This window comes from Pseudarthrobacter sp. NPDC080039 (assembly GCF_040702335.1).
Lineage (GTDB): Bacteria > Actinomycetota > Actinomycetes > Actinomycetales > Micrococcaceae > Arthrobacter > Arthrobacter enclensis_A.
The window spans coordinates 1-41742 of the sequence record NZ_JBFBKY010000028.1; the positions used below are offsets into that span (position 1 = coordinate 1).

Here is a 41742-nt window from a genome sequence, read left to right on the forward strand (position 1 = left end):
CCAGCCAACGGATCAGCCACCGAAAACGGCTCCGAACCAGAGCCCTCCACCTCCGCAACCAGCACGGCAAGGGCAGCACGCATCTCCGCCAACGCACTCACCACCGCCGCTTTCCCCATAAACCCATCATGACAAGGGGGTACGACAATCAAGAGCGGCCACAGGGCGTATCTCCATCATCGCCCTCAAGGTCTGTACAACGAATGCCGGCCCACGGGAGACTGGCGCCATGCGCAAACTGACCTTCGGCATGAACCTGAGCGTGGACGGCTATATCGCCGCGCCCGGTGACGACCTCGGCTGGAGCGTACCAAGCGACGAGCTGTTCCAATGGTGGTCCGACCGTGTGGGGACGACAGAGCTGGCGCTGTACGGGCGCAAGCTGTGGGAGACGATGAGCTCGCACTGGCCCGCCGCCGACCAGCAGCCGGGCGTCACACCGGCGCAGAGTGAGTTCGCCCGCCGCTGGCGGAACATGCCCAAGGTGGTGTTCTCCTCGACGACCAGCACGGTCGACTGGAACACCCGCCTGGTCGCCGGCGACGCGGTCACCGAGATCACCCGGCTCAAGGCGGACGACGGCGGCCCCATGGACATCGGCGGCGCCACCCTCGCCGCAGCGGCCATGCGGGCCGGGCTCATCGACGACTACGTGATGGTCACTCATCCGGTCCTGGTGGGCGGCGGCACGCCGTTCTTCACAGCCCTGGACAGCTGGGTGAACCTGCGCCTGGTGGAAACGCGGACGTTTCCCGACGGCGTACTCCTTACCAGATACGAGACCAGGAGCTGAGTGCCAGTCGTCGAATCAGCGCGGTATCGGGCTGCCCAAGTCCTGCCCCGTCAGCCTAGGCTTTGCGCGGTTCGGCGGGACCGCCCGGCTCGCCGGGTCCACCGGAGCCGTGCCAAAGACAGGCATCCACCTCGAACGGCAGCAACTGGTCCTGCTGTGCCATCAGGGAGGCGCCGTGCGCCGTCACCCGCCGCATGAAGTGGCGCCGGCACAGCGTCTCGTACCCCACGACCGGAGCGTGCTCCGCTTCGGTCGGGGCCGCGGCCTCAACCACCATGTCAACGTCGCCCACCACAACCTGGGCGCCCTCGGTGACCATGACGCCGTCGACCGTCCTGGCATTGTGCGTGGCCCGGCGGCCGCACCAGCACAGCGCTTCCACCTGCAGGACCTGCACCCGGTCCGCAAGCTCAATCAGGCGTTGGGAACCGGGGAAGAGCCGGGTGCGGAAATCGGCGGTGATGCCGAAGGCAAAGACGTCGACGTCGATTTCGTCCACCACTTTGGCCAGCTGCTCCACCTGCCCGGGAGTGTAGAACTGGGCTTCGTCGCAGATGAGGTAATCGATGCGCTGGCCCCGGGTACGGCGGATCATGACTTCCTCCCAGAAGTCGGTGGTGTCCTGCACCTCCACTGCGTCCGTCTCCAGGCCAAGGCGGCTCGAGATGCGGGACTCGCCCGCCCGGTCGTTCCGGCTGAAGCGAACTCCCCCGCGGCCACGCGCCCGATGGTTGTAGTCCATCTGCAGGGCAAGGGTGGACTTGCCGCAGTCCATGGTGCCTGAGAAGAAGATGAGCTCAGCCACGGCGGCGGGTCCTTCCTTCAGCGGTAAAGCACAGCAGCGGGACCTCCCGCTCGGCCTTGGTCAGGGAGCCGTGCTGGCCCACCACCTCCATGGCGGTGGGGCGCATCCGCCGTCCGTCGTAAAGCGCGACGGCGTCCCGCGCCGCGATCATCACGTCACCGATCCTGCCCGCGACAGCGGGCCGCACGTCACCGAAGAGTCCACCGGCCACGGCTTCATCCCGGGTGAAAGCCCACACCCGGTCACCGAACCGGCCTTTCCAGGCGGCGAGCAGACGCTCCGCGGCCCCGTCCGCTGCGGCTGCTTCCTCCAGGTACAGGTGGACCATCCGCGGCTCGCCGGCCGTGTGCCGGACGCCGTCCACCAGCCCGGGGTCCTGCGAAAAGTCAATGCGCTGGGATTCCGGGACGTCCAGCATGCCGTGGTCGGCAGTGAGCAGGATCGTGGTGCCGGCGGGGAGGGAGGAGTTGAGCCGCTTGACGGTGGAATCGAGTTCTTCCAGCTGGTGTTCCCACTGCTCGGAACGGCAGCCGTAACGGTGGCCGGCCTTGTCGAGTTCATTGACATAGAAATACATCAGGGAGGGGCCGGCGGCGGCCATGGCCTCGGCGGCAGCGGCGGTGCGCGCGTGTGCGGTCATCCCGGAGATAAACCGGCCCCCGCGCAGCGCAGCGCGGGTCATGGGCGACCCGTCAAACTGGGAAAGGCTGACGGTACTCACGTCCACGCGCGCGTCGATCCGTTCAAACACGGTGGGGAACGGCTGCCAGTCAGAGGGGTCCACACCGGGGTCCCAGTTCCCCAGCAGGTTGACCACTTTGTCCTGGCCAGGGTCCAGGACGTCGTAGCCCACCATGCCGTGCTGGCCGGCGGGGAGCCCGGTCCCGAAGCTGGATAACGCCGCTGCAGTGGTGGAGGGAAAGGCGGAGTCCAGCCACACCGGCACGTCGCCCTGCCCGGACTGCATCACCGCACGCAGGAAGGGCGTATGGGCGGCCTTTTGCTTCAGGAGGTTCCTGCCCAGGCCGTCCGCGAGCACAACGCAGACCCTGGACGCGTCGGGCAGCCCCAACGTGTTGGTGAAGCCCTCCACGCCAAGGCTGGCTGCCGCACTGGTGAGGACCTCGGCGATCGAGCGGTGGCCATAGGCAGGAGCTGGCGGAAGGTCGGAAGTACGTGCGGAGGCTTGTACGGCGTGGTGGTCGTCCGGCATCTCAGCGCTGCTGGTGTCCGCGGCTGAGCCTGTTGCCGAACACTCCGGAACGCGGCCTGGGCGCCATGGACTGTGCGTGGGATACGGGGGCAGCGGAACCGGTGTTGACCGCGCGGAGCGCCCTGGCGAAGAGCTTGGCGTCCTGCACGGCCTGGAGTCCGTCTGCCTCCGCACTGATCCGCAGCACGATGTCTTCCTGGGCGATGGTCCCCGTGTAGCCGTGGTCGGCCTCGCACTGCGGGTCCCCGCAGCTGGCCGGCCCCATGTCCAGCCGCTGGCCCCCGGACCAGGCGATGGACAGGGTGAGTTCGCGGACGGGGTCGGAGGGCTTGTAGTCCTGCGGCTGGGCGTACATGTAGCTCAGGACCACCGAGCGGATCTGCGCCACGGGGACGGACTCTGTGGAGATCTGGGCGACGATCTGCTCCCCGGCTTCGTCCAGTTGCTGGTCATCCACGTGCGTGATGACCAGCATGTCAGCGGTCAGGACCAGCACCGTGATATGGCGGCGGACCTCGGCCCGGTCGAAGTGGGTTTCCAGGTGCACCAGGTGTGCCACGCAGTCCCGGCCGTCCAGTGCGTCGTCGACGACGTCCGACACGAGGCGCGGGTAGAATCCTGCCCTCTGCAGCGCGTCTTCCAGGCTCTGGCCCTGGATGCCGTGGTTGTGTGAGCTGTGCTGGCGGACTGCCTGGTTTTCATTTCCGGGCGTTTCGGGCGCCGAAGCGGGAGGCTGGAAGCTCATGCCCCCATTTTCACAGATCGTCCGGTCACTTGCTAACCGCGTCAGCCCAGCATGGCCCTCCGGGCGCTGTCCGTACGCTGTGCGGCGTTGCCGATCCGGACATCGGCGGCGAGGATGGTCGCCCCTGAAGTACCGCACAGGACAGGGTTGAATTCCACAAGCGCGATCTCCGGATGGTTGTCCTTCATCCACGCCAGCCGCGCGGCCAGGTCCTCCAGCGCCTGGACGTCAACGGCCGGCAGCCCCTGGTAGCCGAAAAGCTTCCGTGAGGCCCGGGGTGCACGGATAAAGTCGTGGACGTCTGCGGCGGACAGCGGCGGAACCCGGTGGGCCCAGTCGTCGAGGAGGTTGACGGCGTCACCGGCGAGGCCGAACGAAATCACCGGGCCAAGCAACGGGTCTTCGATGGCCCGGAAGGTGCAGGCCTGGCCCACCGCTGCCATGGACTGGACCTCAAGGGCCGGGTCTCCGTAGGCGGCGAGCGCCCGCCGCATCTGCACCACGTTCTGGCGCAGCGATTCGGCGTCCTCGATCCCCAGGCGCACCCCGCCAAGGTCCAGCCGGTGCCGGAGAGCGGGGTCCGTGGTCTTCAGCACCACGGGCCAGCCGAGAGCTTCCGCCGCCTGCACGGCCTCGTCGGGCGTGGTGAAGGCCGCCGACGGCAGAACGGTGATGCCGTAATGCCCCAGGAGGGAAGCCGCTGCCGCCGGTTCCAGTTGCTTGAGCTGTTCACCCGTGACGTCCCGGAGCAGCTCATCGAGTTCGGCCTCGGCCTTGCGGGGATCGCAGCCTGCCGGTTCCACGAACTGTCCCTGGTCGCGGGCAGCCCATTCCGCATACCGCACCACGGCGGCGAGCGCTGCGACGGCGGCACCGGGGTTGGAGAAGCAAGGGACGGTGCACGCGTCGGCACCCACCAGGCCCTCAACGTTGATGGCCGGATCCAGGATGCCGCTGAACGCAGCCACCACGGGTTTCCCCGCCGCGGCCGCACACTCCGCCAGGACCCGGGCCACGGCGTCAACGGTCAGGCCCCGGGCAGGCAGGAGGGCTGCGACCGCGGCATGCACGGTATCCGGGGCCAGGGCGTCACGGAGTGCCTTCCGCAGCGCGGGGAGCGCCACCGACTGACCGGCGTCCAGGTCGAGGCCGGAGACCACCTGGGCCACGCCCAGCCCGTGTGCCACGGCGCTGTCCGCCACCACGTTGCCCAAGGCCTGGGAGTTGCTGAAGATGGCGACGTCGGGGCCGGCCGGAAGCGCCTGGCCGGACACCACCTGGGCGACGTCCACCAGCTCTTCCACGGTCTCCACGCGGATTACGCCCGACTGGCGCAGCATGGCGTCCAGGGCGCCGGCCGGCGCCTGGGTGGTCCGGACGGCGTGCCCGGGCGGCAGCCGCAATCCCATGGTGTCCGACTTGGCAACGATCACCGGCTTGGTGCGGGCCAGGCGCCTGGCGATCCTGGAGAACTTGCGCGGGTTGCCAATCGACTCCAGGTACAGGCCCACGGCGGTAGTGTCGGCGTCGTCCTCCCAGTACTGCATCATGTCGTTGCCGGACACGTCGGCCCTGTTGCCGGCCGAGAGCAGGCTGGAGAGCCCGAGGCGGCGCCGGCTGGACGCTGCGTACAGCGAGACACCGATCGCCGCCGACTGGCTGAACAGGCCCAGGCCCCCACGCAGTGGCATAGTGGGCGCCATCGACGCATTCAGCGACACGTCCGGGTGCGTGTTGGCGATGCCCAGCGACGCCGGCCCGATCACGCGCATCCCGTTGGCCCTGGCCTGGCGCACCAGGGCGCGCTGCCGCAGCAGGCCACGTTCGCCGTCGTCCGCGAAGCCTGCCGTGGCAATCACCACGCCCTTGACGCCGGCAGCCGCGCAGTCTTCCACGACGCCGGCCACCTGCTCATAGGGCACGGCGATGATGGCCAGCTGGACGGGTTCGGGAACCTCGGACAGCTTGCCGTAGGGGATCATCCCGGCCAGTTCCAGCGCCTCCGGGTTGATGGCGTAGACGGATCCGTGGAAGCCGCCTTCGATGATGTGCTCCAGCAGCTGGTACCCCACGGTGCCCCATTTGCGGCTGGCTCCGATGACGGCAACGGACGACGGCGTCAACAGGTCCCGGACGCTCCTCGCCTCCGCGCGGTGCTCGCGGGATTCCATGACGGCGCGCGACTTCTCGGTGGGCTCCACATTGAACTCAAGGCTGACGACGCCGTCGTCGAAGTGCCGCTTGACGTCGTAGCCGGCGTCGGAGAACACCATCAGCATCTTGCGGTTCTCCGGCAACACTTCGGCGGTGAACTTGCGGATCCCGTTCTCGTGCGCGGCGGCTGCCAGGTGCTCCAGCAGGATGGAGCCGATGCCCCTGCCCTGGTGGGCGTCGGCGATGTTGAACGCCACCTCAGCTTCGGTGGGGTCGGTGAGGCGGTCGTAGCGGCCGATGCCGACGATCTCGCCGTGGATGGTGATGACGAACGCCACCCGGTCCTTGTAGTCCACTTCGGTGAAGCGTTTGAGTTCCTTGGCCGACAGCCTGGCCTTGAACGCGAAGAAGCGCATGTAGATTGAATTCTGCGACTGCCCGGTGTGGAAGGCCTGGACGGCGTCGGCATCCGACGGGTGGATGGGCCGCAGGTGCGCGGTTCCGCCGTCACGCAGGACGACATCGGCCTCCCAATGTTCCGGATATTCGCCGTCCCCGGGCTGATCCACCATAGGCTTAGCCTAGCCAAGAACTCCCGCAGCATGCCCGAAAAGCTGCCAGCACCCCCAGAAGGATCCACCAAACCCCATGGCCCGCCGCCAAAGTCCAGCCCCCATCGCAGACGACAACTACACGGAGAACATCGTCGATATCGATGTCACGTCCGAGATGCAGGGCTCCTTCCTGGAGTACGCGTACTCGGTGATCTACTCCAGGGCGCTTCCGGACGCCCGCGACGGGCTCAAGCCGGTGCAGCGCCGCATCCTGTACATGATGAGCGACATGGGCCTTCGCCCGGACCGCGGCCACGTCAAGAGCGCCCGCGTGGTGGGCGAGGTCATGGGCAAGCTGCACCCGCACGGTGACGCCGCCATCTACGACGCCATGGTGCGCATGGCCCAGGACTTCTCCCTGCGCCTGCCGCTGATCGACGGGCACGGCAACTTCGGCTCGCTCGACGACGGCCCGGCGGCACCGCGGTACACCGAGGCCCGGCTGGCGGCGGCCGCCCTCACCCTCACCAACCACCTCGACGAAGACGTGGTGGACTTCGTCCCTAACTACGACAACCAGCTCACCCAGCCGGACGTGCTTCCGGCCGCGTTCCCCAACCTGCTGGTCAACGGCGCCACAGGCATCGCCGTCGGCATGGCCACCAACATGGCCCCGCACAACCTGGTGGAAGTGATCTCGGCTGCCCGGCACCTGATCGCCCACCCGGACGCCACGCTGGAAGACCTCATGCGGTTCGTGCCCGGCCCTGACCTGCCCAGCGGCGGCAGGATCGTGGGCCTGGACGGCATCCGGGACGCCTACGCCACCGGCCGCGGCTCCTTCAAGACCCGGGCCAAGGTGGAAATCGAGCAGCTCTCGGCACGCCGCACCGGCCTGGTGGTCACCGAACTGCCGTACATGGTGGGCCCGGAAAAGGTCATCGAGAAGATCAAGGACGCGGTCAACGCCAAGAAGCTGACCGGCATCAGCGACATCGTGGACCTGACCGACCGCAAGCACGGGCTGCGGCTGGTCATCGAGCTCAAGAACGGTTTCAACCCGAACGCCGTCCTGCAGCAGCTCTACCGGTACACGCCGATGGAGGACTCCTTCGGCATCAACAATGTCACCCTGGTGGATGGCCAGCCGCAGACGCTGGGCCTGGTGGACCTGCTGTCCGTCTACGTCAACCACCGGATCAACGTGGTCCGCCGCCGGACCGTCTTCCGCCTCGGCAAGAAGAAGGACCGCCTCCACCTGGTGGAAGGCCTCCTCATCGCCATCGTGGACATCGACGAAGTCATCCAGATCATCAGGTCCTCGGACGAGGCCGCAGCGGCCCGCGAGCGGCTGATGTCCATCTACGACCTCACCGAGGTCCAGGCCAACTACATCCTGGAACTGCGTCTCCGCCAGCTCACCAAGTACTCCCGGATCGAACTGGAAAAGGAACAGGACGAGCTCCGCCGCGAGATCGCGGAACTGCAGGCCATCCTGGACTCGGAGGAACTGCTCCGCACCGTGGTGTCCGACGAACTCGGCGCCATTGCCGAGGAACACGGCACCCCCCGCCGGACCGTCCTGCTGGAGTCGGAAGCTGTCTCCCCCACCGTGGCCGCCGAGATCGCAGGGGCCAACGGAAAAAAGGGCAAGGCGGCGCCGCTGTCCCTGGAGATCGCCGACGACCCCTGCTGGGCCATCCTCACAGCCTCCGGACAAGTGGCCCGCACCGCCAACCAGGATCCCCTGGCCGAGGCCGGTCCCCGCAGCAAGCATGACGTGTACACCTCAGTGGTCAAGACGTCGGCCCGCGGCGAAATCGCGGCCGTCACCTCGCTGGGCCGCATGCTCCGGCTGCAGGTCATGGACATGCCCGTGCTTGCACCAGTGGGCGGGCTGCCCAACCTCGCCGGCGGCGTCCCGGCCAAGGAGTTCCTCACCCTGGTGAAGGGCGAATCCCTGGTGGCGTTCGTGCGCCTTGACGAGGTCCTGGCCATCGGCACCGCCCAGGGCGTGGTGAAGCGCGTCCAGCCTGACTACCCCCTGAACCGCGAAGACTGGGAAGTCATCACCCTCAAAGACAAAGACGCGGTGGTGGGAGTGGCTCCCGCGGGCGCGGATGACGCAGAACTGGTCTTCATCACCAGGGAGGCGCAGCTCCTGAAGTTCCCCGCCTCCGCGGTGCGGCCGCAGGGGCGCACCGCCGGCGGCATGGCGGGAATCAAACTTGCCGCGGGCGACCATGTGGTCTTCTTTGGGGCGGTGCAGCCCGAGGATGAGGCCGCCGTCGTGGTCACCATCGCCGGCACCAACGGTGCCCTCCCCGGCACCGCCCCGGGCACTGCCAAGGTGACCGCCTTCTCCGAGTACCCGGCCAAGGGACGCGCCACCGCCGGCGTCCGGGCACACCGGTTCCTCAAGGGCGAGGACATGCTCCTGCTGGGCTGGGCAGGACACGGACCGGCGAAGGCCTCGTCCGCCGCCGGCGTTGCCAGGTCGCTGCCGCAGGAACATGGCCGCCGCGATGGCTCAGGTGTCCCGCTCTCGCAGGCCGTGGATGCAGTGGGCCCCGCCATGGCATGGGCGGACGGCGCGTCGGCGGAGGCCTAGCAGCGGCCGGGGCTTCTCCTCGGAGGACAGGCCCGGGATACGGACAAGCTGGAGCTCAGCCGGCCACGTCCCGCCGCCGGAAGCCGGGGACGGCGAGCGCCACCAGCACGGCGATGGTGAGGGCGGACACCAGCACGCTGTCCCACGCAACCCCCTTCCGCAGCGGGTCCTGGCCGATGTACTGGAAGAACGGGGAGGCTTCCTGGATCCTGTCAAAGGCGTCCACGAGCGGCGCAAGCGCGTTGATGATGTACGCCAGTACCGCCAGGACGGCCGGGATGCCGCGGCTCAGTCCGGTCCGTCCCGTGGCCGCCGACAGCGCCAGTGCCAGGGAGCCGAAAACAACGCCCAACAGCGCCAGGTGCAGCATGGCGGCCGCCACCTTGTCCGGGGGAAGGACCATGTCTGCCAGGTTGCCCTCCAGCACCAGTGACAACCCCATGACCGCGGCCAGCAGGAACGTGCCCAGCACCATGGCCAGGAACTTGTCCACCACCACCCGGCCCCGTCCCACCGGGTTGGACAGCAGCAGGTCCATCGTGTGCCGGTCTTCTTCCGCGCCGATGGCCCCCGCGCCCGCGTTGATGGCGTAGATCAGCACGGCAATGGGTCCCATGAAGGACAGGAGTTCCACCTGGATGTACCCCGTGGGAGTGGACATGTCGGCGCTGGAGGTGGCGAACAACGACCGGAACGCCTCCGGCATTTGGTCGATGAAATCGCTCATCGACGGCTGCGACTTCACCGACGGCCAGATTGCTGCATACGTGGCCACAATGAGCGCCAGGGAGAGGGCCCAGGCAAGCAGCAGCCGGCCCTGGTCCCGGAGTGTCTTCGTGAGGACGCTAGTGAGCATGGCCTGCCGCCGTTCGGGCAACGGTTCCGGCGGCCGCCGGTGTCGTCTGTCCTGGTTGACCGTCCATTCCGTAGTAGCTCAGGAATGTCTCCTCCAAGGGGGCTTCGGAACATTCGAAGTCCTCCACCTCCCGTGCACTGACCAGCTTCAACAGAGCGTCGAGGGCGGACTGCGGGGCGTTGCAGCTTAGTGTGTGGCCGTCCACCAGCAGGTCCCGCACGCCGGGCACACCGCCGAACTCCGCGGCGGACACCTCCATGGCAAAGCGGGCCCGCACCCGGTGGAGGGAGCGGGCGGCAAGGTCCTGCAGCCGCTCCACCGCCACCAGTTGCCCCGCGCGCACCACCCCGATCCGGTCCGCCACGCGCTCCACCTCACCCAGGACATGGGAGGAGAAGAGCGCCGAACCGCCGCCGGCAGTGTGCTCGCGGAGGATGGAGTGGAAAGTCTGCTGTACCAGCGGGTCGATCCCGCTGGTGGGCTCGTCCAGGACCAGCAGCCGCGGCTGCGACATCACGGCCAGGACGACGGCGAGCTTCTGCCGGTTCCCGCGCGACAACGTCCGGGCCGGACGGTCCAGGTCCAGTTCAAGCCGGTCTGCCACCCCGGCTGCCCGGCGGCGGTCGTCCCGGTGGCGCAGATGGGAACAGTAGGCCACGTGCTGGTTCCCGGTGAGCCGGTCGTAGAGGGCCGGCTCGCCGGGCACGTAGCCCACCAGGCGGTGGACTTCCCTGGACTGCCGCCACGCATCGAACCCCAGCACGGACGCCGTGCCCGACGTGGGCCGCAGCATCCCCATGAGGAGCCGGATGGTGGTGGTCTTGCCCGCCCCATTCGGGCCCAGGTAGCCGAACACCTCGCCGGGTCCGATGGTGAGGCTCACGCCGTCGAGCGCCGTGTTGCGGCCGAACCTCTTGGTCAGGCCGGCCAGCTGCACCATGCTTTCGTTGTCTTCCCTGCCCCTGCGCGTTTCCGGGCTCATGCCGCAACGGTAGGCGCGCGGAAGGCGGCATCCCAGAGTCTTTCGGCCCGCAGCGCCTAGACTGCTCCCATGCCTATCGTTCCTGATGAGAAGGACTGGACCTGGGTCCTGTCCCGTCCCTGCCCGGAGTGCTCCTTCAATGCCTCGAGCGCCACGCCGGCAACGGTTCCGGGAAGCATCGAAAGCATGATTCCCCGCTGGCTGGCCGTCCTCCGCCGCCCCGACGCCGCCCAGCGTCCGGACGACGACACCTGGTCGCCCGCGGAGTACGCCTGCCACGTGCGGGACGTGTTCACTCTCTTCGTCCAACGCCTGAACCTCATGCTGGCCGAGGACGGTGCCCGCTTCGCGGACTGGGACCAGGACCGGACGGCCATCGAGAAGGACTACGCCAATGCCGACCCGTCCGAGGTGGGGCCCGAACTGGCAGCGGAAGGGCACGAAGCCGCCGAATCCTTCGCCCAGGTTCCCGAAGAGGACTGGGGACGGAAAGGCCTGCGCAGCAACGGCTCGGAATTCACCGTCCTAACGCTCTCGCAATACTTCCTGCACGACGTCGTCCACCACCTGCACGACGTCAACGGTTAGGACAGCGGGCCGCGCAGCCCCTTCCGGACCTCAGCGCGAACGGGCCAGCGACTCCCGCGGCCGCTCCGCGCATACGGAGAGGTCCAACCGGGCGTCGCCGGCATGGATGTCCGCGGGGTTGTGGGTCACCAGCACCACGGTGCGGTGGCGCAAGCCGGCGCGGAGGTCTGCCAGCATGGCGGCGGCGGACTCTGCGTCGAGGTGGGCGGTGGGCTCATCCAGCAGGATCACTTCCGCGCCCGTCAGCAGCGTCCGTGCCACCGCCAGGCGCTGGCGCTCTCCGCCGCTCAGGAAGGCACCCCCGGGTCCGATCCGGGTGTCCAGTCCCGCCGGCAGCCGGCCTACCAGCCCGTCAAGTCCGACGGCGGCCAGGACGGCTTCCAGCTCACGGTCCCCTGCGCGGGATCCAGCGTTGCCCGCGTCAGCGCTGCCCGGCGCCCTGCCCAGCAGCAGGTTCCCGCGGATGGTGGAGTCGAACAGGTGGGCCTCCTGCGGGCACCACGCGGCGCGGCCGGTGACCTTCACATGTCCGGCCGCTGGCGGCAGGAAACCCAGCAGGACAGAGAGCAGGGTGGATTTTCCCGAGCCGGAGGGGCCGGTGACCGCCAGCCAGTGCCCCGGCGCGGCCACTGCGTCCACGCCCGAGAAGACCGGTGCGCCTCCCGGCCACGCCGCGGCCAGGTCCACCAGCTCAACACCTGGCTCGGTGCTGGTCCTGCCGGGAACAGACTGCAGACCATCGGGGGTGTCAGTGCCGTCCTCGAGTGCGCCGGACTCCCCCACCCTGCGCAGGACGGCACGGAGCGCCGGGAACTGGCGCACCGCCGTCGTCATCGCCGCGTAGGGCTCCACGAGTGCCAGGAGCAGGAGGACAATGACGGCTGCCGTGGCCGGGGCAACCTGCGCCGCGAGGACATTCGGGGCGGCCAGCCAGGCAGCAGCCAGTGCCGCCGTGCCGCATGCGGCGGTGGCAACGGCGTGTCCCAGCCCGTCAGCCCAGGCGGAGCGCTGTGAGGCGCGGGTTGCTTCCCGGTCCTCGGCCAGCAGCGCCTCAAGCACGCGGGGAGCTACGCCGTTGGCGTGCAGTTCGGCGCGCGCGTCCAGGGCTGCCGTCACGCGGCGCAGGACGCCCGATCGCAGGGACTGCTCGCCGGCCGCCGACCTGCGGTCGCCCCACAGCGCAGCGGCGGGCGCCAGGAGCAGGCCGCAGGCAGCTGCGGCAACCACGGCGGGAAGGGCTGCCGGCACCAGCATTCCGGTGGCTGCCACCGCCAGGGCGGATACCGCGAGCGCCGTGACGGGCGGCAACACCACGCGGGGCAGGAGGTCGCGGACGGTGTCGACGTCGTCGATCACCGTGCCCAGGACGTTTCCGCCCTGCAGCAACCGGCGCAGCGACAGGGCCCTGCGGCTCAGGGATTCCCAGAGCCGGCCGCGCAAGCGGGTCAGGGCGGCGAACACGGCGTCGTGCAGCAGCAACCGCTCCCAGTATCGGAAAACGGCCCGCCCGATGCCGAAGAACCGCACCCCCACGATGGCGGTCAGGAGGTAAAGAATGGGCGGCTGCTCGCTGGCGCGGATGATCAGCCAGCCGGACAGGCCGGACAGCGCGACGGCGAAAATGGCCGCGAGGGTGCCGACGAGGGCCGCGGCGGCGAATTTGCCCCGGACGGGGGCAAGCAGCGCTGCCAGGAGGCGGGCAGTGCCGGTTGCGGACGGTCCAGTTGCGGACTGGGCGGGGGCCCGGGTGTCCGCCGGTGGCGTGCTGCCGGTGTCCCCGCCGCCCGGGGAGTTGCTTTCCGGAAAGTCGGGGGGCGCGGCGGCTGCGGACAGGAGGACGCCGTCCGCGTGCTGCCCTGCCGCAACCTTGCCCGCAGGCTTTACCGGCACCAGCACGTCCGCAAGCTGCCGGGTGCGCTGGTTGTGGGCCACCAGGACCACGGTGACCTTGCCGCGGAGCCGCCGGATGGCTTCTTCCACGATGGCTGCGGACGCGTCATCCAGGTGTGCGGTGGGCTCGTCAAGCAGCAGGAGCGTCGCTCCGGCCTCGATCCGGGCCAGCCCGCGGGCCAGTGCCACGCGCCGCAGCTCTCCCGGGCTGAGCTCCGCCTGGTGTTTTGCTGCAAGGTGTCCGGCTCCCGCACGTTCCAGGCATTGCCGTGCCGCGTCCTCGGCGGTGAACCGGTCCGGGCCGTAGGCAGTATCCGGCGACAGGTAAAGCAGCACCTCGTCCAGGACCGTTCCGGCCACCATCACAGGATGCTGCGGCACCCAGGCCACCAGCCGGCGGTCCAGGCCGCTGATGGATCCGGTGATGCGGGTACCCGTGCTGCCGGTCCCGCCATCGGTGCCGACGGTGCCTGCCAGCACGCCCAGGACGGTGCTCTTGCCCGCGCCGCTGGGCCCGTCCAGCGCCGTAATCCTGTCCTGGGGCGCGGTGAAGGTAAGGGGCCCGACGGCGGCCGCGGACCGTCCGCCATACGTCACGGTGAGTGCGGTGACCTCGAGCGGGGCGCCGGGCCTGCCGGCCCTGGCAGCGGGCAGGGGGGCTGGTTGGGGCGCACCGGTCACCGCGGCGGTTTCCGCGAGGGCCACCCGGCCGTCGTCGCTGGCATGGTGTGCGGTGCCCAGTTCCCGCAGGGGGAGGTAGCAGTCCGGCGCCAGGAGGAGGGCCAGCAGGCCGGCTTCCAGGGGCATGTCACCGTGGACCAGCCGGACGCCGATGAACACAGCAACCACGGCCACCGAGATGGTGGCGATGAGTTCCAGTGCCAACGCGGACAGGAACGCGGTCCGCAGCGTCCCCATGGTGCGGGACCGGTACTCCTCCGAGATCTCCTCCAGGGCCTTGCGCTGCGCTGTGGCCCTGCCCAGGCCCACCAGGACCGGCAGGCCCTTGGCGAGTTCAAGCATGTGGGCGGACAGCCGGGCCAGCGACGCCTGGGCCCGGCGCACGCTGTCCTGCGTGTACCGGCCGATCAGCACCATGAACAAAGGGATCAGCGGCACGGTGAGCACGATGACCAGCGCGCTGACCCAGTCCGCGAAGAGGATCCGGGCGCCCAGCAGCAGCGGAATGGCGGCACAGTTGACCAGCGCGGGAAGGAACTGGGTGTAGTAGCTGTCCAGGGCGTCCAGGCCGCGCGTTGCCAGCACCGCCAGGCCGCCGTCGCCGGGCCCTGAAGCGCGAACGCCGGTACGCAGGGCGCGCTCCAGGAGCTCCCCGCGAAGCTCTTCCTTGACCCCCAGTGCCGACCGTCGGGCGGCGACGGCCTGTCCCCATACCGTCAGGGAGCGGAGCACGACGCCGGCAAGTCCGGCGGTCAGCTGGCTCTCCCAGCCAGGGTTCCCGGCGGCGAGCCCCGCCAGGACGGAGGCCACGGCCTGGCCGATGAGGACCAGGGACAGGGCTTTGAGCGCGGCCAGGAGTCCCAGCCAGTAGATGGCTGATCGGGTTGCCGGGCCTGCCGGGAAGGTGGGCCGCACGTCAGCCCTTGGTGGTGAAGGCCTTGGCGGCAATGGCCGGGAGGAAGCTGTGGGCCTCCGGGATGTGCGCGGCGCTGACGCGGCGGCGGAAGACCCAGTAGGTCCAGGCTTGGTAGGCAATGACCAGGGGAAGCCCGAAGGCCGCCACAATGCTCATCAGTCCCAGGGTGTAGTTCGAGGACGAGGCGTTGGAAATGGTGAGGTCAAAGGCGCTGTCCAGTGTCGAAGGGAGCACCACCGGGAACACGGCACCGAAGATGGAGGCGGTGCCCAGCACCAGGAAGGCGCCCAGGAACAGGAACGCCCTGCCTTCGGAGCCTTTGCGGGCCACCAGCCACGCGGTGGCGGCCGCGCCTACGGCCAGGACGACGGCGGCCCATGTCCAGGGCTTCCCGTCCAGGAACTGGATGGCAAGGACCCACGCTGCAATGGGCAGGAGCAGGACCGGCAGGAGCCGCACGAACCACTGGCGTGCCCGGTGCCGGACGTCGCCGTCGGTCTTGAGTGCCAGGAAGGCCAGGGCGTGGAGCAGTGAGAAACCCACCACTGCGAGCCCGCCCAGCAGGGCGTAACCGCTGAACCAGGCCATGGGGCCGCCTTCGCGGTCACCGTTGGCGTTCAGCGGCAGGCCCGTGGTGGTGAGGGCCAGCGCGGCGCCGACGCCGAAGGCCGCAAGGAAGGACCCCAGCGCGATGGCCCAGTCCCAGCGGTTCCGCCAGCTGTCGGTGTCCACCTTGCCGCGGTATTCGAACGCCACCGCGCGGAAGATCAGGGCGAGCAGGACCACCAGCAGCGGGAGGTAGAGCGCGGAGAACAACGAGGCGTACCAGAGCGGGAAGGCGGCGAAGGTGGCACCGCCTGCGGTGAGCAGCCACACCTCGTTGCCGTCCCAGACGGGTCCGATGGTGTTTAGGAGCACGCGGCGTTCGGTGTTGTTGCGGGCGAAGAGCTTCATCAGCATCCCTACGCCCAGGTCGAAGCCTTCGAGGAAAAGGTAGCCGGTCCACAGCACCGCAATGGCGATGAACCAGATGGTGGGCAGCAGTTCCATTGTGTGTTTCCTCTGCTAGTAGGCGAAGGCCAGGACGTCGTCAGCGGGTTTGGAGCCGCCGTCGGGGCCCGGGGTTTCATCCTCGTTCTCGTCCGTCGGGGCGTGGCCGAGTTCCGGCATCGCGGAGACCACGCCGCCGCGGATGTATGTGACCAGCAGCTTCACTTCCACCACCAGCAGGACGGCGTACACCGCGGTCAGGGCAACCAGCGAGGCGATCAACTCGCCCGCGGACACCCCGGGTGACACGGCGGCGGCGGTGAACATGAACACCTGGTCGATGCCGCTCGGGTCGGGGTTGGGCGCCACGACGAAGGGCTGGCGGCCCATCTCGGTGAAGATCCAGCCGGCGGCGTTGGCACCGAAGGGTGCAAGGATGCCGAACACTGCCAATCGCATCAGCCAGCGGGATTCCGGCACCGTCCCCTTGCGGGTGATCCAGAGTGCCACCAGCGCAGCCAGCGCGGCGAGGCCGCCAAAGCCAATCATCATCCGGAAGCCCCAGTAGGTGACTTCCATGACGGGCACGTACTGGATCTCCTGGCCGGCGCGGTCACCGTAGATCGGGTTGTCCGGGACGGTGCTTCCGTATTTTTCCTTGTACTCGGGCAGCAGGCTGTTGACGCCCTTCACCTCGGTGGTGAAGTCGCCCTTGGCCAGGAATGAGAGGATGCCGGGGACCTCGATCACTGCCACGACGTCATCGCAGTTCTTCGAGCCCACGTTGCCCACGCTCAGTACGGAGAAGCCTGTGCCGTCATGGCAGGCGGCCTCGGCGGCGGCCATCTTCATGGGCTGCTGCTGGAACATGAGCTTGCCCTGGAGGTCACCGGTGACGGCCGTGCCCGCGAACGAGATCATGGCCACCACGGCACCAATGCGCAGGGACCGGATCCACACGCTGTAGTCGGCGCGGTCCCGGCCGGGAATGCGCGTGTCCTCACCGGGGATGACCCGCCCGTCGGCACCCACGGTGTCGACGCCGTCGTGCCGCCTGCGCCACAGGTGGTACCAGGCGATGCCAAGGAGGAAGCCGCCGGCTACGGCAAGGGCTCCGAACAGGGTGTGCGGGACGGCCACCAGTGCGGTGTTGTTGGTAAAGACCGCCCAGGCGTCGGTCATGACGGGCCGGCCGTTCACCATTTGCACGCCCACCGGGTGCTGCATCCAGCTGTTGGCCACGATGATGAAGTAGGCGGAGAGGGCTGAACCGATGACGGCCACCCAGAGGCATGCGAGGTGGATGGCCGGCTTGAGCTGCTTCCAGCCGAAAATCCACAGTCCCAGGAAGGTGGATTCGACGAAGAAGGCCAAGAGCGCCTCGAGGGCCAGCGGGGCACCGAAGACGTCGCCCACGAAGCGGCTGTATTCGCTCCATGCCATGCCGAACTGGAACTCCTGCACAATGCCGGTGGCGACGCCCATGATGAAGTTGATGAGGAACAGCTTTCCCCAGAACTTGGTCATGCGCAGGTACTCGGGTTTGCCCGTGCGGAACCAGGCGGTCTGGATGACGGCCACCACCAGGCCGAGGCCGATGGTCAGCGGCACCATCATGAAGTGGTAAACGGTGGTGATGCCGAATTGCCAGCGTGCGATTTCCAAGGCGTCCATGGCGGTCCCTACTGTTAGCCGATGCAGTTTTCTACGCTACGTAGAACTCCAACTTCTACAAAGTGTAGAACATCCTCGATGGCGGTACGAAAACGAATCGCCCTCCCCCTAGGATCCCCCGCCGGGGTGCGGCGCGCCAGATGTTCTACCCGATGTAGAAGGTTCCCGGGTTTCGGGGTAAATTTAAGTCTGTAGTTGAACAACCGCGTGACGTCACCGTGCTCCCCAAAGCGCCCGGTGCGGGGAAATAAAGGAAAAGTGAAATGGCTAGTCTTGGTGAACTGGAACGGGCGGTCATGGACCTGCTCTGGGCGGGCCAGGAAGCGGCTACGGCCAACACCCTGAGGGATCAACTGGCGCGGACGTCCGCCGCGCAGGGCGGACCGGGCCATGAAGGCAAGGAACTGGCTGTCACAACGGTGCTCACCGTCCTCTCCCGCCTGGAGAAGAAAGGCCTGGTAGAGCGCGAACGCGGAACCCGGCCCCACCGCTACCAGGCGGTGTCCAGCCGTGCGGACCACACCGCGGAACTGATGCACGAGGTCCTCGGATCGGCGCCGGACCGCGAAGCCGTCCTGGCCCGGTTCATCGGGTCCGTGTCCGAAGGTGAAGCCGAGACGCTGCGCAAACTGCTGGGCCACGTCTAGCACACCATGTTCTGGGCCTCATACCTGCTGGCGGTCCTTGCGATAATCCTGGCGTGGCCGGTGCCGATCCTCCTGTCGCGGGCACAGTGGCCGGCCAGGTCTCCGTTCACGGCAATGCTGCTGTGGCAGGCAATCGCGCTCGCAGGTGGGCTTTCGATGATCGGTGCCATGCTGGTCTACGGGCTGGAGCCCATCGGGGACAACCTCATTGCGGGGCTCCGGGCGCTTGCCGGAATGGTTTTGTTCAACGCTCCCACCACCGCACTGGGCTTCTGGCATATCTTTGCGCTGTCCGCCGCCGCGCTGCTCACTGCCCACCTGGTCTTCACACTGTTGCTGACCTACTACAAGATCCAGCGGCAGCGGCGCCGGCACCGTGAACTGCTCGCCCTTTTGGCCTCGCCATCCGGCCAGGACGCCGGAACCCTGGTCATCAGCCACGATTCCCCCGTGGCCTATTGCCTTCCGGGTGGCGCACGCTCCGTGACGGTCCTGTCGGATGGCCTGATGGCTGCCCTCGAACCGGCGGAACTGCGTGCCGTCCTGATCCACGAGAATGCCCACCTGAGCCAGCGGCACCACCTCCTGCTGTGGGCATTCGCGGCGTGGCGGCAGGCACTCCCGTGGCTGCCCACCACCCGGCTCGCCCAGGAGTCGGTGAACTCGCTCATTGAAATGCTGGCCGACGACGTTGCCCTCCGCACCGAAAGCAAGGCAACGCTCATCAAGGCCATCGCCATTGTGGCCAGCGGCTCGGCAGGTAATGGAGGCACCGGTGATATCCGCCCGGCGTCGCCCACCGTTGCACTGTCCGGCCTCGAGGCGGCCTCCGGCGGTCCCGGCTCGGATTCAGTCCGTACGGCAGCGTCGCGGGTCAGCCGCCTGCTGACGCCCCAGCCCCAGCTTCCCGCCGCCGTCCGCACCGCCGTCATGGCCGGCAGCGTCCTCCTGCTGGCGCTGCCCACGGCACTGCTGGTGGTTCCGGGACTGCTCGGCTGAAGCGTCGCCGTCGTTGTTCACGCCGGTGGTTGTGGCTGCCTGGTGCCGACGGTTGAGCCTGTAGAAAGCGGTGCGCCCGTCAGGCGTCGATGCGCTCCCGGTCCAGGCTGGATGCGCCGGCGATGATGAAGTCCTTGCGCGGCGACACGTCCGAGCCCATCAGCAGGTCGAAGATCTCCTCCGCCTGCTGGGCGTTTTCAATCCCCACCTTGCGCAAGGTGCGGTGCCGGGGGTCCATGGTGGTTTCGGCCAACTGCTCGGCGTCCATCTCCCCCAGGCCCTTGTAGCGCTGGATCGGTTCCTTGTACCGCTTCCCCTCCTTCGCCAGGCGGGCCAGCAGCACGTGCAGTTCGGCCTCGGAGTAGGTGTAGATCATCTCGTTGGCCTTCTGGCCGGCGTTGATGACTTCCACCCGGTGCAGCGGCGGAACGGCGGCGAAGACCCGGCCCTCGAGGATCATGGGCCGCATGTACCGGAAGAAAAGGGTCAGCAGCAGGGTACGGATGTGGGCACCGTCCACGTCGGCGTCCGTCATGAGGATGACCTTGCCGTAGCGGGCCGCGCTGATGTCGAAGCTGCGGCCGGATCCTGCCCCCACCACCTGGATGAGGGCTGCGCACTCCGCGTTGGAGAGCATGTCCCCCACCGAGGCCTTCTGGACGTTCAGGATCTTGCCGCGGATGGGCAGCAGGGCCTGGAAGTCGGAGGAGCGGGCCAGTTTGGCAGTGCCCAGCGCCGAGTCGCCTTCCACGATGAACAGTTCCGAACGTTCAACGTCGTCCGTCCGGCAGTCAGCGAGCTTGGTGGGCATCGAGGACGTTTCCAGCGCGTTCTTCCGCCGTTGCGTCTCCTTGTGCACGCGGGCCGAGATGCGGGATTTCATCTCGTTGACGATCTTTTCGAGCAGCAGCGAGGACTGGGCCTTGTCGTTCTTGTTGCTGGAGGCCAGCTTGGCGGAAATCTCCCGCTCCACCACCCGGGCCACGATGGCGCGGACGGCACTGGTGCCGAGAATTTCCTTGGTCTGCCCCTCGAACTGGGGTTCGGCCAGCCGCACCGTCAGCACCGCGGTGAGGCCGGCGAAGATGTCGTCCTTTTCGATCTTGTCATTGCCGGCCTTAAGCTTGCGGGCATTGGTCTCCACCGCTTTGCGGAAGGTTTTGACCAGCGCCTGCTCAAAGCCTGACTGGTGTGTGCCGCCCTTGGGGGTGGCGATGATGTTCACGAAGCTGCGTACGGTGCTGTCGTAGCCGATGCCCCAGCGAAGCGCCACATCCACCTCGCAATCGCGCTCCACCTCGGCCAGCTGGCTGTGGCCCCGCTCGTCCAGGACCGGGACGGTCTCCTTGAACTTCCCTGCTCCGTGCAGCCGCCAGACATCAGTGACTGCCGGATCAACGGCCAGGAACTCAGCGAATTCCGAAATGCCGCCGTCGTGGTGGAAGACCTCCTCGTGCGGGCCTGCTTCGCCGGGCGTCCCGGCAAGCCTGCGTTCGTCCCGGACGGTGAGCTTGAGGCCGGGCACCAGGAAGGAGGTCTGGCGGGCACGGGCAACCAGGTCCTCGTAGGAGAACTTGGCGTCGGGGGTGAATATCTGCCGGTCGGCCCAGTAGCGGATCCGCGTTCCGGTGACCCCGCGTTTGGCCTTGCCCACGATGTCCAGCACGGAGTCGTCGACGAACGGCGTGAAGGGTGCCGCCGGGTCGAGGCGGGATCCGGTGTCCTTGAACCGGCCCGGTTCACCGCGGCGGAAGGACATCCGGTAGGTCTTGCCGCCCCTGTCCACTTCGACGTCGAGTCGCGAGGACAGGGCGTTGACCACCGAGGCGCCCACGCCGTGGAGGCCGCCGGAGGCGGTGTAGGAGCCGCCGCCGAATTTGCCGCCCGCGTGCAGCTTGGTGAAGACCACTTCGACGCCGGTGAGTCCCGTCTTGGGCTCCTTGTCGATGGGGATGCCGCGGCCGTCGTCGTGGATCTCCACGGAATTGTCCGCATGGAGGATGATGCGGATGTCGTGGCCGAAGCCGGCCAAGGCCTCATCCACGGAGTTGTCGATGATTTCCCAGAGGCAGTGCATGAGGCCGCGTGAGTCGGTTGAGCCGATGTACATGCCCGGGCGTTTGCGGACGGCCTCGAGGCCTTCCAGTACGGAGAGGTGCCGGGCGGTGTACTCAGAGCTTGGTGCCACTGGTGATGAACTCCTTCAGGGACGTGGAAGCGGCGCTGGGACCGCACCTTCTAGGGTAGTCGCCGGCGGCGCCGACAGGCGCCTGCCACACCCTCCGGCCGCTGTGCGGCACGCCACGGGCCTGCGTGACCGGTGGAACTCGGCATTTCTTGACTGAACCTTGCGGATACGCGCACAGCGAACTTGCCCCATCCTTGCGATGGATTGGATACGAATGCTGGTTATATAGATGTACTGATCTACTAAGGAGGCCGACATGACAACAGCAGTGGCAGACCGCACACTAAATGCACTGGACCGGTGCGACCGTTGCGGAGCTCAGGCATATGTCCGGGTTGTACTCGAGTCCTCCGGCGGTGAGCTGTTGTTCTGCGGCCACCACGCCCGTGCAGTCGAGGCGACGCTCAAGCCGTTGAGCTCCGACTGGCACGACGAGACGGGAAAGCTTCACGAGAAAGCTCCCGTGGAAATCGACTAGATGAGGCATCGGTAACAACTAACCCTGCGGGATCCTTCCACCACGGAAGGGTCCCGCAGGCGTTTAAGGACCTCCGCCGTCTCTCCTGAAAGAAAGGGCCGTTCCGGAACCACCCGATGGTGGTTCCGGAACGGCCCCTTCTATACCGTCCGGCTGTTCCTGCGGACAGGCTTAGTCCAGGTAGTCCCGAAGCACCTGCGACCGGGAGGGGTGGCGGAGCTTGGACATGGTCTTGGACTCGATCTGGCGGATGCGTTCGCGGGTGACGCCGTAGACCTTTCCGATTTCGTCTAAAGTCTTCGGCTGTCCGTCGGTCAGGCCGAACCTCATGGCAACCACGCCGGCCTCGCGTTCGGAGAGGGTATCCAGTACCGAGTGCAGCTGCTCCTGCAGGAGGGTGAAGCTCACGGCGTCAGCCGGAACAACGGCTTCCGAGTCCTCGATCAGGTCACCGAACTCGGAGTCGCCGTCCTCGCCAAGGGGCGTGTGCAGCGAAATCGGTTCACGGCCGTACTTCTGGACTTCGACAACCTTTTCGGGGGTCATGTCCAGTTCAAGCGCCAGCTCTTCAGGCGTGGGTTCGCGGCCCAGGTCCTGCAGCATCTGGCGCTGGACGCGTGCCAGCTTGTTGATGACCTCAACCATGTGCACGGGGATACGGATGGTGCGGGCCTGGTCGGCCATGGCGCGGGTGATGGCCTGGCGGATCCACCACGTGGCGTAGGTGGAGAACTTGAAGCCCTTGGTGTAGTCGAACTTCTCCACGGCGCGGATCAGGCCCAGGTTACCTTCCTGGATCAGGTCCAGGAACAGCATGCCACGGCCGGTGTAGCGCTTGGCCAGCGAGACCACCAGGCGGAGGTTTGCCTCCAGCAGGTGGTTCTTGGCGCGCTTGCCGTCGTGGATGATGAACTCGAGTTCGCGCTTGTACTTCGGGTCCATGGATCCGTCGTCGGCGGCGATCTTCTCTTCAGCGAACAGCCCGGCTTCGATCCGGAGCGCAAGGTCCACTTCCTGCTCGGCATTGAGCAGCGCGACCTTGCCAATTTGCTTCAGGTAGTCCTTGACCGGGTCCGCTGTGGCACCGGCAGACATGACCTGCTGCACCGGGGCGTCGTCGTCGTCCGCGTCGGAGTAGACAAAGCCCTTGCCGCTGCCCGCGGCAGCCTTGGCAGGATCGGCGTCTGCCTCGGCATCGGCGTCCTCTGCTGCGTCCGGTCCTTCAAGGACGATGTCGTCAAGGTCTTCCTCGACTTCCTCGACCTCATCCGGGTCAACGTCTCCGGCGGCTTTTCCTGCAGCCTCTGCTGCAGCCTTGGCGCCGGGCTTGGGCCCACGCTTTTTGGGCTCGCGCTTGCCGTCCGCTGCAGCCGTACCGGCCGAAGCCTTGTTGGCTGCCCGCGTAGCTGCCCGCTTGGCATTGGTCGCGGCCTGCTTCTCCTCAGGGGACAAGACATCCTGGGCGGCGGAATCCTTCTTCGTGGAAGACGGGGTCACAGAAAACCTTTCTAGCGGTGGTCTGTGGAATCACCATACGGGCAACACCACTATGACCCTGTCAAGTCCGTGGTGGAAACCAAGCGCCACCACGGCCGGCAGAGTCACTTAAGACAACTCCCGGAGCGGCTGTAATGTTCCCTTGCGGGGACTGTCACAAGCACTCGATACACGGACCCAACCGGGTCTCGGCATCCATTGTCTCATGATTTGCCCGTTTCCGGCCTCCCGGCCTGCCATCGGATCCAACAGCCCTGCAGCGCCGCCGGTTCCGGCCCGAGCGGCACCCGGAACTGCCGCCGCCGTTAGGGCGTCTCCTGTCCCCCGGCGGAACCGTCATGAAACTTTTGCCACGCCGCTTCCTTCCGGGCCGCCCAGCCGCAGAGCGTCCCCGTTCCCACCAGATGCAGCAACAGCTCCGCGAGCCGGTACCCGGGCTCGAGCTCAAGGGCCTGGCCCAGGTAGGCAGCGGAGTAGGAGCCGCGCCCACGGGACCACGCCACCCAGCCCCGGACCGTCAGTGCCGCGGCCGCCGCCGGCCCTCCGGGCACTGCGAGTTCCCGGAGAACACCATCCAGCGCGTCCAGGCCGGCCCAGTCAGGCACGCTTGGGGCAACACCCATCAGGACGTCACCGTAACCGGCGGGAGCGGAGGCAGACACGGGGGCGGCCGGGTCCAGCCCTGCCCGCAGGACCTGGCCCGCCTTGCGGCCGGTTCCGCCCACCGCTTTCAGTCGCGTCCGCGACTGCCGGGAAGCAACCGCCGGCGGCAGCAGCGGCAGCATGGAGACGTCTGTGCCGCCGCTCTCTTCCCCGTCGGTAAAGAGACCGAACTGTTCTGCGCCCGCAGCCGCTGCGCTCCTGCCCGCCGCGGCCATCACCATCACCGCGTCGCGCCAGGCGGGGACGAGCAGCGTCGCGCGGAGGAACCCATCCCGTTCAACGTCCGGTATCCAGGTGGCCCCATCAACCCGGCCCAGGAGCATCTCCCAGAAGCCGAGAACGGCGTGGAACTGCGCCCGGCTTCGGGCCCTCCCGCCCAGCTCCTCCTCCCAGCCGGCCTGTGCCTCAAGGACGGCGGCAGCGTGCAGTGCGGAACCTGCTGATGCCTCCACGGCACCGGCCCCCGGAGCCGGCCCCACGTTGCTCCCCCGGTACACCATCTCGGCGTTCAGCATGCTGTCCTGGATCTCCTGCACAGGACGCCCCGGCAGCGGACAGCACGAACCATCGTTGCACCAGGCGTCCCGCCAATACTCCCGGCCCACCAGCCAGGCATCGCGGACGGGCATGCCGGCGCGTTCCAGATGCGACTGCACCACGGAAATAAGGCGGTGGCAGTCGGACGGCGGAACGATTCCGGCGTCGCTGGTAAAAACGGCGAGCAGAGCCCCGTCGGCACCCCGGTCAGATTCGAGGTACCGGCGGACGGTGCGGGCGAACGCGGCGGAGCCGGCCTGCGTTTGCAGCCCTGGCAGGTCCAGCCGCAGCGTGGCCCCCAGCCTTGTGCCGTGCAGCGTCATGGCCACAAGGCTGGAGGCGGGCCAGTACCCGAGGGAATGCGGAATAAATCCAAGGATGTCTTCCGGCCCACGGACTATCAGTCGTTGTGAAGCTGTCATGGCTTCAGCATCCGCTGCATGATGCTCCCCGGACAGGCGCGGGCTCAGCTATGTGCGTAAACGGCCTGTGTGGAGGAACAGTGCGGGACGAAGGGCGCCACGTCAGTCGTCGCTTGGTGCCGGCTGCCGGCGGCGGGCCAGGCTTTCGCGCCGCTGCCGGGCCAGGGCGCTGCGCAACGGGGGCACCACGATCCCCTGCTCGGCCATTTGCCGGCGCACCTTCCGGCGGGAGGCCAGGATGGCTGCCGCGCCGAACGCCAGGAGCACGAACTGAACGCTCAGGGCAAGCCTGAAGGGATCAAGGCCGTACAGGATGCCTTGCGAAAATCCCGTCGCGTAAAGGAGGTCCAGGACCAGGCCAATCAGGAAGATGGACACCAGGGCAGCAATGAAGCCGCCGACGTTGACGATCCCGGTGGCCGTGCCTATCCGGTGCGCGGGGTTGAAGGTGCGGGCGAAGTCGAAGCCGATCATGGAGCCGGGGCCGCCGATGGCGAGCACCACCACCAGTCCGGCCAGGAGCCACAGCGGGGCCCGCCCGGGCAGCAGGAGCACCGCGGCCCAGGCGGCGGCAGTGGCAGCGGCGATCAGCAGCACCATAGTGGACCGGCGCAGTGGATGCCGCGAGACGAACCGGCCGATGAACGGCCCCACGGCCATCGCGGCGGCGACGTACAGCGCCATCAGCCCGGCAACAGTGCCGGCGTCCAGGCCCTGCCCGGAGATCAGGAACGGGTAGCCCCAGGTCATTGCGAACACCGTGCCGCTGAACTGGATGGTGAAGTGGCTCCACATGCCCAGCCGTGTGCCGGGCTGGCGCCACGCGCGGGCAAGGGAGGCCCCGGTGGCCTTGAGCCCCTGGCGCGCGTGCGGGCGCTCCGTGCCCGGCGGGGCATCCTGCAGGAGTACCAGTACCAGCACGACGGCGAGCGCGGACATCCCCGCGAGCATCAGGAAAGCTGGCGTCCAGCCGGACATGTGCAGGACCAGCGCGAAGGGCAGGACACTGAACAATTGCCCCAGTTGCCCGGACATGCCGGTCAGCTGGGTGACAAGGGGGACGCGGGCGGGAGCGAACCACAGCGGGATGAGGCGGATGACCGAGATGAAGGTCATCGCATCGCCGGCCCCCACCAGGACGCGGCCGAGGACTCCTGCGGGAATGCTTTCGGCAAAGGCCAACTGGAGCTGCCCCAGTCCCATCAGGACTGCGCCGCCCGCGATCATGGCACGTGAACCGAACCTGTCCACCAGCAGGCCAACGGGAATCTGGAGTCCGGCGTAGACCAGCAGCTGCAGGACCGTGAAGAAGGAAATGGCGGATGCAGTGGCGTGGAAGCGCTCCGTGGCCTCGAGTCCCACCACGCCGAACGACGTCCGCTGCGCCACGGCCACCAGGTATCCGAAAATTCCAATGGTCCAGATAAGCCAGGCGCGGGGTGCAGTCACTTCTTCATTATGCCCGGCGGGTGGCCGCTTTCCCGGAAGCTGTGACGCAGGACTACTGCCCCGGGTTCTCCCTTGCCAGGTAGGCCTCCACTGCTGCGCCGAGGTCATCGGCGTCGGGAAGCTCATCATTTTCGTTGGCCAGAAGCGATCGGCGCACCATGCCGTCCGCCTTCTCGTCATACCGGGTTTCCAGCCGGGAAACCACCTGCTGGACTTCCTCGGATGCCTCGATCTGCTCGGCGATCTGGCGGCTGACCTCGCGCCCTGATTCCCGGAGCCGGTCGGTGGGCAGCATCAGGGACGTCGCAGCCCCCAGGTATTCCAGCCCCGCGACGGCGGCAGTGGGATACTCGGCTTCGGCCAGGTAGTGCGGGACGTGGATGACGTAGCCGGCAACGTTGCGTCCGGCCTCCACGAGGCGCAACTCCAGGATGTGGCCGACGGCGGCGGGAACCTCGACGGTGGGCTTCCACACGGAGATGCCCTCGATCAGTTCAGGCCGGTTGCCGTGCACGGTCACCCCCACGGGCCGGGTGTGCGGCACGGGCATGGGAATGGAGTGGATCCAGGTGACCAGGTTGACGTCCAGCTTCTCCACGATGTTCACCACGGCACGGGCGAACCGTTCCCACTGCAGATCGGGTTCGAAGCCGGCCAGGAGGAGGAACGGCTTGCCGAGCCCATCCACCAGCCGGTACAGCGCCAGCCGGGGCTCCTGGTAGTCCTGGATGTGGTCTTCCACGAAACTAAGGTGCGGGCGCCGGGAGCGGTAGTCGATCAGCTGGTCCGCGTCGAAGACCGCTACCGGCTGCGCATCGAGGGAGTCCAGCAGCTCAGTGTTGATCTGCTTGACCACGTGGCCGGCGTCGGCGAACCCGGTGAAACCCATGACCATGTTCAGCCCCTGGAGTTCGGGGCTGTGGAACAGCTCGATGTTGCTGGCGTAGAGCGCGTCGGGGTCCAGCAGCGAGCCGGAAATCCGTTCAAGCACGGCATGTTCCTTTCAGGGTTGGGGTGGACATCATTCATAACGCCGCAGGAGCAGCCGGCATTCCGCCGGCCTGTGTGGCGCACCTCTCAGGAAATTCTTTCGCCGCCCGAGGTAAGGGCTACGATCGGAACTGGCCTGCCAGGCTGGCTTGCACGCACCCTGGGACCGTCCGGAACGGCCGGATCCGGGCCACCATGGCAGAGCGCCCAACATGCATCCCTGCCCGAACGTTTTCGAGAATTGAGGACTCATCCCTGTGGTCAAGAATACTGAAGTAAACCTTAGTACCGTCTCGCGGGACCTTAAGAGGAACCCCAGCGACGCAGTTGTCATCGGGGTGGGGCAGGGCACCGACGGACCCGTACTGCTGGACAACCCGTTGAGCGCGAAGTCCGCGGAAGCTGTGGCAGACTCACTCAAGGCCCTTGGCGTCACCGGCGCCGCTGACCAGCTGGTCCGCCTGCCGGGGCTGCCCGAAACCGGTGCCGGCACCCTTGTCCTCGCCGGCGTGGGCAAGGTTTCGGCCACCGCCCCCCTGACGGGTGAGGCACTGCGCCGCGCCGCCGGATCAGCCATCCGGCAGCTGGCCGGCCTGCCCACGGTCACCCTGGCGTTTCCGACGGCGACAGTGGAGGACGTCGCGGCCGTCGCCGAGGGCGCCGCACTTGGCGCCTACTCCTTCACCGAGTTCCGGTCCTCCACGGACGGCCTCAAGGACCCCGTCCGCAACGCTGTGATCTTCACCGAACTGGCCGGCAACGGCGGGGTGGCCTCCGCGCTGAAGCGGGCCGGCCTGCTGGCCAAGGCCGTGAATGCGACCCGGTCCCTGGTCAACACCCCGCCCAGCCACCTCTACCCCGAATCCTTCGCGGAGGCTGCCAGGGATCTCGCCAAAGGGCTGCCCGTCAAGGTCACCGTTTGGGACGAGAAGCGCCTTGAGAAGGAAGGCTTTGGCGGCATCATGGGCGTGGGCAAGGGCTCCACAAGGCAGCCGCGCCTGGTCAAGGTGGAATACTCTCCCGCCAAGGCCACCGCAAAGATCGCACTCGTCGGCAAGGGGATCACCTTCGACACCGGCGGAATCTCTCTCAAGCCGGCCCTGAACATGGGCGACATGAAGAGCGACATGGCGGGCGCCGCCGTCGTCCTTAACACTGTCCTGGCCCTGGCCGGACTGGGCCTGCCGGTCAAGGCGACCGCCTGGCTCTGCATCGCCGAAAACATGCCCGGCGGCGGCGCCTCCCGCCCCGCCGACGTCCTGACCATGTTCGGCGGCAAGACCGTGGAAGTGCTCAACACCGACGCCGAAGGCCGGCTGGTGATGGCGGACGGCATCGTCGCTGCGAGCCGTGAATACCCTGACGCGATCATCGACGTCGCCACCCTTACCGGCGCCCAGCTGATCGCACTCGGCAACCGCACCGCCGGCGTCATGGGATCGGACAGCGTCACCGGCGCCCTCAAGGCAGCGGCGGACCGTGCCGGCGAACTGGTCTGGCCCATGCCCCTGCCGGAGGAGCTCCGCCCCACCCTCGACTCCCAGGTCGCAGACATCGCCAACATCGGCGAACGCCACGGCGGAATGATGACCGCCGCGGTGTTCCTGCGGGAGTTCGTGGGCAAGGACAAGGCAGGCGAACAGATTCCCTGGGCGCACATCGACATCGCAGGACCGTCCTTTAACAACGGCAGCCCCTACGGCTACACGCACAAGCAGGGCACAGGCTGCACGGTGCGTACCCTCGTCGCCTACGTGGAGGACATCCTGGCGGACGCCGCCCCGGCGGCCTAGCCACACCGCGGCAACCGGTGCCACGCGGCTCTTGGGCGCAGGTGATTCCTGTGCCACAGAGCCGCGTGACACTGGACACAAGCGCTCCACAAACGCAGCGCCAAGGTGGAGCATGGATAGGTGGTTCGCTAAGGTGAACCACGGTAGTCACAAATGCAAGAGAGTTGCCCTGCTGACATAATCACGGCAGTGCAAGTTCCAAGACCAGATGATGCGCGCTGATCGCGTCATCGTTCACGCGAGGGAGCGTTTTAGTGGCCGATCAGGCAACTGCGCAAGAATTCGACATCCTGGTACTCGGTGGCGGCAGCGGCGGATACGCTGCGGCCCTGCGTGCGGTACAGCTCGGCCTCACCGTCGGCCTCGTGGAGAAGGGCAAGCTGGGCGGCACCTGCCTCCACAACGGCTGCATCCCCACCAAGGCCCTGCTGCACTCAGCAGAGCTGGCCGACCACGCCCGTGACTCCGCCAAGTACGGCGTGAACGTCACCCTCGACGGCATCGACATCAACGCCGTCAACGCGTACAAGGACGGCATTATCGCCGGCAAGTACAAGGGCCTGCAGGGCCTCATCAAGTCCAAGGGCATCACCGTCATCGAGGGTGAAGGCAAGCTGCAGGGCACCGACACCGTCGTGGTGAACGGTACCGCGTACAAGGGCAAGAACATCGTCCTGGCCACCGGCTCCTACTCGCGCACCCTCCCGGGCCTCGAAATCGGCGGCAAGGTCATCACCTCCGACCAGGCCCTGACCATGGACTTCATCCCCAAGAGCGCCATCATCCTCGGCGGCGGCGTCATCGGTGTCGAGTTCGCCTCGGTCTGGAAGTCGTTCGGCGTGGACGTCACCATCGTCGAAGGCCTGCCCTCCCTCGTTCCCAACGAGGACGCCACGATCGTGAAGAACTTCGAGCGTGCCTTCAAGAAGCGGGGCATCAAGTTCTCCACCGGCGTGTTCTTCCAGGGCGTGGAGCAGAATGACGACGGCGTCAAGGTCACCCTGGTGGACGGCAAGACCTTCGAAGCCGACCTGCTGCTGGTCGCCGTGGGCCGTGGCCCCGTCACCGCAAACCTCGGCTACGAGGAAGCGGGCATCACCATCGACCGCGGCTTCGTCATCACCAACGAGCGCCTGCACACCGGCGTGGGCAACATCTACGCTGTGGGCGACATTGTCCCCGGCGTTCAGCTGGCGCACCGCGGCTACCAGCAGGGCATCTTCGTGGCCGAGGAAATCGCCGGCCTGAAGCCGGTGGTCGTCGAGGACATCAACATCCCCAAGGTCACCTACTCCGAGCCTGAAATCGCCACCGTTGGCTACACCGAGAAGGCCGCCAAGGAAAAGTTCGGCGAAGACCAGGTGCAGACCCAGGAGTACAACCTGGCCGGCAACGGCAAGAGCTCCATCCTGGGCACGTCCGGCCTGGTCAAGCTGGTCCGCCAGAAGGACGGCCCCGTGGTGGGCGTCCACATGATCGGCGCCCGCATGGGCGAGCAGGTGGGCGAGGCCCAGCTGATCGTGAACTGGGAAGCCTATCCGGAGGACGTGGCGCAGCTGCTGCACGCCCACCCCACCCAGAACGAAGCCCTCGGCGAAGCCCACCTGGCGCTGGCCGGCAAGCCGCTGCACGGCTAGTTCCCCCCAGCATTACCAGGCCCGGTGCACCCGGTCGCGCAGACCGGGTGCACTAGGCTTCCAACAAGGCAGCAATCATTCGCACTAAAGATCAATAAGGAGAACGGGGACGACATGTCTGAATCCGTTAACTTGCCCGCCCTCGGTGAGAGTGTCACCGAAGGAACCGTCACCCGCTGGCTCAAGCAGGTAGGTGACCGGGTAGAGGTGGACGAGCCGCTGCTCGAAGTCTCCACCGACAAAGTAGACACTGAAATCCCCTCTCCTGTAGCTGGCGTGATTGAAGAAATCCTGGTGGCTGAAGACGAGACCGCCGAGGTAGGCGCACCGCTGGTGCGCATCGGCGACGGCTCCGGCGGCGGTTCCGCGCCGGCCGAAGAAGCTCCCGCGGCCGCACCGGCCCAGGAAGCCCCGGCCCAGGAAGCCCCGGCTGAAGCAGCTCCCGCCCAGCAGGCACCCGCAGCAGCACCGGCTGCAGAGGCTCCGGCCGCAGGCGGCGAAGGCCACGAGGTCACCCTCCCCGCACTGGGCGAGAGCGTCACCGAAGGCACCGTCACCCGCTGGCTGAAGGCCGTCGGTGACTCCGTGGAGGTGGATGAGCCGCTGCTGGAAGTTTCCACCGACAAGGTGGACACCGAGATTCCCTCCCCCGTTGCCGGCACCCTGCAGGAAATCCGGGTCAACGAAGACGAGACCGCAGAGGTCGGTTCCGTGCTCGCCGTCATCGGCTCCGGCGCCCCGGCTGCCGCAGCACCCCAGGCAGCGCCGGCCGCTCCGCAGCAGGAGGCTCCCAAGCAGGAAGCCTCCAGGCCGGCACCGGCAGAGTCAGCCCCTGCGCAGACCGCTCCCGCCCAGGCAGTTCCGGCCCAGCAGGCTCCGGAACAGGCTGCTCCGGCTCCCCAGGCCGCGCCAGCCCAGCAGGCTGCCCCCGCAGCCCAGGAAGCCGCCCCGGCCGGTGGTTCCGAGTCCGGCTACGTCACCCCCCTGGTCCGCAAGCTGGCCAACCAGCACGGCGTGGACATCTCTTCGCTCTCCGGCACCGGTGTTGGCGGCCGCATCCGCAAGCAGGATGTCATTGCCGCCGCTGAAGCCAAGGCCGCTCCCGCTGCGGCGCCGGCAGCAGCCCCGGCCGCGTCGGCTCCTGCTGCATCCGGTGCAGCTGCCTCCTCGCTGCGCGGCACCACGCAGAAGGCTCCCCGCATCCGCCAGGTCATCGCCCGGCGCATGCGCGAGTCGCTGGAAATTTCCACCCAGCTCACGCAGGTCCACGAGGTGGACATGACCAAGGTCGCCAAGCTGCGCGCCCGTGCCAAGAACTCCTTCCAGGCCCAGAACGGCACCAAGCTGACCTTCCTGCCCTTCATCGCCAAGGCCGTGGCCGAGGCCCTCAAGCAGCACCCCAAGCTCAACGCTGCATACGACGAGGAAAAGCAGGAGATCACCTACCACAACGCCGAACACCTGGCGATCGCCGTCGACACCGACAAGGGCCTGCTGGTCCCGGTCATCGCCGACGCCGGCAACCTGAACCTGGCCGGGCTGGCCGGCAAGATCGCCGACGTAGCGTCCCGCACCCGCGACGGCAAGATCGGCCCGGACGAGCTGTCCGGCGGCACGTTCAGCATCACCAACATCGGTTCGGTGGGCGCCCTGTTCGACACCCCGATCATCAACCAGCCGCAGGTGGGCATCCTGGGTACCGGTGCCATCGTCAAGCGCGCCGTGGTGGTGTCTGACGAGAACGGTGACGACTCGATCGCCATCCGCTCCATGATGTACCTGTCCCTGACGTACGACCACCGCCTGGTGGACGGCGCCGACGCAGGCAGGTTCCTCCAGACCCTGAAGGCACGCCTCGAAGAGGGCGCGTTCGAAGCGGACCTGGGACTCTAACCTCCGCAGAGCCAACGACGGCGGGCCCCGGCACGGGTGGGAAACCACACCAGGCCGGGGCCCGCCGTCGTCGTTTAGCCACATCGGCCCCGTGCGCTCACCGCGTGGCTTTGCTACGCGCTGTAGAACAGACTGGCTAAGCTGGAGCCATGACTATTCTCCTCAACATCCTGGTGTTCCTCCATGTCGTCGGCGCCGCCATGATCGTGGGCTACTGGATCGCCACCATGCGGACGCCCACCGTGCACCCCCGCCAGCGGGACGGCGCTTTCCTGCAACTCCTCACGGGCATTGCCATGATGGGGATCCTGCCGGTCCTGCACAATCAGGATCCCGCGCACTTCGAAGAACTCAACTACGTCAAGCTGGGCATCAAGTTCGTCATCGCCGTGGTGGTCGCCGCCCTGGCCATTATTGGCACCCGCAAAGTCAAGAACGGGCAGCCCGTCTCCACCGGGCTCGCGCACAGCGTCGGCGGCCTGGCGCTGGTGAACATCGCCATCGCCACCATCTGGCAGTAACCACCCCGTCAGTGGGCGGTCATAATCCTCTGAGAGCGGACAACCGGTGCGCCGGGAGAAGCTGGTCCCTAGGATGGACAACGGTGGGCCCGGCAGCGGATGCCGGGCCCGGATCGAATCGACGTTGAGGAGAGACATGGCTACAACACGCAACGCCCACACCGTATGGACCGGCAGCCTGACCGAGGGCTCGGGCAACACCACTCTGGACAGCTCCGGCCTTGGTACCTTCGATGTGACCTGGAAGGCCCGCACGGAAGCCGCCGGCGGAAAAACCAGCCCCGAAGAACTGATCGCCGCGGCCCACTCCGCCTGCTTCTCCATGGCCTTCAGCCATGAACTCAGCCAGGCCGGCTTCACGCCCGAAGAGATCAACACCAAGTCCGAGGTCGGCTTCCAACCCGGCACCGGCATCACCGGCAGCCACCTGACCCTCAACGCCCGGATCCCCGGCATCTCGCAGGAGGATTTCCAGCGCATCGCCGAGGCCGCCAAGAAGGGCTGCCCCGTGTCGCAGGCCCTTGCCGGCATTGAGATCACCCTCGACGCAACCCTGCAGTCCTAGGCCGCAGCGCCGCATCCAACAACAAAGGCCCTGCCATCCCGGATCATTCCGGAAAGGCAGGGCCTTTGTTGTTGCCTAGCTTCCCTGCGGCCGCGCCGGCAGGGGTTCGGGCAACAGCTTCCGGTAGCCGGAGCGGGCCGGCGGACGGTCGGTGGGCAGTTCCTGGATCATTTCCTTCAGCGCGCCGATGCCATACTCCAGCTGCGGATCGCGGCCCGCGGCGTAGGCGTGCGGCGGGTAGGTGACCTCGATGTCAGGATCGACGCCGTAGTTCTCCACGCTCCAGCCCACACCGCCGCCGAACCAGTTCGCATAGCGCGGTTGTGTGACGCCGGTGCCATCGGCCAGCGAGAACCGGTTGTCGATGCCCACCACGCCGCCCCAGGTGCGCGTTCCGATCACCGGGCCGATGCCCCGCAGCTTTGACACCTGCGTGATGATGTCGCCGTCCGAGCCGGCGAACTCGTCCGCGAGGATGATCACCGGTCCCCTCGGCGCGTGGTGCGGGTAGGTGCGCGGCTTTTCCCCGCGCGGCATGCTCCAGCCGGTGACCTTGCGGCCAATCAGTTCGGCGACCAGCTGGGACGTGTGTCCCCCGCGGTTCCGGCGCACGTCCACGATGAGGCCGTCCAGCGCCGTCTCCGTATCGAGGTCGCGGTGCAGCTGCGCCCAGCCGTTGGCCATCATGTCCGGGATGTGCAGGTAGCCGAAGGTTCCGTTGGAGGCCTCGCGGACCGTCCGGCGGTTGCCGGCAACCCATTCCTGGTACCGCAGGCGCTCTTCATCCTTGACAGGCACGACGGCGACGCGCCGCTGGGTGCCTTCGGCAGCAGCGTGCCCGGGACCATTGAGGAGGGTGAGTTCCACTGCCCGGCCCGCCGCGCCCACCAGCTGCATGGCCGGGGTGACGGTTTCCGACAGCGGGACGCCGTCGATGGCCAGCAGGACGTCCCCGGCTTTAGCACCGACGCCGGGCCTGGTGAGGGGTGAGGTGGCCAGCGGATCGGAGGACTCACCGGCCAGGATCCGGGTGATTTCCCAGCCGCGGGCGGTGTGTGCAAGGTCGGCGCCCAGCCTGCCCTGTCCCCGGCTGCCACGTTCGGTAACCGCGGCGGGCCGTACGTACGCGTGTGACGTCCCCAGTTCGCCGTGCAGTTCCCACAGCAGGTCCACCAGATCATCATGCGACCCGAGCCGTTCCACAATGGGGCGGTAGCGGGCGTGGATGGAGTCCCAGTCCTGCCCGGCCATGTCCTCGGTCCAGAAGAAGTCGCGCTGCAGCCGCCAGGCTTCGTCGAACGCCTGGCCCCAGACGCTGAGCGGGTCCAGCAGGACGCGGACCCGGCCCAGGTCCACCTTGACCACTTTGCCGGATTCCTCGTCTGCCTTGGCGTCCGTGGGGATAACCGTCACCTGCTTGTCGGACACCAGCACGGCGTTGCTGCGGTCGCCGGAGAGCCGGTAGCTGTCCACGGCGTCTGCCAGCGTGGCCTGTTTGCGCCGTGCGATGTCGTAGCGGACCAGGGCGGGCCGGGCGTCCTTGTCCTCCTGGCTGGCTTTGCCGTCGCCGGTCACGCCGGCCAGGACCGAGTCCAGCCAGAGAAGGGCGCCGTCAACGGCCTTCAGCGAACTGTAGTTGCCTTGCGGGACAGGAACACCGATCACGCGGTGCGCCAGGCCCTCCGCGTCAACGTGAACGGCGGGCACCCCGTTTTCGGATTGCTCGGCCGACTCCGGCCGTTCGCCGTCGGTATCAGCGACCGGCTCCCCTCCTGCAGGATCCACCGAGGGACCAAAGGGCGACGGCGTATCGGCCGCGAGTGCCACCAGGTACGGCTTGATGGGGCTGGGGAAGGAAAGGTCGAACGAGTGCCCGTCGTACACGGGGTCGAAACTGCGGTTGGACAGGAAGGCGAGGAACTTGCCGTCCGGAGTGAAGGCCGGGGAGGCATCGCGGAAGCGGCCATCGGTGACATCGACGGGCGCGGCGTCCAGCTGCTCCACCGTGGCGAGGCGAAGCCGGCTGCGCGAGCCAAAGGACGTGACCGGCTCCGACCACGCCAGCCACCGGGAGTCGGCCGACCAGGCCAGCTCGGAGATGCTGCCTTCACCGATGCTGGCCACCTGGCTGAGGTCACCTGTGCGGGTGTCCACCACGTACACGTCGCCAAAGGAAGTGCCCAGGGCAAGCCATTTGCCGTCCGGGCTTGCTTCCAGTGAGCTCGGCCGCGACGGCGTCGCCACACTGACCGCCGTCCGGTCCCCCGCGCCAGGTGACAGGTCCAGCGGTGCCTGTCCTGTCAGTGCCTGGGCTTCGGCCGCCGGAGCGGTGGCCTGCGGAGCAACATCTGCCTGCTGGTCGTCGTCTGCCGGAACGTGGGTGGTGGTCCCTGCGAGGACCGCGGCCCCGGATGCGGGAACCGGCTGCGGCAGGCTGACCGTTTCGGTTCCTTCGGCCTGCTCCGCGTCCCCGGAAGAAGGAGCTGCCGAAACGGCGGTCCCGGAAGGGGAGCCGGCGTTGCCGGCTTCTGTCTCGACCCGTGCGGCGGCGTGCTGGACGGGAGCAGCAATGTCCTTGATGTGCAGGGCCTCGACACCGTCGTGGTCCGCGATGTAGGCAATCCGCCCATCGCCCAACGGCCGGGGCAGCCGCCCACGAACGCCGGGGGTTGCCTCGATGATCCGGGACGGTCCGTCCTTGTGCCGCAGCCAGTGGATGGTCCCGTGCGATTCCACGGCGCTGGCCGCGCCAGCGGCATCCGGTGCTACTGCGCCGAGGTGTTTGGCAGCGTCGAGGGGGGCGGGACGCCTGGTCTGTGAGGCGGAGCCCAGGGTGATGTCCAGCTTCACGGCGTCTGAGGCGAGATCCCGGAGCACCCAGAGTTCGCCGGCGGATTCGAAGATGACCCGTTTGCCGTCTGTGGCGGCATGGCGGACGTAGAAGTCCTGGTGGTCGGTGTGCCGGCGAAGGTCATTTCCGTCGGGGAGCACTGAGTACAGGTTGCCGTAGCCCTCGTGGTCGGACAGGAAGGCAATTCGGCCGTCCACCCACAGGGGGTCGGTGAGGTTGCCGTCAAGGTCCGGCAGCAGGCGCTCGAACTCACCGTTGCCGTCGCGGTCGATCCACAGCTTCCCGGCCGTTCCGCCGCGGTACCGCTTCCACCATGCCGGTTCCCGGGACAACACGCTCGCCAGGACCACCGGGCGTTCGTCGCCCACCTCGGGCCCATAGGCCACGGATTCGACCGGGCCATACGGGAGTTCCTGGGCCCAGCCGCCCTCGAGGGGCACGCTGTAGGCGTGCGTGTGCCGGCTTTCGGCCTGGCGGAACGCACTGGTGACCACCACGGAACCACCGGCGGTGAAACCCTTGACCTTCGTTGTGCTGTGGCCGAAGTAAGTGAGCTGCCGGTAACCGCCGCCGTCCACCTGTGCCGACACCACCTCCGGCGCCGTTCCCTGGACAACTGTCCACACCAGGCGCTTGCCGTCCGGGGAAAAACGGGGGTTGCGGGCAGGAAGCTGGAGCGACGAGACACGCCAGGCCCGGCCGCCGTCCAGGGGTGCGATCCACACATCGTCCTCGGCCACGAAAGTGACCAGGTCACCGTGCAAATGCGGGAAACGGAAGTAGCTCGAAGAGGTCATCGTCCGATCATAGTCAACCCCTCCCCTGCCCCGCGGGACGTACAGAACGGGCGCCGCCGTGGTGTGATGGACCATGCACATTGTCATGGCCGGCGCCTCCGGGCTCATCGGCACCTCCATGTCCGCAGCCTTCCGCGAGGCCGGCCACTCCGTGGTGACGCTGGTGCGGAGGCCGCCTGCCGGTTCAAACGAAGTCCGTTGGGACCCGGCGGCGGGCGTTCTGGACCCCTCTGTGCTTGCCGGCGCTGATGCCGTGGTGAACCTTTCCGGTGCCGGTATCGGTGACAGGCCCTGGACCCGGAAGCGCGTGGAGGAGCTGTTCAGCTCCCGGCTGGAACCCACCAGGACGCTGGTGCAGGCCATGTCGAAGCTGGACAGGCCCCCCGCGACCTTCATCAGCCAATCGGCGTCCGGCTATTACGGGGACGCCGGCAGCACCGTCCTGCGGGAGGACGCTCCTCCGGGCACGGGCACGCTGGCGCAGATTTGTGTTGAATGGGAGCAGGCGGCCATGGGGGCGCCGGCCGGGGTGCGGGTGGTCATGCCCCGGACAGGGGTGGTGTTCAGCCGTTCCGGCGGCGCGCTGGGAAAGCTGCTTCCCTTGATGCGCCTGGGGGTTGGCGGTCCTTTCGGCAATGGCCGCCAGTTCTGGCCCTGGGTCACACTGCCGGATGTTTCCGCCGCCTTCCTGTTCCTCCTCGGCTCCGCGGTTTCCGGCCCGGTCAACGTGAACGCCCCGGAACAGGCGGACGTCAATGCGATCGTCGGGGCACTCGCGCACGCGCTGCACCGGCCAGCGGTGCTGCGTGTTCCTGCACCGGTGCTGCGCGCGGTAATGCCCGGACTTGGCGAGGAGCTTTTGCTGCACAGCCAGCGAATGGAGCCCGCGGTCCTGTGCTCGGCCGGATTCCGCTGGCAGCACGGCAGCCTGGACGGCGCTGCACGCTGGGTGACCGCCAAGGAAGGCACGATGTAGAAGGAAGGCACCCTGTAGCAGGACGCCGTCGGCTGCCATGTACTGCATGACGGACAAGGACCAGGACCGCACGGGCCATCCGACGGGTGGCGGCAATATGGCGCCGGCTCAACCGTTGCCTTCAACGTCACAGGCCCGGCAGGATGTCGCTGACCCGCCACTCGCCGTCCAGGCGGACCAGCACCAGGCGCAGCGGCTGCGGCCCGGTAGCCGCACCCGTGGCCACGACGTTGCCCCCGCCGCCGGTCGTGCTGTAGCCGGAGGTGGCGGCCACCACCCTGACCACCGCCCGGCTGCCGGTTTCCCCCTCATCCGCGGCCACGCCGGAGAGGGTGCTGGTGAATCCGGCGAGGCGGTGCCCGGAAGGGCGCAAAGCCGCGGCGATGCGTTCATCTGCCGCAGCCGCCGCGGACCCGGGCACGTTCACGTCCGCCAGCAGCTCCAGCCTGCCGCTGCTGAAGGCGTAGTCCCGCAGCGCCGCAAGCCCGCGGACGGCCAGGGCAGGGTCGTCAGCATGGGCCTGGCGCCTTGCATCGCCAAGCGGAGAACCGGGCCCGGTTTCCCCGCCCGGAACAGCACCGCTGGGCGTGGCGGGTACCGGCAGCGGACCGGCATCCCCGCTGCCCGTCCACATCCGCTCCCCGGTGGCTCCGGACAGCAGCAGGAGCCCCGCCACAGCTGCGGCAACGGAGGGCAGGACTGACCGCAGCAACATCCGCCTTCTTCGCCCGGCAAGCTGTTCGCCGGCATGTTTGCCCCGGCCTGCCGCCGCTTTTGCCGCCGCAGGCCCGGCGATCCCGGGGACTGCGGCCGCCGGTTTGCGGTGCTTGTTCCATCCGGCCGTCGCCGCCCGGCGGCGCAGGGCCCGGAGTTTCACCGGGAATTCCCTGCGCTTTGATTCATCGTGAATATGCCGCCGGGTCAGCAGTTCAGGCAGGACGGTTGGATGGACGGAGCCGGAGAGGTCCACCGGCTGCGCCTCGGCGCTGCGGTAGACGGCCGTCGCAAGCGCCAGCGCGCCCGGGCGAACCCGCCGGTCCTCGCTTAGCCCTGCTTCCAGGGCCGCGGCGAGCTCCTTCGGCACGCCGGGAACCAGAAGGGACAGCGGGGGACGGTCGGCAGTGCGGCCGGGTGCTGCACCGGTCAGGCAGAACCACCCCAGCGCTGCAGCCGAGTAGATGTCGCGTTCCGGCTGGAGTCCGGCCCGGACAGCGTCAACGGGTGAAGGATCCACGAAGCCGGCCGTACCCCCGCGTCCGCTGCCGCCCGGGTCGCCGAGCATCCGGGCAATTCCGACGTCGGACAGCAGGGGTTTGCCTTGCCCTGTAAACAGAACATTTCCCGGCGACACGTCAGAGTGCGTGAAGCCTTTGCCGTGAAGGTAGCCCAGGGCCTGGGCAATGGGCGTGAGGACCGTGACCGTCTCCCCCACGCTGAGCTTGCCGCGGGCGCAGACCAACTGCGCCAGCGACCCGCCGGCCGCGTAGTCCATAACAAGCGCGGTGCCCTTGGCACCCTCTCCCGTGCGCACCGCATCGTGCACCTTGACCAGGTGCGGATGGTCCAGGGCCGAAAGGATCCGGATCTCCCGCCGGACGTCCTCCTCCGCCATGCCGGTACTGCCCCATGTCCCGCGCCCTTCCACGCGGAAGCATTTCAGCGCGTAATCCCTTCCGTTGCCTTGTTCCCTGGCCAGCCACACGTCCGAACTGCCGCCCCTGCCCAACAGCCGGCCGACGTCGTAACCGGGGACTCCCGGCACCTGTGCATCGTCCATGGTCCATGTCTAGCCGAGTTTCGAGGACGCTGCAGAAGTTATCCACAGCCCGGGCTGCCGCAGTCACAAAGGGGGCAGGCGGTGAGCTTGGACACTAAACCGGGCTGGCGCGCCTGCGGGGTCTAAGCTGGATGCCATGACTCTTGAGTTTTCACAGCTGGGTCTTGCCCCTGACTTCGTTGATTACATGGAAGGCTGGGACGCCCAGCGCGGGCTCCATGACAAAGTTGTTGCCGGAACTGCCCCCAGCACCGTCCTGATTTTGGAGCACGCGGCCGTCTACACTGCAGGCAAGCTCACCGAGGACCATGAGCGCCCGTTCGACGGAACGCCGGTCGTGCCCGTGGACCGCGGCGGCAAGCTCACCTGGCACGGCCCCGGCCAGCTGGTGGCCTACCCCATCCTGAAGCTGAAGAACCGTTCCGGCATCCGGGATTACGTGGAGCGCCTTGAAGAGATCATGATCACCGTCATGGCGGACTACGGCATCAAGGCTGAGCGCATCAAGGGGCGAGCCGGCGTATGGATCAAGGCCGACGCCAAGGGCCCGGACCGCAAGATCGCAGCGATCGGCATCCGGGTCCTGAATGGCGTCACCATGCACGGCGTCGCCATCAACTGCAGCAACGACCTCGCGCCCTACGGACAGATCATTGCCTGCGGCATCACCGACGCCGGGGTTACCACGATGTCACTGGAAACGGGCCGCGACATCCGGCCTGCGGATATCGTGGACAGGTTTGTGGCGGAATTCCGCAAACATGAAGAAGCATTGGTTTCGAGCCCTGAAGGAGCTCTACTGTGACATTGGCACCTGAAGGCCGGAAGATGCTGCGGATCGAGCAGCGCAACGCTGCGGTTCCGGTGGAGCGCAAGCCGGAGTGGATCAAGGCCAAGGTCCAGATGGGCCCGGAGTTCGTCGGCCTGAAAAACCTGGTCAAGAAAGAGGGCCTGCACACCGTCTGCGAAGAGGCCGGCTGCCCCAACATCTTCGAATGCTGGGAAGACAAGGAAGCCACCTTCCTGATCGGCGGCTCCGAATGCACCCGCCGCTGCGACTTCTGCCAGATCGACACCGGCAAACCCTCACCCCTGGACCGGTTCGAACCCACCAAAGTGGCCCGCTCCGTCCAATCCATGGCCCTGCGCTACGCCACCGTCACCGGCGTTGCCCGCGACGACCTCGAAGACGAAGGCGTCTGGCTCTACGCCGAAACCGTCCGCAAGATCCACGAACTGAACCCCGGCACCGGCGTCGAACTGCTCATCCCCGACTTCTCCGGCAACCCCGACCACATCAAAGCGATCTGCGACTCCAAGCCCGAGGTCTTCGCGCACAACGTCGAAACCGTGCCCCGCATCTTCAAGCGGATCCGCCCCGCGTTCCGCTACGAACGCTCCCTGGACGTCATCACCCAGGGCCGGAACCTGGGCATGGTCACCAAATCCAACCTCATCCTGGGCATGGGCGAAACCCGCGACGAAATTTCGGAAGCACTCCGCGACCTCCACGCTGCCGGCTGCGACCTGATCACCATCACCCAATACCTGCGCCCCTCCGAACGGCACCTGCCCGTGGACCGCTGGGTCAAACCCCAGGAATTCGTCGA

Annotated in this window: 30 protein-coding genes; 14 read left to right on the forward strand and 16 right to left on the reverse strand. The window is 67.6% G+C overall.

Translation table 11 applies throughout. The features are described 5' to 3' along the window. Window positions 1-229 precede the first annotated feature (229 nt). Window positions 230-793: a dihydrofolate reductase family protein gene (locus tag AB0313_RS19325; protein WP_366307666.1), complete on the forward strand. Its 564-nt coding sequence runs from the start codon at window positions 230-232 to the stop codon at window positions 791-793. A 55-nt stretch (window positions 794-848) separates the two neighbouring features. Here the strand turns inward: AB0313_RS19325 and AB0313_RS19330 are convergent, their stop codons facing one another. From AB0313_RS19330 to AB0313_RS19345, 4 genes are read right to left on the reverse strand one after another with little or no spacing between them, the layout of a single operon-like run. Beyond that, window positions 849-1598 (reverse strand): thymidine kinase, encoded by a 750-nt coding sequence (locus AB0313_RS19330; RefSeq protein ID WP_366307667.1) that lies wholly within the window; start codon window positions 1596-1598, stop codon window positions 849-851. Continuing rightward, window positions 1591-2811, reverse strand: coding sequence for a nucleotide pyrophosphatase/phosphodiesterase family protein (locus AB0313_RS19335; RefSeq protein ID WP_366307669.1), 1221 nt, complete (start codon window positions 2809-2811; stop codon window positions 1591-1593). Before AB0313_RS19335 ends, AB0313_RS19330 begins: the two co-directional genes overlap by 8 nt. Before the next feature lies 1 nt (window position 2812). Continuing rightward, the gene (locus AB0313_RS19340; RefSeq protein ID WP_141940919.1) at window positions 2813-3556 is read right to left on the reverse strand and encodes a DUF5998 family protein; all 744 of its coding nucleotides are present in this window, start codon (window positions 3554-3556) and stop codon (window positions 2813-2815) included. A 41-nt stretch (window positions 3557-3597) separates the two neighbouring features. Then, window positions 3598-6282, reverse strand: a complete 2685-nt coding sequence (locus tag AB0313_RS19345; protein ID WP_141940918.1) for a GNAT family N-acetyltransferase — start codon at window positions 6280-6282, stop codon at window positions 3598-3600. A 76-nt stretch (window positions 6283-6358) separates the two neighbouring features. Here AB0313_RS19345 and AB0313_RS19350 point away from each other — a divergent pair, with 76 nt between their 5' ends. Then, complete coding sequence (locus AB0313_RS19350) at window positions 6359-8875, forward strand: DNA topoisomerase IV subunit A (protein WP_141940917.1); 2517 nt, start codon at window positions 6359-6361, stop codon at window positions 8873-8875. Between the two features lie 55 nt (window positions 8876-8930). Here the strand turns inward: AB0313_RS19350 and AB0313_RS19355 are convergent, their stop codons facing one another. Both AB0313_RS19355 and AB0313_RS19360 read right to left on the reverse strand, forming a co-directional pair. Then, window positions 8931-9731: an ABC transporter permease subunit gene (locus AB0313_RS19355; protein ID WP_366307672.1), complete on the reverse strand. Its 801-nt coding sequence runs from the start codon at window positions 9729-9731 to the stop codon at window positions 8931-8933. Then, a complete protein-coding gene (locus tag AB0313_RS19360) occupies window positions 9721-10713 on the reverse strand; it encodes an ABC transporter ATP-binding protein (RefSeq protein ID WP_366307674.1) in 993 nt (330 codons plus the stop codon). The genes AB0313_RS19355 and AB0313_RS19360 overlap by 11 nt, the downstream gene beginning before the upstream one ends. Window positions 10714-10782: 69 nt before the next feature. Here AB0313_RS19360 and AB0313_RS19365 point away from each other — a divergent pair, with 69 nt between their 5' ends. Continuing rightward, window positions 10783-11301 carry a DinB family protein gene (locus AB0313_RS19365; protein ID WP_141940914.1) on the forward strand — a complete coding sequence of 173 codons (519 nt, stop codon included), beginning with the start codon at window positions 10783-10785 and terminating at the stop codon, window positions 11299-11301. 30 nt (window positions 11302-11331) lie between these two features. Here AB0313_RS19365 and cydD read toward each other — a convergent pair whose 3' ends face one another. Genes cydD through AB0313_RS19380 form a run of 3 tightly spaced genes read right to left on the reverse strand, consistent with a single transcriptional unit; the run spans window position 11332 to window position 17452 of the window. Next, window positions 11332-14787, reverse strand: a complete 3456-nt coding sequence (gene cydD, locus AB0313_RS19370) for a thiol reductant ABC exporter subunit CydD (RefSeq protein ID WP_366307676.1) — start codon at window positions 14785-14787, stop codon at window positions 11332-11334. A gap of 1 nt (window position 14788) precedes the next feature. Beyond that, a complete protein-coding gene (gene cydB / locus AB0313_RS19375) occupies window positions 14789-15838 on the reverse strand; it encodes a cytochrome d ubiquinol oxidase subunit II (RefSeq protein ID WP_366307678.1) in 1050 nt (349 codons plus the stop codon). Window positions 15839-15853: 15 nt separating this feature from the next. Further along, entirely contained in the window at window positions 15854-17452 is a 1599-nt protein-coding gene (locus AB0313_RS19380) for a cytochrome ubiquinol oxidase subunit I (RefSeq protein ID WP_307310425.1), read from the reverse strand. A gap of 263 nt (window positions 17453-17715) precedes the next feature. On the opposite strand from AB0313_RS19380, the gene AB0313_RS19385 reads away from it, so the two are divergent. Beyond that, on the forward strand, window positions 17716-18099 hold the full coding sequence (locus AB0313_RS19385; RefSeq protein ID WP_015936823.1) for a BlaI/MecI/CopY family transcriptional regulator: 384 nt from the start codon (window positions 17716-17718) through the stop codon (window positions 18097-18099). Between the two features lie 6 nt (window positions 18100-18105). Beyond that, window positions 18106-19098 carry a M56 family metallopeptidase gene (locus AB0313_RS19390; protein WP_141940910.1) on the forward strand — a complete coding sequence of 331 codons (993 nt, stop codon included), beginning with the start codon at window positions 18106-18108 and terminating at the stop codon, window positions 19096-19098. A gap of 79 nt (window positions 19099-19177) precedes the next feature. Here the strand turns inward: AB0313_RS19390 and AB0313_RS19395 are convergent, their stop codons facing one another. Next, the gene (locus tag AB0313_RS19395) at window positions 19178-21286 is read right to left on the reverse strand and encodes a DNA topoisomerase IV subunit B (protein WP_307310418.1); all 2109 of its coding nucleotides are present in this window, start codon (window positions 21284-21286) and stop codon (window positions 19178-19180) included. A 256-nt stretch (window positions 21287-21542) separates the two neighbouring features. Here AB0313_RS19395 and AB0313_RS19400 point away from each other — a divergent pair, with 256 nt between their 5' ends. After that, window positions 21543-21764 carry a hypothetical protein gene (locus tag AB0313_RS19400; protein WP_018761086.1) on the forward strand — a complete coding sequence of 74 codons (222 nt, stop codon included), beginning with the start codon at window positions 21543-21545 and terminating at the stop codon, window positions 21762-21764. Window positions 21765-21935: 171 nt separating this feature from the next. On the opposite strand, the gene AB0313_RS19405 is transcribed toward AB0313_RS19400, so the two are convergent. The 4 genes from AB0313_RS19405 to AB0313_RS19420 form a co-directional block, all read right to left on the reverse strand. Continuing rightward, a complete protein-coding gene (locus AB0313_RS19405) occupies window positions 21936-23261 on the reverse strand; it encodes an RNA polymerase sigma factor (RefSeq protein ID WP_366307682.1) in 1326 nt (441 codons plus the stop codon). Between the two features lie 305 nt (window positions 23262-23566). Further along, on the reverse strand, window positions 23567-24883 hold the full coding sequence (locus tag AB0313_RS19410) for a DUF4192 family protein (RefSeq protein ID WP_366307684.1): 1317 nt from the start codon (window positions 24881-24883) through the stop codon (window positions 23567-23569). A gap of 102 nt (window positions 24884-24985) precedes the next feature. Further along, the gene (locus AB0313_RS19415) at window positions 24986-26332 is read right to left on the reverse strand and encodes an MFS transporter (RefSeq protein WP_141940907.1); all 1347 of its coding nucleotides are present in this window, start codon (window positions 26330-26332) and stop codon (window positions 24986-24988) included. A 52-nt stretch (window positions 26333-26384) separates the two neighbouring features. Further along, window positions 26385-27323, reverse strand: coding sequence for a PAC2 family protein (locus AB0313_RS19420; protein ID WP_141940906.1), 939 nt, complete (start codon window positions 27321-27323; stop codon window positions 26385-26387). 256 nt (window positions 27324-27579) lie between these two features. Here AB0313_RS19420 and AB0313_RS19425 point away from each other — a divergent pair, with 256 nt between their 5' ends. The 5 genes from AB0313_RS19425 (at window position 27580) to AB0313_RS19445 (ending at window position 33731) form a co-directional block, all read left to right on the forward strand. Then, window positions 27580-29115 (forward strand): leucyl aminopeptidase, encoded by a 1536-nt coding sequence (locus tag AB0313_RS19425; protein ID WP_366307686.1) that lies wholly within the window; start codon window positions 27580-27582, stop codon window positions 29113-29115. Between the two features lie 254 nt (window positions 29116-29369). Continuing rightward, on the forward strand, window positions 29370-30752 hold the full coding sequence (gene lpdA / locus AB0313_RS19430) for a dihydrolipoyl dehydrogenase (protein WP_141940904.1): 1383 nt from the start codon (window positions 29370-29372) through the stop codon (window positions 30750-30752). 114 nt (window positions 30753-30866) lie between these two features. Then, window positions 30867-32645, forward strand: a complete 1779-nt coding sequence (gene sucB, locus AB0313_RS19435) for a 2-oxoglutarate dehydrogenase, E2 component, dihydrolipoamide succinyltransferase (RefSeq protein ID WP_366307688.1) — start codon at window positions 30867-30869, stop codon at window positions 32643-32645. A 149-nt stretch (window positions 32646-32794) separates the two neighbouring features. Continuing rightward, window positions 32795-33166: a hypothetical protein gene (locus tag AB0313_RS19440; RefSeq protein ID WP_307310407.1), complete on the forward strand. Its 372-nt coding sequence runs from the start codon at window positions 32795-32797 to the stop codon at window positions 33164-33166. Window positions 33167-33302: 136 nt separating this feature from the next. Then, a complete protein-coding gene (locus AB0313_RS19445; RefSeq protein WP_141940901.1) occupies window positions 33303-33731 on the forward strand; it encodes an OsmC family protein in 429 nt (142 codons plus the stop codon). A gap of 75 nt (window positions 33732-33806) precedes the next feature. Here AB0313_RS19445 and AB0313_RS19450 read toward each other — a convergent pair whose 3' ends face one another. Next, window positions 33807-37379, reverse strand: coding sequence for a S41 family peptidase (locus tag AB0313_RS19450; protein ID WP_141940900.1), 3573 nt, complete (start codon window positions 37377-37379; stop codon window positions 33807-33809). A gap of 73 nt (window positions 37380-37452) precedes the next feature. On the opposite strand from AB0313_RS19450, the gene AB0313_RS19455 reads away from it, so the two are divergent. Beyond that, entirely contained in the window at window positions 37453-38355 is a 903-nt protein-coding gene (locus AB0313_RS19455) for a TIGR01777 family oxidoreductase (RefSeq protein ID WP_366307691.1), read from the forward strand. Between the two features lie 127 nt (window positions 38356-38482). Here the strand turns inward: AB0313_RS19455 and AB0313_RS19460 are convergent, their stop codons facing one another. Next, on the reverse strand, window positions 38483-40132 hold the full coding sequence (locus tag AB0313_RS19460; protein ID WP_366307693.1) for a serine/threonine-protein kinase: 1650 nt from the start codon (window positions 40130-40132) through the stop codon (window positions 38483-38485). Window positions 40133-40268: 136 nt separating this feature from the next. Between AB0313_RS19460 and lipB the strand changes: the two genes are divergently transcribed. Both lipB and AB0313_RS19470 read left to right on the forward strand, forming a co-directional pair. Continuing rightward, window positions 40269-40937: a lipoyl(octanoyl) transferase LipB gene (gene lipB, locus AB0313_RS19465; RefSeq protein ID WP_366307695.1), complete on the forward strand. Its 669-nt coding sequence runs from the start codon at window positions 40269-40271 to the stop codon at window positions 40935-40937. After that, on the forward strand, window positions 40934-41742 hold an 809-nt coding region (locus tag AB0313_RS19470; RefSeq protein ID WP_366307697.1), incomplete at its 3' end, for a lipoyl synthase. The genes lipB and AB0313_RS19470, both read left to right, overlap by 4 nt.

What these genes read in the sequence shown, in the direction of transcription:
- AB0313_RS19325 (WP_366307666.1), top strand. Translation starts at nt 230, where the DNA reads ATGCGCAAACTGACCTTCGGCATGAACCTGAGCGTGGACGGCTATATC.
- AB0313_RS19335 (WP_366307669.1), bottom strand. Translation starts at nt 2,811, where the DNA reads ATGCCGGACGACCACCACGCCGTACAAGCCTCCGCACGTACTTCCGAC.
- AB0313_RS19340 (WP_141940919.1), bottom strand. Translation starts at nt 3,556, where the DNA reads ATGAGCTTCCAGCCTCCCGCTTCGGCGCCCGAAACGCCCGGAAATGAA.
- AB0313_RS19345 (WP_141940918.1), bottom strand. Translation starts at nt 6,282, where the DNA reads ATGGTGGATCAGCCCGGGGACGGCGAATATCCGGAACATTGGGAGGCC.
- AB0313_RS19350 (WP_141940917.1), top strand. Translation starts at nt 6,359, where the DNA reads ATGGCCCGCCGCCAAAGTCCAGCCCCCATCGCAGACGACAACTACACG.
- AB0313_RS19355 (WP_366307672.1), bottom strand. Translation starts at nt 9,731, where the DNA reads ATGCTCACTAGCGTCCTCACGAAGACACTCCGGGACCAGGGCCGGCTG.
- AB0313_RS19360 (WP_366307674.1), bottom strand. Translation starts at nt 10,713, where the DNA reads ATGAGCCCGGAAACGCGCAGGGGCAGGGAAGACAACGAAAGCATGGTG.
- AB0313_RS19365 (WP_141940914.1), top strand. Translation starts at nt 10,783, where the DNA reads ATGCCTATCGTTCCTGATGAGAAGGACTGGACCTGGGTCCTGTCCCGT.
- cydB (WP_366307678.1), bottom strand. Translation starts at nt 15,838, where the DNA reads ATGGAACTGCTGCCCACCATCTGGTTCATCGCCATTGCGGTGCTGTGG.
- AB0313_RS19380 (WP_307310425.1), bottom strand. Translation starts at nt 17,452, where the DNA reads ATGGACGCCTTGGAAATCGCACGCTGGCAATTCGGCATCACCACCGTT.
- AB0313_RS19385 (WP_015936823.1), top strand. Translation starts at nt 17,716, where the DNA reads ATGGCTAGTCTTGGTGAACTGGAACGGGCGGTCATGGACCTGCTCTGG.
- AB0313_RS19390 (WP_141940910.1), top strand. Translation starts at nt 18,106, where the DNA reads ATGTTCTGGGCCTCATACCTGCTGGCGGTCCTTGCGATAATCCTGGCG.
- AB0313_RS19400 (WP_018761086.1), top strand. Translation starts at nt 21,543, where the DNA reads ATGACAACAGCAGTGGCAGACCGCACACTAAATGCACTGGACCGGTGC.
- AB0313_RS19410 (WP_366307684.1), bottom strand. Translation starts at nt 24,883, where the DNA reads ATGACAGCTTCACAACGACTGATAGTCCGTGGGCCGGAAGACATCCTT.
- sucB (WP_366307688.1), top strand. Translation starts at nt 30,867, where the DNA reads ATGTCTGAATCCGTTAACTTGCCCGCCCTCGGTGAGAGTGTCACCGAA.
- AB0313_RS19440 (WP_307310407.1), top strand. Translation starts at nt 32,795, where the DNA reads ATGACTATTCTCCTCAACATCCTGGTGTTCCTCCATGTCGTCGGCGCC.
- AB0313_RS19445 (WP_141940901.1), top strand. Translation starts at nt 33,303, where the DNA reads ATGGCTACAACACGCAACGCCCACACCGTATGGACCGGCAGCCTGACC.
- AB0313_RS19450 (WP_141940900.1), bottom strand. Translation starts at nt 37,379, where the DNA reads ATGACCTCTTCGAGCTACTTCCGTTTCCCGCATTTGCACGGTGACCTG.
- AB0313_RS19455 (WP_366307691.1), top strand. Translation starts at nt 37,453, where the DNA reads ATGCACATTGTCATGGCCGGCGCCTCCGGGCTCATCGGCACCTCCATG.
- AB0313_RS19460 (WP_366307693.1), bottom strand. Translation starts at nt 40,132, where the DNA reads ATGGACGATGCACAGGTGCCGGGAGTCCCCGGTTACGACGTCGGCCGG.
- lipB (WP_366307695.1), top strand. Translation starts at nt 40,269, where the DNA reads ATGACTCTTGAGTTTTCACAGCTGGGTCTTGCCCCTGACTTCGTTGAT.